This window comes from Stenotrophomonas sp. TWI1409 (assembly GCF_039673015.1).
Classification (GTDB): Bacteria; Pseudomonadota; Gammaproteobacteria; order Xanthomonadales; family Xanthomonadaceae; genus Stenotrophomonas; species Stenotrophomonas maltophilia_A.
Genome location: NZ_JBDJKU010000033.1, coordinates 1 through 49,686 on the forward strand (window position 1 = coordinate 1; position 49,686 = coordinate 49,686).

The 49,686-nt window shown below is 67.1% G+C and carries 45 protein-coding genes and 1 riboswitch; of the genes, 20 read left to right on the forward strand and 25 right to left on the reverse strand.

Going from position 1 to position 49,686, the window contains the following annotated elements; genetic code table 11:
- Nucleotides 1-69: 69 nt before the first annotated feature.
- Nucleotides 70-957 (reverse strand): hypothetical protein, encoded by an 888-nt coding sequence (locus ABE423_RS12205; protein WP_346486170.1) that lies wholly within the window; start codon nt 955-957, stop codon nt 70-72.
- A gap of 93 nt (nt 958-1,050) precedes the next feature.
- Between ABE423_RS12205 and ABE423_RS12210 the strand changes: the two genes are divergently transcribed.
- Nucleotides 1,051-2,346 (forward strand): acetyl-CoA C-acetyltransferase, encoded by a 1,296-nt coding sequence (locus ABE423_RS12210; RefSeq protein ID WP_099551602.1) that lies wholly within the window; start codon nt 1,051-1,053, stop codon nt 2,344-2,346.
- A gap of 116 nt (nt 2,347-2,462) precedes the next feature.
- On the opposite strand, the gene ABE423_RS12215 is transcribed toward ABE423_RS12210, so the two are convergent.
- The 3 genes from ABE423_RS12215 to ABE423_RS12225 form a co-directional block, all read right to left on the reverse strand.
- Nucleotides 2,463-3,758, reverse strand: a complete 1,296-nt coding sequence (locus ABE423_RS12215) for a heme biosynthesis HemY N-terminal domain-containing protein (RefSeq protein ID WP_032130162.1) — start codon at nt 3,756-3,758, stop codon at nt 2,463-2,465.
- A 6-nt stretch (nt 3,759-3,764) separates the two neighbouring features.
- Nucleotides 3,765-4,742 (reverse strand): uroporphyrinogen-III C-methyltransferase, encoded by a 978-nt coding sequence (locus ABE423_RS12220; RefSeq protein WP_071228808.1) that lies wholly within the window; start codon nt 4,740-4,742, stop codon nt 3,765-3,767.
- 104 nt (nt 4,743-4,846) lie between these two features.
- On the reverse strand, nt 4,847-5,656 hold the full coding sequence (locus tag ABE423_RS12225) for a uroporphyrinogen-III synthase (protein WP_346486172.1): 810 nt from the start codon (nt 5,654-5,656) through the stop codon (nt 4,847-4,849).
- Nucleotides 5,657-5,691: 35 nt separating this feature from the next.
- Here ABE423_RS12225 and ABE423_RS12230 point away from each other — a divergent pair, with 35 nt between their 5' ends.
- The 5 genes from ABE423_RS12230 to ABE423_RS12250 all read left to right on the forward strand — a co-directional run bounded on the left by ABE423_RS12230 (nt 5,692) and on the right by ABE423_RS12250 (nt 8,777).
- Nucleotides 5,692-6,159: a YiiD C-terminal domain-containing protein gene (locus ABE423_RS12230; RefSeq protein ID WP_005407593.1), complete on the forward strand. Its 468-nt coding sequence runs from the start codon at nt 5,692-5,694 to the stop codon at nt 6,157-6,159.
- A gap of 32 nt (nt 6,160-6,191) precedes the next feature.
- Nucleotides 6,192-6,617 carry a hypothetical protein gene (locus ABE423_RS12235; RefSeq protein ID WP_014035526.1) on the forward strand — a complete coding sequence of 142 codons (426 nt, stop codon included), beginning with the start codon at nt 6,192-6,194 and terminating at the stop codon, nt 6,615-6,617.
- A 57-nt stretch (nt 6,618-6,674) separates the two neighbouring features.
- Complete coding sequence (locus ABE423_RS12240; protein ID WP_087921131.1) at nt 6,675-7,112, forward strand: rhodanese-like domain-containing protein; 438 nt, start codon at nt 6,675-6,677, stop codon at nt 7,110-7,112.
- A 100-nt stretch (nt 7,113-7,212) separates the two neighbouring features.
- Nucleotides 7,213-7,731: a protein-export chaperone SecB gene (secB, locus tag ABE423_RS12245; protein WP_005407596.1), complete on the forward strand. Its 519-nt coding sequence runs from the start codon at nt 7,213-7,215 to the stop codon at nt 7,729-7,731.
- A 20-nt stretch (nt 7,732-7,751) separates the two neighbouring features.
- A complete protein-coding gene (locus ABE423_RS12250; RefSeq protein ID WP_005407597.1) occupies nt 7,752-8,777 on the forward strand; it encodes an NAD(P)H-dependent glycerol-3-phosphate dehydrogenase in 1,026 nt (341 codons plus the stop codon).
- Nucleotides 8,778-8,900: 123 nt separating this feature from the next.
- On the opposite strand, the gene ABE423_RS12255 is transcribed toward ABE423_RS12250, so the two are convergent.
- Nucleotides 8,901-9,362, reverse strand: coding sequence for a nuclear transport factor 2 family protein (locus tag ABE423_RS12255; RefSeq protein WP_346486176.1), 462 nt, complete (start codon nt 9,360-9,362; stop codon nt 8,901-8,903).
- Between the two features lie 135 nt (nt 9,363-9,497).
- Between ABE423_RS12255 and ABE423_RS12260 the strand changes: the two genes are divergently transcribed.
- On the forward strand, nt 9,498-9,791 hold the full coding sequence (locus tag ABE423_RS12260; RefSeq protein WP_014035529.1) for a hypothetical protein: 294 nt from the start codon (nt 9,498-9,500) through the stop codon (nt 9,789-9,791).
- Here the strand turns inward: ABE423_RS12260 and ABE423_RS12265 are convergent.
- The 4 genes from ABE423_RS12265 to ABE423_RS12280 all read right to left on the reverse strand — a co-directional run bounded on the left by ABE423_RS12265 (nt 9,784) and on the right by ABE423_RS12280 (nt 11,951).
- The gene (locus tag ABE423_RS12265) at nt 9,784-10,254 is read right to left on the reverse strand and encodes a GNAT family N-acetyltransferase (protein WP_346486178.1); all 471 of its coding nucleotides are present in this window, start codon (nt 10,252-10,254) and stop codon (nt 9,784-9,786) included. The genes ABE423_RS12260 and ABE423_RS12265 overlap by 8 nt on opposite strands.
- Before the next feature lie 83 nt (nt 10,255-10,337).
- Entirely contained in the window at nt 10,338-10,871 is a 534-nt protein-coding gene (locus ABE423_RS12270; protein ID WP_346486180.1) for a tail fiber protein, read from the reverse strand.
- A 31-nt stretch (nt 10,872-10,902) separates the two neighbouring features.
- Nucleotides 10,903-11,433 (reverse strand): tail fiber protein, encoded by a 531-nt coding sequence (locus ABE423_RS12275; protein ID WP_346486181.1) that lies wholly within the window; start codon nt 11,431-11,433, stop codon nt 10,903-10,905.
- A 14-nt stretch (nt 11,434-11,447) separates the two neighbouring features.
- Nucleotides 11,448-11,951, reverse strand: a complete 504-nt coding sequence (locus ABE423_RS12280; protein WP_346486183.1) for a tail fiber protein — start codon at nt 11,949-11,951, stop codon at nt 11,448-11,450.
- A 460-nt stretch (nt 11,952-12,411) separates the two neighbouring features.
- Between ABE423_RS12280 and ABE423_RS12285 the strand changes: the two genes are divergently transcribed.
- Both ABE423_RS12285 and ABE423_RS12290 read left to right on the forward strand, forming a co-directional pair.
- The gene (locus ABE423_RS12285; protein ID WP_346486185.1) at nt 12,412-17,835 is read left to right on the forward strand and encodes a putative Ig domain-containing protein; all 5,424 of its coding nucleotides are present in this window, start codon (nt 12,412-12,414) and stop codon (nt 17,833-17,835) included.
- Between the two features lie 133 nt (nt 17,836-17,968).
- Nucleotides 17,969-18,634 (forward strand): hypothetical protein, encoded by a 666-nt coding sequence (locus ABE423_RS12290; RefSeq protein ID WP_346486187.1) that lies wholly within the window; start codon nt 17,969-17,971, stop codon nt 18,632-18,634.
- A 54-nt stretch (nt 18,635-18,688) separates the two neighbouring features.
- Here ABE423_RS12290 and ABE423_RS12295 read toward each other — a convergent pair whose 3' ends face one another.
- The 5 genes from ABE423_RS12295 to ABE423_RS12315 form a co-directional block, all read right to left on the reverse strand.
- Entirely contained in the window at nt 18,689-19,063 is a 375-nt protein-coding gene (locus tag ABE423_RS12295) for a hypothetical protein (protein WP_346486189.1), read from the reverse strand.
- Between the two features lie 480 nt (nt 19,064-19,543).
- On the reverse strand, nt 19,544-19,834 hold the full coding sequence (locus ABE423_RS12300) for a hypothetical protein (RefSeq protein ID WP_014035537.1): 291 nt from the start codon (nt 19,832-19,834) through the stop codon (nt 19,544-19,546).
- Between the two features lie 49 nt (nt 19,835-19,883).
- Entirely contained in the window at nt 19,884-20,570 is a 687-nt protein-coding gene (locus ABE423_RS12305) for a hypothetical protein (RefSeq protein WP_346486190.1), read from the reverse strand.
- 166 nt (nt 20,571-20,736) lie between these two features.
- Nucleotides 20,737-21,009, reverse strand: a complete 273-nt coding sequence (locus tag ABE423_RS12310) for a hypothetical protein (protein WP_010487149.1) — start codon at nt 21,007-21,009, stop codon at nt 20,737-20,739.
- A 220-nt stretch (nt 21,010-21,229) separates the two neighbouring features.
- On the reverse strand, nt 21,230-22,222 hold the full coding sequence (locus tag ABE423_RS12315; RefSeq protein WP_346486193.1) for a DUF2268 domain-containing putative Zn-dependent protease: 993 nt from the start codon (nt 22,220-22,222) through the stop codon (nt 21,230-21,232).
- Nucleotides 22,223-22,383: 161 nt separating this feature from the next.
- Here ABE423_RS12315 and ABE423_RS12320 point away from each other — a divergent pair, with 161 nt between their 5' ends.
- The 5 genes from ABE423_RS12320 (at nt 22,384) to ABE423_RS12340 (ending at nt 25,895) form a co-directional block, all read left to right on the forward strand.
- Nucleotides 22,384-22,959 (forward strand): Ax21 family protein, encoded by a 576-nt coding sequence (locus ABE423_RS12320; RefSeq protein WP_164117536.1) that lies wholly within the window; start codon nt 22,384-22,386, stop codon nt 22,957-22,959.
- Nucleotides 22,960-23,082: 123 nt separating this feature from the next.
- Nucleotides 23,083-23,850 (forward strand): DUF6597 domain-containing transcriptional factor, encoded by a 768-nt coding sequence (locus tag ABE423_RS12325; RefSeq protein ID WP_346486195.1) that lies wholly within the window; start codon nt 23,083-23,085, stop codon nt 23,848-23,850.
- A 72-nt stretch (nt 23,851-23,922) separates the two neighbouring features.
- Complete coding sequence (locus ABE423_RS12330; protein ID WP_346486197.1) at nt 23,923-24,291, forward strand: VOC family protein; 369 nt, start codon at nt 23,923-23,925, stop codon at nt 24,289-24,291.
- Nucleotides 24,292-24,414: 123 nt separating this feature from the next.
- Nucleotides 24,415-25,389: a Dyp-type peroxidase gene (locus ABE423_RS12335; RefSeq protein WP_014035542.1), complete on the forward strand. Its 975-nt coding sequence runs from the start codon at nt 24,415-24,417 to the stop codon at nt 25,387-25,389.
- Nucleotides 25,390-25,475: 86 nt separating this feature from the next.
- On the forward strand, nt 25,476-25,895 hold the full coding sequence (locus tag ABE423_RS12340; RefSeq protein WP_346486199.1) for a hypothetical protein: 420 nt from the start codon (nt 25,476-25,478) through the stop codon (nt 25,893-25,895).
- Between the two features lie 250 nt (nt 25,896-26,145).
- Here the strand turns inward: ABE423_RS12340 and pnuC are convergent, their stop codons facing one another.
- The 7 genes from pnuC to ABE423_RS12375 all read right to left on the reverse strand — a co-directional run bounded on the left by pnuC (nt 26,146) and on the right by ABE423_RS12375 (nt 34,918).
- The gene (gene pnuC / locus ABE423_RS12345) at nt 26,146-26,718 is read right to left on the reverse strand and encodes a nicotinamide riboside transporter PnuC (RefSeq protein WP_346486200.1); all 573 of its coding nucleotides are present in this window, start codon (nt 26,716-26,718) and stop codon (nt 26,146-26,148) included.
- Nucleotides 26,719-26,726: 8 nt separating this feature from the next.
- Nucleotides 26,727-28,916: a TonB-dependent siderophore receptor gene (locus ABE423_RS12350; protein WP_346486202.1), complete on the reverse strand. Its 2,190-nt coding sequence runs from the start codon at nt 28,914-28,916 to the stop codon at nt 26,727-26,729.
- A 68-nt stretch (nt 28,917-28,984) separates the two neighbouring features.
- Nucleotides 28,985-29,080: riboswitch (TPP riboswitch) on the reverse strand.
- A 43-nt stretch (nt 29,081-29,123) separates the two neighbouring features.
- Nucleotides 29,124-30,248, reverse strand: a complete 1,125-nt coding sequence (locus ABE423_RS12355; RefSeq protein ID WP_253145701.1) for a phosphotransferase — start codon at nt 30,246-30,248, stop codon at nt 29,124-29,126.
- Nucleotides 30,249-30,373: 125 nt separating this feature from the next.
- Complete coding sequence (locus tag ABE423_RS12360; protein WP_071228796.1) at nt 30,374-30,781, reverse strand: glycine zipper 2TM domain-containing protein; 408 nt, start codon at nt 30,779-30,781, stop codon at nt 30,374-30,376.
- A 246-nt stretch (nt 30,782-31,027) separates the two neighbouring features.
- A complete protein-coding gene (locus ABE423_RS12365; RefSeq protein WP_346486205.1) occupies nt 31,028-33,019 on the reverse strand; it encodes a peptidoglycan-binding protein in 1,992 nt (663 codons plus the stop codon).
- Between the two features lie 111 nt (nt 33,020-33,130).
- Entirely contained in the window at nt 33,131-33,901 is a 771-nt protein-coding gene (locus ABE423_RS12370) for a hypothetical protein (RefSeq protein ID WP_346486207.1), read from the reverse strand.
- A 378-nt stretch (nt 33,902-34,279) separates the two neighbouring features.
- The gene (locus ABE423_RS12375; protein WP_032130138.1) at nt 34,280-34,918 is read right to left on the reverse strand and encodes a response regulator transcription factor; all 639 of its coding nucleotides are present in this window, start codon (nt 34,916-34,918) and stop codon (nt 34,280-34,282) included.
- 74 nt (nt 34,919-34,992) lie between these two features.
- Here ABE423_RS12375 and ABE423_RS12380 point away from each other — a divergent pair, with 74 nt between their 5' ends.
- On the forward strand, nt 34,993-38,592 hold the full coding sequence (locus tag ABE423_RS12380) for a transporter substrate-binding domain-containing protein (protein WP_253145705.1): 3,600 nt from the start codon (nt 34,993-34,995) through the stop codon (nt 38,590-38,592).
- On the opposite strand, the gene ABE423_RS12385 is transcribed toward ABE423_RS12380, so the two are convergent.
- Nucleotides 38,586-38,987 (reverse strand): c-type cytochrome, encoded by a 402-nt coding sequence (locus tag ABE423_RS12385; RefSeq protein WP_032130140.1) that lies wholly within the window; start codon nt 38,985-38,987, stop codon nt 38,586-38,588. The genes ABE423_RS12380 and ABE423_RS12385 overlap by 7 nt on opposite strands.
- 65 nt (nt 38,988-39,052) lie before the next feature.
- On the reverse strand, nt 39,053-40,729 hold the full coding sequence (locus ABE423_RS12390) for an electron transfer flavoprotein-ubiquinone oxidoreductase (protein WP_049461849.1): 1,677 nt from the start codon (nt 40,727-40,729) through the stop codon (nt 39,053-39,055).
- 315 nt (nt 40,730-41,044) lie between these two features.
- On the opposite strand from ABE423_RS12390, the gene ABE423_RS12395 reads away from it, so the two are divergent.
- Entirely contained in the window at nt 41,045-42,208 is a 1,164-nt protein-coding gene (locus ABE423_RS12395) for an acyl-CoA dehydrogenase family protein (protein WP_134951103.1), read from the forward strand.
- Between the two features lie 446 nt (nt 42,209-42,654).
- On the opposite strand, the gene ABE423_RS12400 is transcribed toward ABE423_RS12395, so the two are convergent.
- Both ABE423_RS12400 and ABE423_RS12405 read right to left on the reverse strand, forming a co-directional pair.
- Complete coding sequence (locus ABE423_RS12400) at nt 42,655-43,134, reverse strand: tRNA (cytidine(34)-2'-O)-methyltransferase (protein WP_293798866.1); 480 nt, start codon at nt 43,132-43,134, stop codon at nt 42,655-42,657.
- Nucleotides 43,135-43,203: 69 nt separating this feature from the next.
- Nucleotides 43,204-43,680: a hypothetical protein gene (locus tag ABE423_RS12405; protein ID WP_125893093.1), complete on the reverse strand. Its 477-nt coding sequence runs from the start codon at nt 43,678-43,680 to the stop codon at nt 43,204-43,206.
- A 415-nt stretch (nt 43,681-44,095) separates the two neighbouring features.
- Here ABE423_RS12405 and ABE423_RS12410 point away from each other — a divergent pair, with 415 nt between their 5' ends.
- From ABE423_RS12410 to ABE423_RS12425, 4 genes are all read left to right on the forward strand, one after another.
- A complete protein-coding gene (locus tag ABE423_RS12410) occupies nt 44,096-46,945 on the forward strand; it encodes a pitrilysin family protein (RefSeq protein WP_346486211.1) in 2,850 nt (949 codons plus the stop codon).
- A 215-nt stretch (nt 46,946-47,160) separates the two neighbouring features.
- Nucleotides 47,161-47,478, forward strand: a complete 318-nt coding sequence (locus tag ABE423_RS12415; RefSeq protein WP_005407628.1) for a DUF4156 domain-containing protein — start codon at nt 47,161-47,163, stop codon at nt 47,476-47,478.
- Nucleotides 47,479-47,581: 103 nt separating this feature from the next.
- Entirely contained in the window at nt 47,582-48,598 is a 1,017-nt protein-coding gene (locus tag ABE423_RS12420; protein ID WP_107431623.1) for a 3-oxoacyl-ACP synthase III, read from the forward strand.
- A gap of 116 nt (nt 48,599-48,714) precedes the next feature.
- Complete coding sequence (locus ABE423_RS12425) at nt 48,715-49,605, forward strand: alpha/beta fold hydrolase (protein WP_180837894.1); 891 nt, start codon at nt 48,715-48,717, stop codon at nt 49,603-49,605.
- Nucleotides 49,606-49,686 lie beyond the last annotated feature (81 nt).

Here is a 49,686-nt window from a genome sequence, read left to right on the forward strand (position 1 = left end):
CGGGCGCCGCCACCCCCCGCCCCGGGGGGGGGCCGCCCCGCCCCCGGCACTACCAACAGGCCACCCGGGTCAGCGCGCCAGCAGTTCGCGCGCGTCCTGACCGGCCTCGCAGTGCACGAACAGCACCGGCACGCCGTGCGCTTCCAGCACCGCGGCCATCTGCCGCTGGCGCATCAGGAACTGCTCGTAGATGCCCTTCAGGCGGTCGCAGTCGTTCTTGCCGTGGTTGTAGTGCGCGCACCAGCCGGCCGGATCGAACAGCGCCATGCGTGCCTCGCCGTGCGTGTAGCGCAGCAGCGGCTCGGGCGCGGCGTTGAGCCATTCGTCCTCGCCCGGGGCCATGATCGCGGTCTCGATCAGCGGCCACAGCGCGGCCAGGCCCTGATTGTCGTACTGCATCGACATCATCGCGGCCAGATCATTCACGGTGAAATAGCGCGCATGCTCGATGCGGGCACCGAAGCTGTTCTGCGCCATCAATGCGGTGTCGGCATGGGCCATGCCGTTGGCCAGCAGCGTGTCTTCCAGCGCCTCGGCCACCATATTGGTCGTCGCCACGTCGCTGCCGGTCAGCAGGAACGGCACCACGCGCAGGCCACCGCCCACCAGGCTGGCATCGGCCTGGAACGGCAGCGGCACGTCACCGTTGGCATCGGTACCGAAGGCCAGCAGGCGCGGGCCCTGGTTACGGCCCGGCGCACGCATCTGCAGTTCTTCCAGACGGCGGTGGATCGGCCAGCCCGGACGCAGTACTTCGGCCGGATCGAAATGGGCGGCGGCGAACACCAGGTCCAGCTCGGCCACCTGCGGCACCAGCTTGGACAGGTCGCGGCCGACGCGATCGGCCAGTTCACCGGCCTGTTCGGCGCTGAGCACCGCCTGGCGGGGGATTTCGCCGCCGGCCAGTTCCAGGGCCAGCACGCCAAGGGCATTCATCGCGGGGTCGGGTTTGCTCATGGTTCCACGGTTGGCCCATCACAGGGCGGCAGCTACACTTGGCTCCATTATGCCTGCTCCGTCGTGCAGGCCATGTTGCAGACACCCTCATCCATGCCAGGTATCTCCATGCCCAACGCTCGTCCCGTCGCCATCCTCGGTGGCGTCCGCATTCCGTTCTGCCGCCAGAACACCGCGTATTCGGATGTCGGCAACCTCGGCATGTCGGTCCGCACGCTGGGCGCGCTGGTTGAACGTTTCGGCCTGCATGGCCAGCAGCTGGGTGAAGTGGCGATGGGTGCGGTGATCAAGCACTCCAGCGACTGGAACCTGGGCCGCGAAGCCACGCTGTCCTCCGGCCTGTCGCCGTTGACCCCGGGCATCACCCTGCAGCGTGCCTGCGGCACCTCGCTGGACAGCATCATCACGGTTGCCAACAAGATCGCGCTGGGCCAGATCGAATCGGGTATCGGTGGCGGTTCGGATACCACCTCCGACGTGCCGATCGTCTACGGCAAGAAGCTGCGCGCGCGCCTGCTGGCCGCCAACCGTGCCAAGAGCACTGGCGACAAGATCCGCGCGCTGACCGCTGGCTTCAAGTTCTCCGAGCTCAAGCCCGAGTTCCCGGGCGTGGCCGAGCCGCGCACCGGCAAGAGCATGGGCGACCACTGCGAGGACATGGCCAAGGAATGGAACATCTCGCGTGACTCGCAGGACGAGTGGGCGGTGTCGTCGCACAAGAAGCTGGCTGCCGCCTATGAGCGCGGTTTCTTCAACGACCTGATCGCACCGTTCCGTGGTGTCGAGCGTGACAACATCCTGCGCCCGGATACTTCGCTGGAGAAGCTGGCCACGCTGAAGCCGGCGTTCGACAAGGTTTCCGGCCGCGGCACGCTCACCGCCGCCAACTCCACGCCGCTGACCGACGGCGCCGCCGCCGTGCTGCTGGCCAGCGAAGAGTGGGCGCGCGCCCACGGCCATGAGCCGCAGGCCTATCTGCGTGACGCGCACGTCTCGGCGGTGGACTTCGTGCATGGCGAAGGCCTGCTGATGGCGCCGACCGTGGCCGTGCCGGAGATGCTCAAGCGCAACGGCCTGACCCTGCAGGACTTCGACATCTACGAGATCCACGAAGCCTTCGCCGCGCAGGTGCTGTGCACCCTGCGTGCGTGGGAGAGCGAGGATTACTGCCGCAACCGCCTGGGCCTGGATGCACCGCTGGGTCGCATCGACCCGGACAAGATCAACCTGCTGGGCTCGTCGTTGGCCACTGGCCACCCGTTCGCGGCGACTGGCGCACGCGTCATCGCCACCGCCGCCAAGCAGCTGGCCGAACGCGGCGGTGGCCGCGCGCTGGTGTCGATCTGCACCGCCGGCGGCATGGGCGTAGTGGCGATCGTCGAACGCTGATCGTTGCGACCGCGCGCCAACCAAGGTTGGCGACTACCGGATTTCACAGATGAAAACGCCGCCCAATGGGCGGCGTTTTTCTGCTCCGGTGGGTGCCGACCGTTGGTCGGCACGCTTCACGGCAACCGTGGATTGCCGAATTCGTCGCGCTCTTCGTTGGCGTCATACACCGGCGGCTGCACCGTAACCGGCTGCTCCTCCACCGTGGCACGCAGCGGCGCTTCGGTGCCGCGCACCAGTTCCACGCTGTCCTCGCCACGCTGCAGTCGCAGCGCATTGGCCAGGCACTGCGCGGCCAGCGCGTGCTCGCCACGCTGTGCGAACAGCTCACCCAGTGCCTCCCACGCCGGGGCACCGGCGCCCGCGGCGATGGCCTCGTGCAGGAACGCATCGGCGGCATCCCACTGCTGCTGGGCCAGGGCCACGCGGCCCTGTGCCAGGCGCAGCGCAGCCGAGCTGTCGTGCACGTTGCGCCAGCGCGCGAGGTTGGCCTGACGCGTGGCCAGGCGCTCGGCCGGCAGGCGGCCATACAGCGCCACCAGTTCGTCATCCCAACGCTGGTCCAGTGCCTGTTCCAACGCCAGCAGCGCCGGTTCGTCCCAGTTCAATGCAACCGCACGACTGGCATACGCACCCACCACGTCCGGGGTTGGCCGCAGCGCCTTCGGCGTGGCTTCCCATTGCGCGGCCAGCGCATTGACGTCGGCCGCTTCCAGTAGTGCCTGTGCGGCCAGGCGTGCTTCCAGTTCGCTGTTTGCGTCGGCCGGCAGCACCTTGCTCTGGCGCAGTGCACCCAGCTGGCCATACGCCTCGTGGGCGCGGCCGGCCTGTGCCAGCGCTTCGGTACGCAGCCACAGGCCGCGCGGCGGCAGCGGCTGGATCGTCGCCACATCCAACGCGTTGATCGCATCCACCGGCAGATCGCGCGCCAGCAGCTGTTCGGCGCGTAGAAGCGCCTGCAGGGTGGCATCGCTCTCGCCCAGGCGCTGCAGCAGGGCTTCACCGGCGGGGCCGTCGGCACGTGCCTGCGCACTGCGCACGGCATTGGCCAGCGCCACCGCGCTCACTTCCGGATCCTTGGCGGCACCATCCAGCAGCTTTTCCGCGCGTTGCCACTGGCCGTGCTCATAGGCCTGCAGGCCGTCGATCAGGCGCACCCGGCCCTGCTTGCGGCGGTAGCGGCCCCAGGCGCGGAACGGTGCAGCGATCAGGCTCCACAGCAGCCACAGCACCAGCACCGCGATCACCGACAGCAGTGCCACCTTGGGCAGGTTGCTGTGGTAGTCGTAGCCGCCGTAGCGCAGGGTCACTTCGCCGAAGCGGTTGAGGTCATCGGCGCCGAGCCATTGCGCGGCCACCACGCCGATGGCCACGGCCAGCAACAGCACGACCAGGGATTGCAGGGGTTTCATGGGGGATTACCTCCGGTCGGTCTGGGTGCGCAGTTGCTGCAGGGTGCTGCCAAGAACGCTGTTGCTGGCCTGCAGCGGAAGCTCGCGCAAGGCCTTCAGTTCAGCACGTTGCGCGCGCAGGGCCGGTGAATCCGGCCAACGCCGCTGTGCCCAGTGTTCCACGCGCGCCAACGCGGTATCGCGACCGGTGCGGTCGCCACGTTCGATTGCGGCACGCGCCAGGGTCAGTTCCAGCTGCAGCGCATCGTCGGCATTGCGGCGTTCGGCGGCGGTCAGCGGGCCATTCTGGCGGCTCGGGGTGATGTCCACGAACGGTGCCAGCGTGGCCTGCCACCAGGGCTTGCCGGCGCCGGGCGCGGTGCTACCCGTCACCTGCGAGGGCAGGCCCTGCAGGGCCTTGGCCAGGGCATCCAGGCGTTGCAGCGATTGCACGCGCGGGCCGGTGCCCAGCGCATCCAGTGCATCCCGTTCCTGTACCAGGGCCTGGCGCAGGTTCAGGCCGTCGCTGTCGGGCAGATCGGCCAGCGCGGTGGCGGCCTGTGCATACAGGCGGCGTGCGCCTTCCACGTCGTCGGCGTAGTTCAGGCGCTGCGCCGCCTGGGTCAGCAGCAGTTCGGCCTCATCGCGCTGTACCGCCTGACGGCCCTGGTTGGCGCTGTCGGCCAGCTTGGCCAGGTTCTCTTCCAGCAGCGCACTGCGCTGGGAAAGGCCCAGCATCTCGTCGCGCAGCACGCGGTTGGTGGTCGCCGCATCCTGCAGGCGCTGGCTGGTTGCGCGCTGGTCGCGGCGCAATGCATCCAGCGTCGCCTGCAGGCCCTGCAGTTGTACGGCCGTGGTCTGCGCCTGCGCTTCCTGTTCGTTTTGTTGCTGCTGCCAGACGTACCAGCCGGCATAGCCGCCCACGCCAAGCACGACCACCCCGGCCAGCGGCAGCAGCCAGCGCACGGGTCGACGGGGCGGGGAAACGGGCGGAGTCTCGTTCATGGGGCTTCCTTGTCGGCACCGTCGCCGGTCAGGTTCCGGCAGGCCGCGTTGTGCACAGCATCACTGTTGCCGACCACAGCGGCAAGCGTGACCCACGTCCCTGTTCAGTTCGCTGCCGGGACGGTGAGCGTGGCGTGTGCAGCCGCCACCAGCTGCGCGGTGGTGGGCCCGGCCGCGCGCACCACGCGCTGCAGCCCCAATGCGTGCGCCTGTTCGTCCAGCCGTTCGCTGGCCACGACGGCGGTGGCATGTGCCTGACAGCGTTGCTGCAATGCCGGCGGAAGCTGCTGCCAGAAATGCAGCAACGCCTCACCACTGCTGACCGCCAGCACCCACGGATACGCTGAATGCGCCAATCGAGCCAGCGTGCGTGGCGACAGGCGCAGCAGGCGACGCTGATAGACATCGGCGCGCTCGATGCTGGCGCCGGCCGCCTGCAGTTGCGCAGCAATCAGGCCGCGCCCCCCGGGGGCGGTCACCAGCCCGATGCGCAGGCCGCGTACGTCCGCCAGTACCGGCAGCGCCAGCAGGCCCTCGCTGTCCATCCGCTGCGGCGCATGCACCTCGGCGACACCCTGCGCCCGCAGCGCGCGCGCGGTGCCTTCGCCCACGGTCAGCCACGGGCTGCGTTGTGCCTCGGCCAGTGGCAACAGGGTGGCGGCTGCGGTAACGGCGGCCGGGCTGGTGAACACCACCCGATCGCAGTTCAGCGCGCGTTGCAGCTGGCGCAGCACGGGCGTGCCGTGCAGGCGCTGCAACCGCCACGGCGAAAGGGCCAGCACATGCCCGCCCAGCCCAGCAACGGCGCGGCGCAGCGCCGCATGCTGGCCCTGCGGGCGCAGCGAGATCAGGGTCCAGCGCGCGCCGGAACGGCTGGCGCCAGTGGGTATCGTATGGTCGACCATTGCCTGCATTATGCGGGCCCTTCGTTGTCGTGGTCGCTGCTCCGATGTCCGTTGATGCCCTGACTTCCTCGTTGGCCGCCCTGCAGGACGTGCTGGACTGCATGCCGGCGGTACGCGCCATGCAGATCCAGCTCGATGGCTATGCCGACGGCGTGCTGCGCATCACCGCGCCGCTGGCTGCCAACGTCAACGACAAGGGCAACGCCTTCGGCGGCAGCCTGGCCTCGGTGCTGACCCTGTCCGGCTGGGCGCTGGTCAGCCTGCGCCTGCGCCTGGCAGGCCATGATGCCGAGGTCTATGTGGCCGACAGCAACCTGCGCTACCTGGCGCCGGTCTATGAAGACCTGCACGCCCACGCCGAAGCGGCCGAAGCCACCGGCTGGGACGCCTTCCTGAACACCTTCCGCCAGCGCCGCAAGGCCCGCATCAGCATCATCGCCACCCAGCCCGGTGCCGATGGCAAGCCCGCCGCCGAATTCAGCGGTCGCTTCGTTGCCTTCGCCAAAGGGTAGGATGGCAGGCTGACGTTCCGGGGAAACCACTGATGCGCCGCCTGATCCAGTTCCTGATCTGTTCCCTGCTGCTGGCCAGCGCCGTGGCCTCGGCCGACGACCTCAGCCGCAAGCAGCGCAAGCTGCTGGAAGAGACCCAGATCGCCTACGGGGCGACCATCCGCTGGGGCAGCATGGACGATGCCATCGGCTACCTCGACCCGAAGCTGCGCAAGGAAAAGCCGCCGACCGAGTTCGAGCTCAACCGTTACGCGCAGCTGCGCGTGTCGTCCTACCGCGAGCGCAGCAGCGCCTCGCTGGACGGGGGCCTGGTCGAGCGCAGGGTCGAAATCGGGGTGATCAACCAGAACACCCAGGCCGAGCGCACCGTGGTCGTGGTCGAGCGCTGGCGCTGGGACCCGGAGGCAAAGCGCTGGTGGCAGACCGCCGGCCTGCCGGACCTGTGGAAGGGGCAGTGACGGGCCGCGTCCGGCTTGTGCGACAATCGGCGCCCGCTTAATCGACCCGTGACCTGAGTGAATTACGAAGAGTTGCTGGCCTTTGCAGGCCGAAACCCGATGCTGTCCGCGGCCCTGGTCGGCCTGACCGTGGCCATCATCGTCACCGAGATCCGCCGCCTGTTCCGGGGCTTCAAGGGCATCAAGCCCGCCGAACTGACCCAGCTGATCAACGCGGGCGGCACGGTGGTGGTCGACCTGTCGGCCAGCGGTGACTTCGAGAAGGGCCACATCGCCGGCAGCCGGAACGCCCAGGCCAGTGCCTTCGGCCCGGAAAACAAGCTGGTGGCCAACGCCAGGCAGTCGCCGGTGGTGCTGGTGTGCCGCAGCGGCAACGCCTCGGAAACCGCCGCCAAGGCGCTGAAGAAGGCCGGCTTCGAGAAGGTCTACGTGCTCGACGGCGGCATTCCTGCCTGGCAGCAGGCCGAACTGCCGCTGGTCAAGGGCCGCAACTGATTGTCGCAGGTGGCGGATCCGGCCTTGTATGGGCCTGATTCCGCCCCCATCGCAGTAGTTCGACCATCGTTTTCATTGCATTCACCTGGAGTTACTGGAAATGTCCGAAGAGATCACCAACGGCGCCGCTGCGCCGGTCGATGCCGCCACCGGCCCCGCTTTCACCGTCGAGAAGATCTACGTCAAGGACGTCTCCTTCGAGTCGCCGAACGCCCCGACCATCTTCAACGACCAGGTGCAGCCGGAGCTGCAGCTGAACCTGAACCAGCAGGTGCAGCGCCTGGGTGAGAACGCCTTCGAAGTCGTGCTGGCCGTGACCCTGACCTGCCAGGCCGGTGAGCGCACCGCCTACGTGGCCGAAGTGAAGCAGGCCGGCGTGTTCGGCCTGGTGGGCCTGGATCCGCAGTCGATCGACGTGCTGCTCGGCACCCAGTGCCCGAACATCCTGTTCCCGTACGTGCGCCAGCTGATCAGCGACCTGATCCAGGCCGGCGGCTTCCCGCCGTTCTTCCTGCAGCCGATCAACTTCGAAGGCCTGTACGCAGAAACCCTGCGCCAGCGCCAGGAGCAGGGCGACGCACCGTCGCTGGCTGACTCCGAGCCGGCTGGCAACGCCTGATTCCTGCCGCGACGTCACGGATGAGCACTACCGCTGACAAGATCGCCGTGCTGGGCGCCGGTTCCTGGGGAACCGCGCTGGCCAGCCTGCTCGCACGGCACGGTCACCCGACCGTGCTGTGGGGGCGCGACGCTGCCGTGGTCGAGGCCATCGACCAGCGCCACGAGAACCCGCGCTACCTGCCGGGCATCCCGCTGCCGGACAGCCTGCGTGCCACCACCGACCTGGCGTCGGCGGTGGAGGGCGCGGCCTGGATCCTGGTGGTGACCCCGTCGCATGCATTCGGTGAAACCGTGCGCGCGCTGGCGCCGCTGCGTCCGGCCGGTGCCGGCGTGGCCTGGGCCACCAAGGGCTTCGAACCCGGTTCGGGCCGCTTCCTGCATGAAGTGGCGCGTGAAGTGCTGGGTGAGGACGTGCCGCTGGCCGTCGTCACCGGGCCGTCGTTCGCCAAGGAAGTGACCCAGGGCCTGCCGACCGCGATCACCGTGCACGGCGACGTGCCCGAGTTCGCGCAGACGGTGGCCGAGGCGATGCATGGCCCGGCGTTCCGCGCCTACACCGGCGACGACATGGTCGGTGCCGAGCTGGGCGGCGCAATGAAGAACGTGCTGGCCGTGGCCACCGGCGTGGCCGATGGCATGCAGCTGGGCCTCAACGCCCGTGCCGGCCTGATCACCCGTGGCCTCAACGAGATGCTGCGCCTGGCCGCGGCGATCGGCGCCAAGCCGGAAACGCTGATGGGCCTGGCCGGCCTCGGCGATCTGGTGCTGACCTGCACCGGCGACCTGTCGCGCAACCGCCGCCTGGGCCTGGCCCTGGGCCGCGGCCAGACGCTGCAGGATGCCGTGCGCGAAATCGGCCAGGTGGTCGAGTCGGTGCAGACCGCCGACGAAGTGATGCGACAGGCGCGCCGCCATGGCATCGACCTGCCGATCTCCGACCGCGTGCGTGCCGTGCTGCACGGCGAGCAGACGCCGGAAGAAGGCCTGCGCGCATTGCTGGCGCGGGAACAGAAACCGGAATATCCGGACACGCTGTTCAAGTGAATCGAAAAACCCCGGCCACGTGCCGGGGTTTTTTTGTGCGCGACCCATCCACGCATGGCGTGGATCTACTGCCGAACCCGCTTCTGGTAGCTGCCAACCTTGGTTGGCGCCCGGCGGCAGCAATCACCGCGACCGTGGCGGCGCGCTGGTGTTGTCCATGTCCGAGAAGATCAACCACGGCCCGTCGCCCACGCGCTTCAGTGTCAGCGTGAACTTGCCGGTGTCCCCTATGTTGTTGCCGTAGGTGTAGGCACCGATGATGTAGCCGACGTTCCCCTCCACCGAGTACGCCAACGCACGCAGCCGCAACGGGCCGCCACCCTGTCCGGCATACGCGCGTTCAATCGCATCGCGTCCGCGCACGGGCGGCTGGTTGCTCTGCAGGATGAAAGCGTCCTCGGCGAACAACCCGGCCAACGCCTTGGCGTCACCCGCACGCCACGCCTGCTCGTAATCGCGCAGCACGCGGTCCAGCGAAGGGGGCAGCGGCGCATCCGGCAGCGGGCTGGCGGACCGCGTGGAGGGCGGGGCGTCGGCGGCCATCAGCGGGCCGGACAGTGCGAAAAGCAGCAGGCAGATGCGCATGGGCTCGATCCCTGCTCGCGTCAGCGAGCGCAGCGGCGAGTATCTCCCATCCATGCCCGGCAGGCGTTGGTGCAGGCCCCATTGAAAGCACACGGATGCTTCGGCATGCTCGACATCAACCGGGGGAGGCGACGCATGCACTTTTTCCAGCTGGACCAGTTTGCAGGTCATCTCAACGAAACGTTCAGCGCCGACATCGAGAACACCGGTGTTCCCTTCGTGCTGGTGGAAGCTGCGCCGCTGCCAGATCAGCGGATTGCCGGCCAGATGCGCGCGCCGTTCTCGTTGCTGTTCCGCAATGAATCGGCGGTGCTGTTCCCGCAGCGCACCTACACCATGCGCCACCACGGGCTAGGCGAGTTCGGCATCTTCCTGGTGCCGATCGCGCGTGATCGGACCGGCTTCATCTACCAGGCGCTGTTCAACTGACCGCTGTCGCCACCCAGCGCATGCGCAGGTGGCTGCCGGTATCGCCTTCGGTGTGGAACGCGAGCCGTTCGTAAAGCCGGCGCGCGGCCACATTTTCCCAGGCGACATGCAGGACGACGCTGTGCAGCGGCACGGCGTGCGCCGCGCGTTGTACCCAGCGCACCAGGGCCGAGCCGATGCCACGGCCGCGCACGGCGTCCAGCAGGGCGATATCGATGAGGGTGGCTTCGTGCTCGTCGCAATGCAGGTAAAGGCGGCCGATCGGTTGGCCAGCCTGCTCGACCAGCAGATAGTGCGCAGGCTGGTAATGCCGCGTGTAGTGCAGGTGCTGCAGCGCGAACTGGTTATCGAGGAAGGCGTGCCGCAAGGCGTCCGGCCACGGCACATTGGCCAGCTCGGCCGCACGCGATTCGGCATAGAGCCGCTGCAGGAAGGGCAGGTCGCCATCCTGTGCTTCACGCACGCTTATACCTGCGGGAAGACCGTCCCCCGTCGCAGGCAGCCACGCTGCCCGCAACGAGGGAAAGGCCAGTGCCACGTTCGCCGTCACGGCCGCGTCGGGAAGACGCCGGACAGGCAGATGCAGAAGTTCAGGGCGAGATAGGGCTGCCGGTTCTCATGCGGCAGACTCCCACCAGCGAGGCCCACCGTCGTCAGCGGGAAGGCACTGTTGACCGTCGGTGTCACGGCCAGGATCGGGCTCGACTCCGGCGTGATCAATGCATTGCCATTGGCAGGTACGCCACTGCGATGCGCGGTGTCGGGTTGGTTGTAGATGCGTGCGCCATGGGTGTGGTTGGGCATCTCGTTGATCGACAGGGTGACACTGTCGCTGCCAAAGGTCTCACCCATGTCGCGCTGCGACAGGCCGGGGCCGGTGCCCTGGCCGCATGCGATGTTGTTGGTGAAGTTCGGCAGCTGGTAGTTGCTGGTGCCGTTGCCACCGAAGGTCGTTCCCAGTAATGAGAACAGCGCGGTGTTCTGCTGGATCGGCAACAGCTGTCCCTGGCACATCGCCCAGTTGTAGGGGGCGAAATTGAAGCCGAAGATCTGGATTTCGCCGGTAAAGGGATCGCTCATGATAGGAGTCCTGGTAGGCGGTCGGTGATCGTCAGCCTTGCGATGGGAAGACGCCGGCCCATGCGATGCAGTAGCGGGCGACCAGCGAGGGCATGGTGTTGTCATGTGGCTGGCTGCCGCCGATCGCGCTCACCGATGCTGCCACGAGGGTGCCACTGCCAAGGTCGGTGGTGCTGTCGGTATACAGCGTGTCGCCACTGATTGCGCCGAGCTGCAATGTCGGCCCGGGTGCCGGCGACGTGGCTGCCGAGTTCACCGCATTGAACACATGGGTATGCGTGGGCAGTTGCGCGGTGGTCAGGGTGACCGATTCGCTGCCGGCGGCCTGACCCAGCACATACGTGCCGAGGCCGCTGCCAGTGCCCTGGTGAACCGGTACGCGCCCGCTGAGGTTGGGCAGTCCGAAGGTGTTCACACCATCGCCGCCGTAGGTGGTGCCCAGCAAGATGTACAGCACTTCGTATTCCGAAATGGGCAGCAGTCGGCCATCACAATCGAACCAGCCTACCGGCGCGAAGTTGTAGGGAAACAGACGGACTTCGCCAACAAAGGGTTGAGACATGGCAGAAACTCCGGTCAGCCGCGCGAAGGGTAGAGTCCAGAAAGTGCGATGCAGAAGTTGATGACCAGATACGGTTGCAGATTCGCGTGTGGCAGCGTCTGGCCGCTGGTATCAAGTACGTTCAAGGGCACCTGCGTTCCGCTTGAAGCGCCGTAGACATTCTGCGTACCGGTTTTGCCGAGCAGCACGTTGCCCTGTGGAATACGCGTTGTACCGTCGGCGGTGGTGCCGCCGAAAACGTGCGCGTGCTGGGGAATCTGCGACGTCTGCAGGGTTACGCTCTCCACCCCCTGGCGATCACCCATGTTGCTGCCGTTGGTGGATCCCCTGGGCGTGCGGCTGCGCAGGTCCGGAAGCTGGAAATTGGTCGTGCCGTTGCCACCATAGAGCGTGCCCAGCAGCGAAAAAAGCGCACTGTTCTGCTGGATGGACATCAGCTGACCGTTGCAGAAAGCGAAGTATTTCGGCGCGAAGTTGAACGCCACGGGCATTATCTGCCCGAGAAAGGGTTCCGACATACGATTTTCCCCCTGGGATAGGCGCCGGCACTTGGCCCCCGGCCGGCGATATAACTCTGGCGCATTATCGGGATCCTTGACAAGTGCCAGTGGCTGTGGGCAAGAATATCGCGCTGTCTGCCCACGTGATTCAGGGATTCGAGGGGCAGGACCGCCGGGCAGGGCCAGGGAGTCTGCCGGGTGGGGAGGTCAGGAACCGCGGCTGCCCGACCGGGCGCCACGGCGGTTTTCTCACTCGCGCTACAAGGCGCAGCGCCCGTCGGGAAGCCGGGCAAGCAGGGGGCAAAACATGTGGCACGCAGAGTCGATGCATCGCGACGCGATGCGCTATGGGCTCGGCCGTCGTTTTTGGGGCCGCCTTGGGGCAATCCTGCTGCTGGGCGCTACACTCGCGCTGCCCGGATTTTCACATGCAGCATGCTCGGTTTTCACGCCGACCAATGCCAGCGCGGGTTCACCGATGGCTGCCGGCAGCACCATCATCATCGACGCCTCGAGTTGCCAGGGCGTACCCGGTTTCGGCATCGGCAATGTGACCACGCCGGCCGGCAACGGTACCGCCACCATCACCAGCCATGCGGCCTCGAAAATCTCCTATGCCCACAGCGGCAACGGATCGACGACCGACACCTTCGCCTTCGATGATGGTACCGGCTCGCACAACGTGCAGGTCACCGTGTACATCCAGGCAGCGGCCTCGCCGATCACGATTTCGCCGGCCACCGTGCCCGGCGCAACCGTGGGCGTGCTCTATGCAGGTGTCACGCTCAGCGCCAGCGGTGGCACTGCGCCTTACAGCTATGCAGTCACTTCCGGTGCACTGCCGGCCGGAATGACATTGAGTGGCACTGGCCTCCTGTCCGGCACGCCGACCACGCAGGGGACGTTCGCGTTCTCGGTCACCGCCACCGACAGTGCCGGCACCCCGTTGACGGGCACGGCAAGCTACTCGATCAGCGTTGCCGCGCCGACCATCACGGTCACCAATGTGCCTTCCGCGGCAGCCATCAATACGGCGTACTCCTTCACGCTGACCGCCAGTGGCGGCAATGGCCCGTACACCTACATCCTGGATGCCGGCACCACCTTGCCCACCGGGCTGGTGCTGGCCAGCAACGGAGCCATCACCGGCACACCCACCGTACTGGGGGTGAAGAACTTCACCGTGCGCGTCACCGACAGCAGCACGCCCTCGCCCTTCTTCTCGGCCGCCAACCTGTCGATCAACGTGCAGAACGTGGTGCCGCCGGTCGCCAATCCAGTTAGTGCGACGGTTGCCTACGGCAGTGCCAGCAACCCGATCACCTTGAACATCACCGGTGGCATCCCGGTATCGGTTGCGGTCGGTACGCAGGCCGCGCATGGCACTGCAACCGCTTCGGGAACGTCGATCACCTATACCCCCACGGCCGGCTACGCGGGGCCAGACAGCTTCACCTACACCGCCACCAATGCCGGTGGTACGTCGGCGCCGGCGACCGTGACGCTCACCGTCTCGCCGCCAACCGTCACCTACACCCCCACCAGCCCTCCTGCAGGCACCGTCGGCGCGGCGTACAGCCAGTCGCTGGCCGGCGCCAGCGGCGGCGCCACGCCATACAGCTATGTGCTCGCTTCCGGCAGCCTGCCGCCCGGCCTCAGCCTGGCCAGCAACGGCAGCCTGGCAGGTACGCCGACCGCCAATGGCAGCTTCAGCTTCAGCGTACGCGCCACCGACAGCAGCACCGGCATCGGACCGTTCAGCGCCACCAGTGGCACGCTGACACTGAACATCGCCGCCCCGGCGCTCACCTATGCGCCAGGCAACCCGACTGCTGCAACGGTCGGTACCGCGTACAGCGGCTCGTTGGCCAGCGCAGGCGGAGGCACCGGGCCCTACACCTATTCGATCGCCTCGGGCAGTCTGCCGGCCGGCATCACCCTGGCCAGCAACGGCAGCCTGGCAGGCACGCCGACCGCAGGCGGTACCTTCAACTTCACAGTGACCGCCACCGACAGCAGCGGAGGCACCGGACCCTTCAGTGCGACCAGCCCTGCGCTGGCGCTGACGGTGAACGCGCCGACGATCTCGATCGCGCCGATCACGCTGACCAACCCGACCGTGGGCTCGGCCTATTCGCAGGCCGTAACCGCATCCGGCGGCACCAGCGGCTACAGTTACGCGGTGACCGCCGGTGCGCTGCCGCCTGGCCTGAGCCTGTCGAGCGGTGGTGCGATCACCGGCACGCCCACCAGCGGTGGCAGCTTCAACTTCACCCTGACCGCCACGGACAGCAGTACGGGCACCGGGCCGTACACCGGCAGTCGTGCCTATACGCTCATCGTCAATGCGCCAACGATGACGCTGGCACCGGCCTCGGGTGCCACGCTCAATGCAACAGCTGGCACCGCGCTGAGCGGCATGGGCTTTACCGCCGCCAACGGCACGGCGCCCTACAGCTACTCGATCAGCGTGGGGGTATTGCCTCCCGGCGTGAGCCTGGCGTCCGGTGGTGGCCTGTCGGGTACGCCGACTGCGGCCGGCACCTTCAACTTCAGCGTGACCGCCTCCGACAGTTCCACCGGCGCAGGTGCTCCGTTCACGACCACAGGCAGCTATACGCTGGTGGTGGTTGCCCCGACCATCACGCTGGCACCCGCAACCCTGCCGGCAATGTCAGTGGGCACGGCCTTCAACCAGACCCTGGTTGCCAGCGGAGGCCAGCCGGCCTTCAGCTACGCCATCGTCGCTGGCGCGTTGCCTGCAGGCCTGCTGTTGAACACGGCCAGCGGGGCGATCAGTGGTACACCCACCCAGGCTGGTTCCTACAACGTCACCGTCAGGGCGACCGACAGCGGTGGATTCACCGGCAGTCAGTCCTATTCGGGTGCCGTCGCCGCAGGTGTCGTAGTACTGCCGGCGGCGAGCCTGAGCAGTGCCACTGCTGGCACTGCCTACAGCTACACGTTCTCCGCCAGTGGTGGCACGCCCGGTTACAGCTACGTGCTGCAGAGCGGTCTACTGCCCCCGGGTGTCTCGCTGACCAGTGCCGGCGTGCTGTCCGGCACGCCAACCCAGGCCGGCAGCTTCAACTTCATCGTGCGGGCGATCGACAGCAGTACCGGTACCGGCGCACCGTTCAGTGCAAGCCAGTCCTATGCGTTGACCGTGAACGCGCCGACGATCTCGCTGGCGCCGTCGACGCTGCCGGCCGCGACCGGCGGCACGGCCTACTTGCAGACGATCACTGCCAGCGGGGGCACCGGCAGCCATACCTTCAGCCTGTCCGCGGGCGCGCTGCCACCCGGTATCGGCCTGACCAGCGGCGGCATCCTGTCGGGCACACCGACCAACGCAGGCAGTTACGCCTTCACGATCACCGCCACTGACAGCCTTGGCTTCACCGGCAGCCAGGCCTACAGCTTCACGGTCAATGCGCCGGCGATCACGCTCACGCCGGCCACGCTGCCTGCCGCAACCGGCAGCACCGCCTACAACCAGACGCTGACGGCCAGCGGCGGCAACGGCGGCTACACCTTCAGCCTGAGCACCGGGGCGCTGCCACCGGGCATCGGGTTGAGCAGCGCCGGTGTGATCAGTGGCACGCCGACCACCACCGGCAGCTATACCTTCACCGTGCAGGCGACCGATGGCTTCGGCTTCAGCGGCAGCCAGGCCTACACGATGGCGGTGAATGCGCCGGCGATCGTCTTCGTCCAGACCACGCTGCCTGGCGGGCAGGTGGCGACCGCCTACAGCCAGACGCTGAGCGCCGGCGGCGGAAGTGGCAGCTTCACCTACAGCCTGAGCGCAGGCGCGTTGCCACCCGGCATCGCGTTGAGCAGTGCCGGTGCGCTCAGTGGCACGCCCACGACGGCGGGCAGCTACAGCTTCACCGTCACCGCGACCGATACCTTCGGCTTCACCGGAAGCCAGGCATTCACAGTGGGCATCAACCAGCCGGTGCCGGTGGTGGTCAATGATGCGGCCAGTACGCCGGCCAATGCGGCGGTGACCGTCGACGTCACCGCCAACGACACCGGGCCGATCACCAGCATCGCGATCGCACAGGCACCCACGCATGGCACGGCGGTGGCCAGCGGGTTGGACGTGGTGTACACCCCGGCCACCAGCTTCTTTGGCAGCGACAGCTTCAGCTACACCGCCACCGGTCCGGGCGGTACTTCAACGGCGGCCACGGTGAGCATTACGGTCACCCCGCTGGCAGTACCGGTGGCCGCCGCGCACAGCGCCACGGTCCTGGCCGGACAGTCGGTCACCGTGCAGGCTGAAGCCGGGGCGCTCAATGGTCCGTTCACCGCAGTCAGCATCACCCGCGCGCCGTCCTCGGGTACGGCCGTGGTACAGGGGGCCAGCATTGTCTACAGCGCCGATGCCGATGCCTCCGGCGTGGTCGATTTCGACTACACGCTCAGCAACCCGTTCGGTGCATCGGCACCGGCGCGGATCAGCGTGAACGTCAATCCGCGCCCGGTGGCACCGGCGCTGACCGCCTCGGCGATTGCCGGCACCGTGGTCAACGTGGACCTGACCACGACCGCACGCGGCGGACCGTTCACCGCCGCCAACGTGGTTTCGGTCTCGCCGGCCGAAGCGGGTACCGCCAGCATCTCCGCCAGCGGCACCGGCTACACGCTGGCCTTCACCGCAGCGGCGACGTTCGGGGGGGCGGTGCGCATGACCTACACGCTGAGCAATGCCTTCGCCACCTCGGCACCCGGCACGGTGGATGTGATGGTCAAGCCGCGTAGCGATCCTTCGCGCGATGCCGAAGTGCTGGGCGTGCTCGACGCACAGGTGGAAGGTGCGCGGCGCATGGCGATCGGCCAGATCGGCAATTTCCAGCGGCGCCTGGAAAGCCTGCGGGCCGGCGGCGGTCGCAGTGGCTTCAGCAACGGCATCACCTTCAGTTCGGCCAGCAGCCAGCGCCGTGCGCAGCAGACCGAACTGCTGCAGAAGGGCATCGGCGCCAGCGGCGAGGCGCTGGCGATGGTTGAGGAACCGGCGCTGCAGGGCGATGCCACGCCTGCGGTCACCTCGGCCGACGGCTTCGCGTTCTGGACCGGCGGTGCGGTGAACTTCGGTACGCTGAAGCCGGGTGCAGGCAGCAACGGCATCGACTTCACCACCTCCGGCGTCAGCCTGGGTGCGGACCGTCAGCTGGGTCCGTCGTTGAGCCTGGGTGCGGGCATCGGCTATGGCCATGACGCGTCGGATATCGGTCGCAATGGCAGCCGCAGCACGGTGGATGGCTACAGCGTCGCCGGCTACGCCAGCTACCATCCGGAAGGTGGGTTCTATGTGGATGGCCTGCTTGGCTATCAGTGGCTGAGTTTCGATGCGCGCCGCTTCATCACCGACAACGGCAATACCGCCTACGGCAGTCGCGACGGCACGCAGTGGTTCGCCTCGTTCTCCACCGGCTTCCAGCATCGCCTGGACAACCTGCTGCTGACACCCTACGGGCGCCTGGACCTGGCCCGCGCAACGCTGGATGGCTATCGCGAGCGCGGTGATGCGGTGTACGCGCTCGACTACGGGAAGCAGACGGTGAACACCAGCACCGCTACCGCAGGTGTGCTGGCGCAGTGGCTGGTGAAGCGCGATTACGGCATGTGGACGCCGCAGCTGCGCGCCGAGTTCGGCCATGACATGCAGGGCTCAAGCGAGGCCTTCATGCGCTATGCCGACCTGATGTCCGGCCCGGTCTATCGGGCCACCCTGGGCCGGCAGTCGCGCAACCACACGCTGCTGGGGGCGGGTATCGGCCTGCAGACGCTGAAGGGCTGGTCGCTGCGCGCCGAATACCAGAGCCAGTTCGACAGCAGCAGCCGCGACAACCAGGGCATCCAGATCAGCGTGCAGAAAACCCTGCCGCCGTGACGGGGCCCGCGGTTGCGGCCGTTGTGCCGCCACCGCGCGCTGCAGTGCAACCCTGTATCCGTACAATCAGAGACCCGAAAGGTGCGCTGACCGCACCTGCCGGGAATCTCGAATGGGCGGAACAGGACACGGAATGAAGATTCGAATCACAGGGATGGCGATGATGGCCGCGCTGCTGGCCGCCTGCGGACAGGCACCGGCGCCGGATGCAGCACCGGCCGTACCGGCATCGACCACCGAAGCACCTGCGGCCACGGCCACGGTGGTCGAGAAGGAACCGTCCGTCGAAGACGGCGTGGACCCCTCGGTGTGGGACAACGAAGGCGAACCGGAAGACCCGAGCGCCGGCGGCGAACTGACCTGCGCGGACAATCCGCTGGCGACCCACTTCTTCACCCTGGTCGGCGGCAACACCGTGGACGACTGCGGTCGCAAGGACCCGAAGGTGCTGGCGGCCTTCAACACCCTGATGAAGAACACGACGGCAGCCGAATCCAGCGACAAGGAGATTCCCTCGCTGCGCCAACGCCTGTTGAGCGGACCCAGTGGGCCCGGCGAGCTGCTGGTGCTGCAGGGCGAGCCATGGTGGTTCTACACCGCCTGCCAGGCCCACGACTGCCCCGACACCGCGTTGGCGATGCTGTATTCGCCAGCGGAAGCGAAGATGGTCGGCCGCCTTACCGCGCGCTGCCGTGTGTGGTGGCTGGGCGAACCGACGGCGGAACAACGTGCGCAGATCGAACAGCGCCAGCCACTGCAGGATGCCGCATTGAAGGAAGACAGCGCGCTCTGCGAGTGATGTGGTGCCCGCGCCGGGCTGTGCCCGGCGCAACTGCAAGCGTTGTTCCCCGCGTTACCCTTCCGGTCGCATGCGTGCGCTGGCCTGTGCGTTCATGGCCAGGCACGCCATGATCAGCCCTTCCATCACCCGATCGCCCACGTACTCGGCCTCCATGCCGTTCTGGCGCACGCGTTCGGCCGCCAGCAGCAGCTCCAGCGTCACGCGCTGGCTTGCCAGTGCGCAGTCCGCATCGGCCAGGGCCATGCAGCGGCCTAGCATCTGGTGACGCACCGGCCAGGGCTGGCCGTCGGCGGCCGCGCCTTTGCCGATGCGGTGAAGCGTGGCGATGAAGGCGTTCGGATCGGTCGCAACCGCGTGCTCTGATGGCCCACCGCCAGTGGCGGACGAGCGATGTGGATGCAGGCGAGGGAAGTCCGGTGTGGTCATGGCAGTGCTCCGTGCAGGACAGACGGTAGCCGCCACGCAAAGGTGGCGGGCGGAGACGTGGCTCGAAAACCGGGAGATCACGAAAAAGACCGGCAGGCGCAAGGCCTCCACGCTCCGCCCGCCATAGCCGGCAGACGGAATGCCAGCCGGCGCCACGCGGGATGACGCCGGCTGGCAAGCGCAAACAACGTTCCTGATCTAACGGGTTTTCGAGGCCCGGCCACCCATTTTCCGGTGGCCCGCCATCTGTACGCGGGTCGCTGCGCAGTGCCAATCAGAACAGTTGCATTCCACGCTGAAACAAAGACGCTTTCGGCATTTTGGCACGCTGTTAAGCTGCCGCAGATGTAGGCGGCGCAACGGCCGTAGCGGCATGGGGAATATGCGACATGGGTCGAAGTTGATGACGTGGCGTACAGGTGCCGCACCAAGCCGATGACGACAGAGCCGGGCCGAGAACGGCGTCAAACAACGACAGTGTCAGACCGCCGTCCAGTCGATGACGAGAGGCGAGGAGACTTTCCCAGAATCGACATCCGAGCAGTCGGAGTGGTCTCCCAGGAACAGGAATCGATTGCCGCCCGTCACTTCAAAGATGCGGCTTCCAGCTTCGGCGTACTCGGCCGGTGGCAGGATGGATGAAACCTGCATGGAGCTGAGTCCAGCGGTCTGCATCAGCCTGGCAGCATCCTCGGGCGAGATCAGCTGAGGATCGCTGGGCGTGCCGTAGGCCCAGCCGCAGTAGCCATTGTGGACATAGTAGTGCGACATGTTTCACCGTGAGCCTGGGCGGGGGGCCGAGGCAACACACTAGCGCGATCTACTTGCTCGCGCGCCGCGCGCCCTTCTCGTCTTCGTCCTTCGCATCCCCACGGCTCTGCGCGAACTCGGGGAACGTCTTCGCGATCGAATCCTTGTCTGGCAGGATGTAGAACACACCGCCCTTCTCGAAGGTGGATTGCACGATCTGCTCGTAGAACGCAGGCGAGACGTTGATGCAGCCGTGGGTGACGCGGTTATCGTCCGGCGAGGGCGATGCCAACCGCTCGGCTCGCTTTTCCTTCGGGCTGCCGGGCGGCAGCGGATGCATCGACACGGCGGAATCGTAGTCCACCCACAGCACGCGTCCGGCATCGTCGGAAGGGCCGTAACCACCAATGAAACGGCCCGCAGGCGTGGTGCGGTCATGGCCGGGAATCGCGCTGAGTGCGAGCTTGGCGACGCCGGGTGCGGAGTGATCGCCGATGGCCGAACCGAACAGCGCCGGTGCCGCGCCACGCAGCTTGCCGTCGCCGCCGAAGACCAGAACCTGCGCCGCCGCCTTGTCCATGACCGCAAACGGATAGCCCTGGTTGTCCTTGCTGGCGACGACCCAGCCAGCCAGCTCGATCACTGTTTCGGACACGCTCTGGTCGGGCGGAAGTTCATCAACGGCGGCCGCCGGTGGTGCAGGTGCGTCCTTGTCCCTGGCGTTGGCTACGCCGCTGCACGCAACGGCCAGTGCCATGGCCAGTGCGGCATGGAGGGCGCGGCGTGCAGGGGAGGAGGAAGTACGAATGGGACGGCTCCTTGCAATGCAATCGTGGGTGGAAGGATGCCAGTGGCCGGCGAAGGCCACTGGGTCCCGATACACCCGATACAGAGGTGGATCAATTCAAACGGTGAGGGAGCGATTACCCGCGCGGCTTGCGGCCGGCAGGTGCCCTTTCAAGCTGCTGCACGCGACCTTCGATCTGGTCCAGACGCTGGTTGGCCTGCTGTGCCGACTGGTTGGCGGACTCCGCGCTCTGCGCAGCACCCTGCACCTTTACATCGAGCTGATCGAGACGCGAGTTGATGGTTGCAAACTCGTTCTTGTAAGAGGCGCAGGCGCCAAGGCTCACGGTAGCGATGAGCGCTACAGCAAGTGCGCGGGCCGTCTTCATGTGTTGCGGGTTCAGGTTCATTGCACTCCCTCCTTCGTCTGGGGAAGCTGGAATATAGCGGCGTTTGTTCCCGCTGCTACCAAGCGCTTTCAGCTGGAATTTGAATACGTGGATGCACTGTGAAGCCCGTTTCTGACCCTGCATTAACAAGCGGGATCAGGCGAGCTGATCTGCGTCGGCGGAGCGCCTTGCGCCTGTTCAAGATCGCCAATTCATCAGTATGAAGCCGCTGTCACAGCAACTACCTTTCGACGCCATCTACAGCGGTGCAGGCAGGCTTCCATCCACTCGCCTCAAACATGGTCGCGGCGGTGTCGGGGCGCACATCCAGCAGCGTAGCGATGGCCCTGGTCCTGTCTGGCGCGCGCGAAACATAGTCGCGGGCGATGCGGTAGCCGACCCAGTATCCGAGATCTCCGCGTCGTGCTTCATCGCCGGGGCCGTTGTACAGCCACTTCGAAAGATCGGTGCCTGCACTGTCCTGTACGAACGCGCGCTCCAGCGCACATTCGCGGCCTTGCGTCCAACGACGCAGATGCGCGTTGGCCGGTTGCCCCGAGATCAGTTCGCCCACGTACTCGGCGCCGCCTTCAAGCAACGTCTGATAAAGCAGGGTGGGCTGCGCGACATCGACGCTCGCACCGGGCTGCTGCACGTGCACGTACTCATGGGCGATCAGGTGCACGAAACGATCGCCGACGTCGGGCTGCATCCAGTCGGCGTTGCACAGCGCTTCCAGTCCGATCACCACACCATCCATGGTGGTGACGCCGCCGCTGTTGCCCCGCCCGACCAGTATGGTGACCGGAGGAAAACGTGCGGAGGGGAGCAGCGTGCCCAACCGATCGAGTGCGTCGGCAACCCGCGCGCGGATCGCCGGCAATGCCGCTGCACAGGTCCGCGCCCTCGCGAACAACGCCGGCTTGTCCTGGATGGTCCTGGCCAAACGCTCCATCGAACCGATGCGGCTATCGGTGAAGCTGCGCAATGCATCCGTGCCGGTGTCCAGATAGCCGCGCTGCAGATCTTCGGCACTCGGTTTTCCTCCACTGGCATCCAGCACGCTGAAGAATCGCGTGACATCGTCTGTCTGAACCACGATGCGCGCAGAAGGTTGGGCGCGCTCGGCGGCGTTGGCTGGCAGCTGCATCATCGGCAGGACGACCAGCAGCACCCGCACTGCGCGGCGCGCATGGGGCGGAAACAGCAGTGACGCGGCGAATGCGTGCGGCATGTGGAGTTCCCTGAACGCCAGCCTTATTTATACACCAGTCAGTTCAATATTCAGGGTTGATTAGACCCCCTAACGGATAATTCACACCTGTCGACCGCCTCCTCTCTCTCCCCCTCCCGGGAGGCGGCCGACGAAACCAAAATAATTAAAGGTGTGTCCCGATGAACAAGAATTCGCTGCTCGCCCTGGGTCTTCTGGCTGCTCTGCCGTTCGCTGCATCGGCAACCGACGGCCTGTCGTACAACTACGTTGAAGGCGGCTACGTGAACACCGATGCCAAGGGCGGCGACGCCGATGGCTGGAAGGTGAAGGGTTCCGTGGCGGTGCACCCGAACTTCCACATCTTCGGCGACTACAGCGCGCAGGAGACCGACAAGTTCAAGAATGACGTCGACCAGTGGCGCATCGGTGCCGGCTACAACTACGGCATCGCACCGAACACCGACCTGGTGGCCCGCGTCGCGTACCAGAAGTTCGACATGAAGCACGGCCTGGACTTCAACGGCTACTCGACCGAAGTCGGCGTGCGCACCGCGTTCAACCCGTACGTGGAAGGCTACGTGATGGCCGGCTACGAGGACTACACCAAGAAGCACGGCATCAACCCGGACGGCGAGTTCTACGGCCGCGTCGGCGCCACCGCCAAGTTCAACCAGAACTGGGGCCTGAGTGGCGAAGTGAAGCTGGCCAAGGCCGGCGACCGCGAGTGGTTCGTGGGCCCGCGCTTCTCCTGGTAACAAACGCCTGTCGTTAGTGCGTGTTGTGCTGGCGTGTGACTCTCTCTCTCTCCCACACGCCAACCGAAGCCCGGCCTCGCGCCGGGCTTCACTTTTATGGGCCGCGTGGCGCGACAATGCGGCATGGGCGACCCTTCCTCTCTCGCAGGTACCGGCACGGCCTACCAGGAGCATCTGGCACCTGCCCCGCTGCGTGGCCGCTTCGGCCAGCTGTGGCAGAGCCAGCTTCCTGACGATGCTGATGGGCACATCACCGTGCTGCCCGATGGCTGCGTGGATATCCTCTGGCGCGACGGTGCGCTGTTCGTCGTCGGCCCTGACCGGGTCGCCGCACATCCGGTGCTGGCAGCGGGCGCGCAGGTGCTGGGTGCGCGCTTCCGGCCAGGACAGGCGCTGGCCGCGCTGGGCCTGCCGTTGGCCGAAATCATCGGCCAGGCGGTGCCGTTGGCTGATCTCAAGGGTCGATGGGCGGTAGAGGCTGCGGCTTCCATCGGCGACACCGCGCCTGCGCAGCGCCTGCAGCGGATGGCGCACTGCCTGCAGCCGCACCTCGGGGGCGCGGCGCTCGACAGCCGGTCACAGCGGGCGCACGTCCTGTTCCAGGCGCTTGCCAGCGGGCATGCCACGCTGGATGAGCTCGCGGTACGCCTGAGCCTGAGCCCGCGCAGCCTGCGGCGCTTCAGCCAGGTGCAGTTCGGCTACGGGGCCAAGACGCTGGAGCGGATCCTGCGCCTGCAACGCTTCCTCCGCCGCAGCCGCGCGCTGCCGCAGCACTCGTTGGCGATGCTGGCCGCCGAGGCTGGCTATGCCGACCAGGCCCATCTCAGCCGCGAGGCGCGCGAGCTTGCCAGCATGACCGCCCGGCAGCTGCGCCCGGAATGGGGCCGATGATGGCCGTTTCGTTCAAGACCGCCGTGCCGCGCTGACCGAAGCTGGGGTTCCAACCACGGAGCCACCCACCCCATGAGCCATGCCGCCACCCACGATGCCGAACGCCGCATCGACAACATCGAATTCAACGTCGCCGACATCGCCCGCAGCAAACGCTTCTACGGCGAGGTGTTCGGCTGGCACTTCACCGACTATGGCCCGGCCTACACCGAGTTCGACGATGGCCGCCTGAAAGGTGGCTTCGTGGCCGACGCACCGGTGCGCGCGCACGGCGGTCCGCTGGTGATCCTGTACTGCGCGGACCTGGCCGGTGCGCAGCAACGCGTGGTCGCCGCCGGTGGCGAGGTGGTGCAGGCGGTGTTCGCCTTCCCCGGTGGCCGCCGCTTCCATTTCCGCGATCTGGATGGCTATGAGCTGGCGGTCTGGAGTGACGTGGATTGAGCTCTTCCGACCTTTGTCGGTGGACGGAACGAGAACCGCTCCGTCCCCGGTCAGGCGGTTCCGCTATGATCGCCGGCACATCGCCACGGGCGATGCACCCGTCTGAAGCCAGCAGGAACTGCCGTGAATTCCCAGCCCGCACCGATCACCGCCCTCAACCACACGCTCGACAACGAGCCGCAGCAGATCACTGCGCCGCTCACCCATTCGGCGGCGTTCCTGGTGCTGAAGGTGAAGGATGACGAGGCGTCGATCGCCAAGGCGCGCGAGGTGCTGGCCAGCACCGATGATCTGATCAAGAACACCGCCATCCGCGAGATCGAGCGCACTTTCACCTGCAACGTGGCCATCGGCCACCGCGTGTGGCAGCCGCTGGTGGGCACCGCGCCGCCGCGCGAGCTGGCGCCGTTCCGCGAGATCAAGGGCGCCACCCATACCGCCGTGTCCACGCCGGGCGACCTGCTTTACCACATCCGCGCGCGCACCATGGACCTGATCGTGGCGTTCGAGCGCAACCTGCTGATGGCGTTCGGCGATGCGGTGGAAACGGTCGATGATGTGGCCGGTTTCCGCTATTTCGATGGTCGCGACCTGCTCGACTTCGTCGATGGCACCGCCAACCCGGAAGGGCTGTCGCTGCCGGAAGCCACCATCGTGGGCGATGAAGACCCCGCGCATGCCGGTGGCAGCTACGTGGTGGTGCAGAAGTACCTGCACAACCTCGATGCCTGGCGCGCGCAGAAGACCGAGGCGCAGGAGGCGATCATCGGCCGCACCAAGCACGACAACATCGAGCTGGACGATGCACCGGCCGATGCGCAGAAATCGCACAAAACCCTGTGCACCATTGAGGACGCCGACGGCGAGCACGAGATCCTGCGCGACAACATGCCGTTCGCCAACCCGGGCCGTGGCGAGTACGGCACCTACTTCATCGGCTACACGCGCCGCCTGTGGGTGATCGAGAAAATGCTCGAGCGCATGTTCATCGGCAATCCCGCGCCGCTGCATGACCGCATCCTCGACTTCTCAACCGCCACCACTGGCGTGACCTTCTTCGCGCCCTCGCGCAAGGTGCTGGCCGACCTGGGCGAGTGATCGCGCTGGGCCATCACCGGCCGCCATCCGCCTGTCATCTATGGCGCCGACCATGGCGCGCTGGATGGGAGTGCAGGAGGCAGGCGATGGCCATGGCAGGGAACAGGACCGGCTTGCGTCGCTGGTGGCGGCCACTGGCCGCGTTGTTCGGCGCATTGGCACTGGGGAGTGCCAGCGTTTCCGCGCAGGAAGCTCCTGCGCACTGGATGGCCTATGCCGCCGCCGTGGGCGGCCAGCTGCAGCAGCGCCTGCAGCAGGAGCAGGACCCGCACGCGCAGCGTGTACTGGAATGGCTGCAGGCACGCCCCGACGCACCGACGCCGTTGCCGGTGAGCGTGTGGATCGCGGCGGATGGCCGCATTTCGAAACTGGAATTCGACAGCCTCGGCGATGCCCAGGTCGACGCCGACCTGCGCGCGACGCTGCAGGCCGCGCCGTTGCAGGCGCCACCGCCCGCCGACATGCGCCAACCGCTGCGACTGGGCCTGGTACTGGAGCCGAAGTAGATCCACGCCATGCGTGGATGTGTCTGGTCGTCAGGCGCGCCAACCAAGGTTGGCGACTACCGTAGCCCTCAGCCACGCATGGCGTGGCTCTACTGACCTCACGGACGGGCCATTGCAGTAGATCCACGCCATGCGTGGATGTGCCTGGTCGTCAGGCGCGCGCCAACCAAGGTTGGCGACTACCGTAGCCCCCAGCCACGCATGGCGTGGCTCTACTGTGGATGGCCAGCGCACAGCCCGGCCCTCCGCATCAACGCACGGGTGCACCCTGCGGCTCGCGCGCGGCTGCGCTCCATGCGCGCAGGCCGAACACCGCCAGGCCAAGGAAGAATACGTACAGCGCGGCGGTCACGTGCAGCGACTTGAACAGGTACGCACCTACGTACACCACGTCCACCGCGATCCACACCCACCAGCAGGCCACGTGGCGACGTGCCTGCCACCATTGCCCGACCAGGCTCAGACCGGTCAGCATCGCATCCAACCACGGCAGGGCAGCGTCGGTGAAGCTGTGCATGGCCGCGCCCAGCGCCACGCCACCGCACACGCCGATGGCCAGATCGCGCAGCAGCTTGCCGCGCGCCAATGGCACGATGCGGATGCTGCCCTCATCGGCGGCATGCTGCCGCCAGTTGATCCAGCCATAGACCAGGAAGCCGCCGAAGATCACCTGCAGCAGCGTGTCCGAGTACAGCTTGGCTTCGGCGAACACCAGCCCGTACAGTGTCACCGACAGCAGGCCCACTGGCCACGCAGACAACCGACGCCTGGCCATCAGCCAGACGCCGAGGATGCTGCACAGCGCGGCGGTCCACTCGAGCATGACGCCGCTCACAGCGCGAACGTCACCGACAGGCGGGCCTGTCGCGGTGCACCGGGGAACAGGTAGTAGTCACCGCCGCTGCTGCCGGTATCGCGCCAGTAGAAGCGGTTGAACAGGTTGTCCACCGACAGGTTCCAGGTCACCGCGCGTTCGTGCAGGCGATGCTGGAAGCGCAGGCCGGCATCGAACACCGAGTAGTCCGGTGCGCGCACGCCACCGTCGGCGCGTGCTACGTTGGCACCGGCATAGCGCCAGCCGCCGGTCACGTCCAGGCCCTGCACGAACGGCAGTGCATAGGCCACGTGCACGCTGGCACGTACCTTCGGCACGTTCACCAGCTGATGGCCTTCATAGGCCGGGGTGCCAGTGTCGCGCGCGCGGGCCTGCAGCACGCTGGCGCTGGCTACGATCTGCAGTGCGTCGGTCAGCTGGCCGTTGGCGGTCAGCTCCAGGCCGGTGTGGGTCTGCGTGCCTTCCTCGACGAAGGTGTAGCCGACGTCGCTGCTGTCCGGCTTGGCGTACTGGTACGGCTGCGAGATGCGGAACACGGCTGCGCCCAGCGTCAGCGCCTCGACCGGCACGTACTTCACGCCCACTTCCAGCTGCCGCGACTGCACCGACGGCAGGAAAGTGTCGGCGTTGCTGGTCCAGAACGGCGCTTCCTGGCCCAGTGAAATGCCGCGCACGTAGCTGGCATAGGCATTGAGCTGGTCGGTGGGCTTCCACACCACGGCGGTCTGCGGCAGGAAGCGCGACAGGCGGCTGTGACGCTGCGGGGTGCCACGCTTGTCGTAGGCGCGCTCGTCCAGGCGCACGAAGCGGCCACCGGCCAGCCACTGCCAGTCATCGCCGAAGCTCATCCGGTCCAGCGCGAAGAACGCGGTCTGGCGGCTGTCCAGGCGCCGAGCGGACGGCCCCGGCATCTTCGGCGAGGGCTCGAACACCGGCACCTGTGCGTCGTGGATGTTGCTGGTGCCGACGTACTCGTTGACGCTCGGGCGCTTGTCCACGGTGCGGCGGAAGTAGTCGGCACCAACGGTCAGCTGGTGGCCGACGCTGCCGGTCTCGAAGTGGCCGCGCAGCTCGGCACGGGCCTGCTGGTTGCGGCGCGTGTCGTCCGGGCTGCGGTAGTCGTAGACGTCGTAGTCGCCGTTGGGTGCGAAGTAGTTGCCCGGCACGCTGCCATCGGCGCACTGCGCGGCGTAGTAGCAACCGTAGGCGAAGGCGACGTTGTCATCGATCACCGAACGGCTGTGGCCGACCGAGACGCGCGACTGCCAGGCATCGTTGAAGTCGTAGGTGTGCAGCGCGGTGATGTTGGTGCTGGCGATATCCACCGGGCGCTGCCACGGCTGGAAGCCGAGCAGGTGCTCGCGGTCGACGCCGCGCGGCAGGTCACGCGCGCCCAGCAGTTGGTAGCCGGATACCGAACGCTGCGAGCTGGTCTGGTAGTTGGCATCCACTTCCAGCTTGCCGCGCTCGCCGATCAGCCAGTCGGCCGCCAGCGAGTAGAAGTTGCGGCGGCCATCGGCGTGCTCGACGTAGGAATTGCTGGAATCCCATGCGGCATTCAGGCGCAGGCCGAAGCGCGGGGTAATCCAGTGGCCGACGTCGACGGCGACGTAGCGCGAGCCTTCCGAATCGGTGCCGAGCGTGGCGGTGCGCACTTCGGCCGGACGCTTGCCGATGTAGTTGATGATGCCGCCCGGCGCCATCACGCCGGCGGCCAGGCCGGCTTCACCCTTGAGGATCTCCACCGCCTGCACGTTCTCCAGCGCCAGGCGCTGTTCGCCGGCGATGGACAGGCCGTTGAAGCGGTAGCCGGTGGCGGCGTCCAGCGCGAAACCGCGGATGGCGATGTTCTGGTAGTAGCCCACCGGCGCATACGCATCGCCCAGCGAGGCATCGTTGCTGGCCAGCTCGGACAGCGAACGCACCTGCCGGCGGTCGAGATAGTCGCGCTCGAGCACGTTCACCGATGCCGGCGTGTCCTTCCAGGAACCACCACCGAAGGCGTTCACGCGCGAGGTATCGGCCTTGGGTTTGCCGGCCTGCACGCGCACTGCCGCCAGTTCGGTGGGCGAGCGCTCGGCGCCGGTGGCAGCCGCATCGGTGGCAGCGTCGGCCTCGCTGGCATGCAGCGGCAAGGCGGCGCAGAGGGCGAGGGAGAGCAGGGTGGGGCGCAGGCAGCGGTTCATTCGGTTCGTCTTCGGACAACAAGGGAGACGAAGCGACGGCGCGCAGGTGCACCGCCATGACGGGGGTGTGGCTGCGGCTCAAAGCTCCCTACGCCGGTGCAAACCGGATCAGGTTCCAAGGGACTCTCTCAGCCTGGCAGATCCAGGCACCCCCGCTTCAGGTGACCATTTCACTACAAATGGTACGGATTTGCGAGCCGGTGCCCTTCAGGCTGCCGCGTGCAGCGCCTGCAGCAGTGCCTGCCCCGGCGCGCCGTGGAACCACGCCGGGTGCCCCAGCATGAAGGGCTGCCAGGCCACATCCGCGTTCGCGGTCGAGCCGGTGACGCCTTCGAAGTACTCCACTTCGGACAGTGCGAAGTCGAAATGGACCATCGGCAGCAGGTCGGCCAGCAGGTGCACGCGTGCCGCCGACAGCGGCAGCACCTCGCGGTAGCCGTCGAGCAACGCCAGTGCGATGTCGATGCGCACCGCCTCCATGCCGCGCTCCAGTTCCAGCCACGCCACTGCGTTGCGCTCGATCGCGGTGGCGAGGTCAAACAGTGCGCTGGTGGGCGAAGCCAGGCCGAAATCCAGCACGGTGCTGACCTGCCCGTCGCGCCACAGCAGGTTGGAGACATGCCAGTCGTTGTGCGCCCACAGCCGTGGCTCGTCGCGCAGGCGTTCGGCCAGGCCGGCATGCCACGGCAGCACGTCGCGGCGAAGCTGGGTTTCCCATGGAATGCGCGCGAGGTAGCGGGCCAGCCCCGGTCGTGTGGGCAGTTCGGCTTTGATCGCGGCGATGGGATCGTCGGCGCGGATCAGATCGTCGCGCGCCACCAGCAGATGGGTACTGCGCTGTGGCGCGTGATAGCTGGCGGCGGCACGGTGCAGCCGGGCCAGCATGCGGCCGGCTTCGCGGGCCTGCGCGACATCGGTCAGCAACGACCACGACACGGCATCGCGGTACAGGTCCTCGCCCACGCCCACGGCATGCAGTTCGAAGGTCCATTCGCCGTGCTCTACTGCGGTGTGGCCATCGGTTGCCGCCAGCACCTGCACCACCGGTACGCCGGCGGCAGCGAGATGGGCGATGAAGTGGTGTTCTTCTTCCAGGCAGGCGGCGCTGCGAACGCTGTGGTGGTGGCGCTTGATGAACACCGGTCCGCGCGTGCCATTGACGATGGCGGCGGCCGACAACGGTCGAGGACTGTGCCAGTGCGGCTGGCTGCCCGCATCCAGCTGCGGAAAGCGCTGGCGCAGCCACGCGAGGTCTGCGGTGCTGATCGGCGGCCAGTCGGCAGCGACCTCGTCGTTGTTGAGGCCCTGCACCCGGTGGGAAGAAGAAGTCATGCCGCAGCCCCAATGGGGAAAGTCACATCCAAGGGTGCGCATTCAACGCCATGGCCGCCCGCAACGCAAACGGGCGGGTCATCGACCCGCCCGTCCGTGCATCGGCATGGGGGATGCCGCGCTGCTTACCAGCCGCGATGGCGGCCGCGGTCGTGGTAGTAGCGGTTGTCGTAGTAGCGCTCGCGCTGCCAGCGACGGTCGTCACCGCGGTCGTAGTAGCCGCTGCGGTAGTAGCCACGGTCGTATCGGCGATCGTAGCGGTTGTCGTAACGGCGATTGTCGTAGTAACGACGGTCGCGGCGGTCGGAAGTGGTCAGGTTGCCGATCGCGCCGCCGGCCACGGCACCGCCGACAGTGGCAGCGGGATCACCGTTGGAGAGCAGGTTGCCGGCCACGCCACCGACCACGGCGCCGACCAGGGTGCGCTTGTCCTTCCTCGACATCGCGCTGGCATCGCTGACCACGGCCACACCGGCCACCAGTGCCAGAGCCATCGCCAGACCGCGGAAGCTGAGTGCGGAAGTACTGAGCATGTTCGTTCTCCTGTGAGGTGCATGCCACGCTGGGCAGGGAGGGCGCGGGGCGCCCCGGCTGCCGTGATGTCCACGCTGGCGTTCCAACATTGCCGGAACATTGCCTGGTCCACCGTGCGGCTTGCGCATTCATCTAGCGGCAGGCGGCATGAAGCAAGGCTGAAAGCGGCCCCGGCCGCTCAGCTGGCAGAAAGGGAAAGGGCCACGCGAACGTGGCCCTCCCTTCTCTCCCAAGGCGCCGCGGGCCTAGACGCCCATCGCCTTCTGCGCCTGCCGGGCCTGCTCCTGCTGCGTCTCCTGCTGCTGGTGCAGCACGTTCGGCGCGCCCTGCACGGCACCGCTGCTGAGTGCCAGGCTCTGCTCGCTGGCCGTACGGGTCTCCACCGCCGCGCGAATGGCGGCCGGGTCGCCGATGGTGCCCTGCACGGCGAACAGGCGCTCACCGTTCGGGCTGGGCACCACCGAGTCGATGCGCTGCAGGCCGGCGGCATGCGCCTCCTTGGTCAAAGCCGCAGCAGCGCTTTCCAGCGTGTGGCGGTCCTTGAAGGTCCCGGCCGGCAGCAGTTCCAGACCCTTGCTGGCCTGGATGAACAACGGATTGCGCGGGTGCCGCTCGTCGTTCAGCAACGGCCGTTCGCGTGCGTCCTTGATTGCCTCCAGGGTCTTCGCCCCGACAATGCCGTCGACCACCAGGCCGTTGTCCTTCTGCAGCTGGCGCACTGCCGCGTCGGTGTTGCGGCCGAAGCGGCCATCTTCGACCAGCGGCTTGCCGTCGGCGCCGACGTAGCCCAGGTGGCCCAGCTGCTCCTGCACCTTGCGCACGCCCTCGCTGTGCGCGCCCTGCTTGTACAGTTCGGCGTGCGGCGTGGCAGCGGCCTTGTGCTCGGGCGCAGGCTTGCCCTGGCTCTGCTCGTGCGACTGGGTGCGGTTTTCCAGCAGGTCGCGCGCCTTGGACAGCGGATCGGAGGCGTACAGCTTCCAGTTCGGGTGGTCCTTCACCTGCTTGAGGTAGTCCTCGACCGGCATGGTGTGCACGCCCTTGCTGCCGGTGGACTGGCTGATCAGCAGCTTGTCGGTGTTGGGGTCGCGCACCACCATCACGATGTGGTCGATGCCGTTCCAGTGCTCATGGCGGGTCCTGGCCGTATCCAGGCCGATGATCATGCCTTCCTTCAGCGCATCGGGCTTCAGGATCGCGTCGCGGTCCAGCAGCACGCCGGACTGGTCGAACGCCTTGCGCACGATCCCACCGGAACCGAGGTTGCCCAGGTCGATGCGATCAGCCTTGCTGAACACCGCGTGCCCGGCCTTCTGGTTGATCTCGTCCATGGTCCGGTTCTGCAGCGTGCCGACCCAGCCGGAACAGTCGATGTAACCCTGCTCCACGTTCTTGCCGGTCTTGCCCGGTACGTACAGTGCGTGGCCCGGAATGTTGATGGCGTACTTGACGTCGTCGTACTTCACGCCGGCCTCGTAGGCGGCCTGCAGTTCAATGCCTGGCTTCGGTGTGGCAGCTGCCGTTGCGGTTGCCGCCAGCGTGGCTGCACCCGCCGCCACGGCTGCGCTGGCCTGCGCAGGTGCTGCCGGGGTCTGGCCCTGGCCCTGCACTACCGCCTGCGGTTCGAAGTTCTTTTCCGGAATGCTGATCGCTGCGTACTTGTGGATGTAATAGCTGGAGAACGTCCGCGCCAGGTCGCCGTCGTTCATCCCGCGCATCTCGGCCAGGGTGTGGCCGGTCAGCGCCTTCGCGTCGGAGCCGATCTGGTTCAGCACGTTGCGGCGCATGTTGATCTCGTCGCCGTGGCTGTTGCGGACCACACCGAAGGTGCCGGTGGCAATGGCAGTCTGCACCGAGCCGTAGCCGGCGCTGCCCTGCTGGTGGGCCAGGTACAGGTCCAGTCCGGTGGGCGTGTTGCCCCCGGACAGGTACGGGTTGCCGGTGCGCTCGTTGCGGCGCGCCATCGAGTCCAGGTTGTCCTGGTACATCTGCGCGGCCGCTTCGGTGTTGCGGGTGGGGTCGAACTCGTGGCCGGTCAGGTGGTACTGGCGCGCGGAGCCGGGCACGAACTGGAACAGGCCCTTGGCGCCGGATGAGGTGTTGTGGGCGCGCTCGTTGAAGGTGCCGCCGGTCTCGATGTGCGCGAAGCGCATGAAGTCATCCACAGGGATGCCCTTCTGCCTGGCGACCTGCTCGACGATGTCCAGGACTTCCTTTCTGCTGTAGTCATGCTGTGCCATGACGTTTTCCTCGGGGTTGATGGAGCGGCGCGTGCCGCGAATCGCCAACCGGACTCATCCGTGAGTCAAGAACATGTCGGTCAACAGGGAACCCGCGCGTGGCGGGTGCTATCAGGGCGCGACGTACTGCTGGGTCGCGCTGTCGAAGGTGTAGTGCACGGCGTCGCCGGCACCCAGTGCGCGGGTCTTGCCGGGGCCTTCGATGGTGGTGCCCTTGAAGGTCACGGTCAGTCGCGGCAGGCCGTTGCCGTCGGCAGCGAAGACCAGTTCGCCATCGCTGTCGGTGCAGGGCATCACGTTGCCGTCGTCGCAGGCGGCGCTGTTGTCCTCACCCGTGCGCACTGAACCGACATAGCGCCAGACCTTGCTGTCCACGTCGTCTTCGCTGCGCCTGGGGTTGAACAGCAGCAGCGCATAGCCGGTGCTGCTGATGCCGCGGTCGAAGCTGCTGGTCGGCACCGCCAGCAGCAGGCGACCATCGGCCGTGCGATGTTCAAGCGGCTTGCGCCGGGTATCGACATCGTCGGCCTTGTCGTACGCGCCCAGTGCGCCGATGGTCCATTCCTGGCCACGGAACTTCCATGGCTTCCTGGCGTCGGTGCCGGCCAGCACGAAGGTGGCCTCGGCAAGGTTGGCGCGGTCATCCGGACCGGCCGGCGTCTGCTCGCCCGGCTTGCCGTAGTGCTCGCGGGTATCCCAGGAGAAACCCGTGTAGTACGTGGTGCCATCGAGAGTGAAGGTGTGGCCGAACCAGAAGGTCGCCACGCTGCCGTTCTGGACCTCATAGGAGGTCGCGCCATCGCCGTCCACCTGGTAGGTGAAATACATCACGGTCGGCGCGTCGGGCGGGGTGGCGGCGGCATCGGGGGTGGGGGTCTGCATCGGGGCAACATCCTGTCGGGGCGCATTGGCAGCCTGCGCAGGGGCGCCGGGCTGGGAGGACGAGGGGGCCGGATCGGCGGCGCTGCAGGCGGCAGCGGAAAGAGAGACGAGCAGGCACGCCGCGAATGCGCGCAGAGGCCGCAACGGCAGGGTCCAACATAGCTTGGGGGGATGATGCATGCGCCTCTCCATGGTCAGCGTTGCCGGGCCAGACGGCCGGCAGGAAACCGCGCCACGTCCACCAGGAACGGGAGCGAGGACATGAGCCGGTCGATTCCTTCGACCTCGCATTGAGAACTCATGCCGGACCATCTTGGCACAGATCGGCGGCCGGTCAAAGAGGGCGGTGGCAGCTGACCTTCTTGTGTGATCTGGCTCTCAGATCTTGCCGTCGCGCAGGTAATCGAACAGCTCGGCGTCGCCCTTGAGGCCCAGTTTGAGCATGGCGTCACCCTTCTGCCGGCTGATGGTGCTGACGCTCTTGTGCAGCTGCAGCGAGATTTCCTTCACGGTCATGCCGGTGCCCAGCAGCCGCAGCACCTCCACCTCGCGTGGCGACAGTGGCTTGCCGTCGCCCTCGCGCATGCGCCAGCTGCCAGCGGCCTCGACCCGCTCGCGCAGGCTGCGGCTGATGTAGGGCTGGCCCCGGTAGACCGCCTGGATGGCCTGTGGCAGTTCGTCCATCGACGAACTCTTGTCGACCAGGCCGAGCACGCCGCTGTCGAGCACCATGCGCAGGATCGCCAGGTTGTTGGAGACACTGAGCATCAGCACCGGCAGGTCGGGATGACGGCGGCGGATCATGCCGATCATGGCGAAGCCGTCGGCCTGGGGACTGCCCGGCATGGAGTAGTCGGTTACCAGCAGGTCACAGGGTTGGCTGCCGAGCAGGGCCATCAGCGCCTGCGCGCTGTCGGCTTCGCCGACCACGCGGCCCACCCCGCTCGATTCGATGACGGCACGGGTACCGATACGGACCACCGGGTGGTCGTCTGCGATGATGATGCGCAAGCTCATGCTCTAGTATGGCCACCGGGCACGCCGGACCGCGACCATCGCGGTTCCTGGCAGATTCTAGGAGATCAACGCCGATGCGTAGCTGGGCTGTTCGCGGGCTGGTCCTGCTGCTGGCCGTGCTGGTGCTGCCTGCGGCGCTGGCACAGGCGGTGCCTGGGCTTTTGCCGCTCAGCCCGCTGCAGCGCGAGTACCTTGCCGCGCATCCGAGCATCGTCGTGGGCCAGTATGACAGTGGCTGGCCGCCGTTCGAGTCCCTCCGTGATGGCCAGCAGGTCGGCCTGGGCCCGGATTATCTGTCGCTTCTCGCCCGTCAGCTGGGCGTGAAGGTGGAGGCACGGCGCTATCCCGACTGGACATCCGTGCTGGATGCGGCATGTCGTGGCGAGATCGATGTAGTGATGAATGTCGGTCTCAGTGCCGACCGCACCCGCTGCATGGTCTATACCGCCGCCTATGGCGAGGCACCGCTGGCCCTGGTGGGACGCCCGGATGACCTGCGTGCCTCCGACATCCCCGACCTGGATGGACTGCGGGTGGTGATCGAGCAGGACTTCCTGACCGGCCCGCAGGTGCGGGCGCGCTTTCCCCGGGCACGACAGCTTGTCGCAAACAGCTCGTTGGCGGCGCTGGAGATGGTCAGAGACGACAAGGCAGACGTTTACATCGGCAATGCCTACGTGGCCACCGAACTGATCGCACGCGAGGACCTGCAGGGGGTCGTGCTGCTGCGTCCCAGCGATCTGCCGCCCGAACGGCTGCACTTCGGTGTTCCCAACAGCAAGCAGCCGTTGGCCGAAGCATTGGACCTGGCACTGGCTGCGACCAGCCAGGCCCAGCGCGATGCGCTGGTGCAGCGCTGGCTGCCACCTCCGCAGTGGTCGGCGTCGGCACAGCTGGCGTTGAGCCAGGCCGAGAAACGGGTATTGGAGCAGCCGTTGAAGATCGGCTTCGCGCCGAACGCGGCGCCGCTGTCGTTCGCGGACCAGGATGGCAACCCCAGTGGCCTGGCCAGCGAATACCTGCGGCGCCTGCTGCAGGCTGGCGCCAACCTGCAGGTGGAAAACAGCCATGACTGGTACGAGGTGCGCGAGAAGGCGCGTCGCGGCGAGCTGCAGGCGGTGATGGGCATTCCTGCCGATTCTCGCTACCTGGGCCCGGACTGGGTGTTCAGCCAGCCCTTCATCAGCGTGCCGAACGTGATCGTCAGCCGGCGTGACAGCCCGGCGTTGCTGGGCCTGTCCGACCTGCAGGGCAAGCGGGTGCTGCTGTCCGATCCGGAACGTGTGCGTGGCTATGTGCTGCAGCAGGCGCCGCAGGCGCGGATCATCGCGGCACGCAGCGCGGAACAGGCCCTGCAGCGCCTGATCAATGGCGACGCCGATGCCTACGTAGGCAACCTGGCACTGGTTGACCATCTGCTGCGCAACCGCTTCCCGGGGCGCCTGCAGGTGGCGGCACCGGCAGGTTTCAACGATCAGCTGGTGCTGGCGGTTGAGCGCCGCCATGCCGCCCTGGCCACCACCTTCGACCGCCTGCTGCTGCAGATGACGCCGCGCAAGCGCGAGGCCCTGCGCGGGGACTGGCTGGCCGTCGAGTACCGCAACGGCCTGGACTGGAACAGCGCGATGCGCTGGGGCGTGCCGCTCCTGCTGGTGCTGCTCACCGCGCTGCTGGTGCACGCCATCGGGCATTGGCGGCTGCGCCGCGAGGTGGCCGGACGGCGTCACCTGGAACAGCGCCTGGCCGAAGTCACCGACAACCTGCCTGCCGTGGTCTATCAGGCTCGCCGCGCGGCAGACGGAACCCTCAGCTTCCCGTTCATTGCCGGTGACCTGCAGGCGTTGTTCGGGATCAGCCGGCAGCAGGCCGAACAGGATGCAATGTGCCTGCTGGAGCGCATCGAGGAAGACGACCGCGAGCACATCCTGCATGCGGTCGAGCAGGCGGCGCGCCAGTTCGCACCGCTTGTTCTCGAGTTCCGGCTGCGACCTGAAGGCACCGGCGCGCGCTGGGTGCGCAGCCAGGCCCATCCCTATGCGGCGGAAGCGGGCGTGGTCACCTGGAGTGGATACTGGGTGGATGTCAGCGAGGCGCGTGCACAGGCCGAGGCCCTCACTGCGGCCAAGGCTGACGCCGAACAGGCGGCGGAGGCGAAGTCGCGTTTCCTGGCGACCATGAGCCATGAAATCCGAACGCCGATGAGTGGCGTGCTGGGCATGCTGGAAGTGCTGGCGCATTCGCCGCTGGATGCCGAGCAGCAGCGCATCCTAGGGGTGATCGAGGATTCGGCGCAGATGCTGCGGCAGATCCTCGACGATATTCTTGACTACTCGCGGCTTGAGGCCGGCGCGCTGCGCCTGGAACCGGTGCCGCAGCCGCTGCGGCCATTGCTGGAAAGCGTGTGCCGGTTGTTGTCGGCGCAGGCCAGTGCACGTGGGCTGGACCTGCACGTGCAGATCGACCCGCAGCTGGCGGCCGCGCACGAAGTGGATGGCGTGCGCCTGCGCCAGATCGTGTTCAACCTGCTCAGCAACGCCATCAAGTTCACCGTGCGCGGCGAAGTGCGGCTGCAGCTGGACGTGCTGGGGCCGACCGCCGAAGACGGCAGCCAGCCGCTGTGCCTGAGCGTCACCGACACCGGCATCGGCATCGCGCCGGAACAGCTGCAGCACCTGTTTGCGCCGTTCACCCAGGCCGGTGCCTACATCCAGCGCGACCATGGGGGTACCGGCCTGGGCCTGAGCATCTGCCAGCGCCTGGTGCAGATGATGGACGGCGAGCTGGAGCTGCACAGCACGCTGGGCGAAGGGACCCGCGCCGAGGTGCGGCTGTCGCTGGTGGAAGCCGGCAGCGGTGATGTGGAAGCGCTGGTCGCCGAGCAGGAACAGGCCTCGCTGCTGCCGCCGGCGCTGCGCCAGGCGCGGGTGCTGGTGATCGAAGACCACCCGACCAACCAGGCGATGATGGCCTGGCGACTGCAGCAGCTGGGGGTGCCGCATGTGATGGTCGGTGACGGCCAGCAGGGCTTGGATCGGCTGTCGTCGGAGAGTTTCGATCTGGTGATCACCGACTGCCGGATGCCGGTGCTCGATGGCTTCGGTTTCACCCGCCTGCTGCGCGAACGCGAGGGCCGCAACGGCCAGCCGCGGCTGACCGTGCTGGCGCTGACCGCCAGCGTGCTGGATGACGATGCACGGCGCTGCCGCGAGGCCGGCATGGACGAAGTGCTGGCCAAGCCGCTGTCACTGGCCACGCTGCGTACCGCACTGCTGCGCTGGTTGCCGCAGGCGCAGGGACAGTCGTTCGAGGAGCCGCAGGCCGGGTCCGCCGCCGACGATGCTGGGACGCTGCCCGATCTGGACAGCCTGCAGCGGCGCTTCGGCTCGCGTGCGGTGGCCGAGCAGCTGCGCGACAGCCTGTTGCAGGCCAGCGAGGGCGATCTTGCCGCCGTGCAGCGCGCGCTGCAGGCTGGAGATCGCGAGGCGGCCGCACTGCACCTGCATCGTCAGGCCGGTGGGTTGGGCGCCGTGGGAGCGACAGTGCTGGCCGGGCAGGCCAATGCGCTGGTAGAGCGTCTGCAGGATGCGGCGGAAGCCGATGTGGCGCCGTTGTTCGCGGCAGTGGCGGAATTTGTGGCACGGCTGCAGCGACAGCTGCAGCGCCTGGCTCACTGAGCCGACTGCTGCTGCAGGTAGGCGATCACCAGCGCGCGGCGTTCGGCGCTGGGGAAGGCGTTGTACATGCGTGTGCCGGGCACCACGTGGGTGGGCGACTGCAGGAACGCATCCAGGGTCTGCGCGGTCCAGGTGATATCGGCGCGGCGCATGCCGTCGGAATAGCCATAGTCCGGCAGGCTGCCAGCGCGGCGGCCGATCACGCCGTGCAGATTGGGTCCGAAGCGGTGGATGCCACCAGGTTGCACGGTGTGGCAGCCGGCGCACAGCTCGAACGCGCGCTGCATGGCCTGCTGCTGCGCCTGTTCGGGCGTGGCCGGTGCCGCAGGCGGGCGCTGGCAGGCCGTGGCCGCCAGGGTCAAAGCAATGGTGATGAGCAGGCGGAAAGCACGCATGGGCGGGCAGGATAGCGACGCAGCGGGGCAGGTGGGCTGCGACACGCGGTCGCAGCCCGGAGCAATCACATGCCCGAATAGTTCGGGCCGCCACCGCCCTGCGGGGTCACCCAGACGATGTTCTGGGTCGGGTCCTTGATGTCGCAGGTCTTGCAGTGCACGCAGTTCTGCGCGTTGATCTGCAGGCGCGCGTTATCGGCTTCACCGACGAACTCGTACACACCCGCCGGGCAGTAGCGGGCTTCCGGGCCGGCGTACTCGGCCAGGTTCACCTTCACCGGAATGCTGGGGTCCTTCAGCGTCAGGTGGCTGGGCTGGTTCTCGTCGTGGTTGGTGCTGCTGAGGAACACCGAGCTGAGACGGTCGAAGGTCAGCACGCCATCCGGCTTCGGGTAGGCGATGCGGGTGTGCTTGGCCGCCGGCTCCAGGCAGACGTGATCCGGCTGCGTGCGGTGCAGGGTCCACGGCGGATTGCGCACGCCCAGCTTCGGCAGCAGCCACTGCTCCACGCCGGTCATCAGCGTGGCCACGGTCTGGCCCTTCTTGAACCACTGCTTGAAGTTCTTGGCCTGCTGCAGCTCGGTGAACAGCCAGCTGGCTTCGAAGGCCTTTGGATAGGCGCTCAGTTCGTCGTGCTGGCGGTCGGCGGCCAGCGCGTCGAACGCGGCATCGGCGCACAGCATGCCGGTCTTGATCGCGGCATGGCTGCCCTTGATGCGGCTGGCGTTGAGGTAGCCGGCCTCGCAGCCGACCAGCGCGCCACCGGGGAACACGGTCTTGGGCAGCGACAGCAGGCCACCGGCGGTGATCGCACGCGCGCCGTAACCGATGCGGGTGCCACCCTCCAGGTGCTTGCGGATGGACGGATGGGTCTTGAAGCGCTGGAACTCTTCGAACGGGCTCAGCCACGGGTTCCTGTAGTCCAGGCCAACCACATAACCGATGGCGACCTTGCCGCCGTCGGCGTGGTACAGGAACGCACCGCCGTAGGTGTCGCTGTCCAGCGGCCAGCCGGCGGCGTGCACCACCAGGCCCGGCTCATGCTTGGCCGGGTCGATCTGCCACAGTTCCTTGATGCCGATGCCGTAGGCCTGCGGGTCCTTGCCTTCGTCCAGCTTGTAGCGTGCGATCAGCTGGCGGCCGAGGTGGCCGCGTGCGCCTTCGGCGAAGATCGTGTACTTGGCCTGCAGCGCCATGCCGCGTTCGAAGGCCGGGCCGATGCTGCCGTCCTTCTCGATGCCCATGTCGCCGGTGGCCACGCCGATCACTTCACCGTTGTCGCCGTACAGCACCTCGGCTGCGGCGAAGCCGGGGAAGATCGCCACTTCCAGCGCTTCGGCCTGCTGCGCCAGCCAGCGGGTCACTTCACCCAGGCTGATGATGTAGTTGCCTTCGTTGTGGAAGCACTCCGGCAGCAGCGCATTGGGCGTGCTGCGTGCGCCGGTTTCGCTGAGGAACAGGAATTCGTCGCGGGTGACCTTCTGCTTCAGCGGTGCGCCGCGCTCGGCCCAGTCCGGGAACAGTTCGGTCAGTGCGCGCGGATCCATCACGGCGCCGGAAAGGACGTGCGCGCCCGGTTCGGAGCCCTTCTCCAGCACGCACACCGACAGGTCGCGGCCGGCTTCGATCGCGCGCTGGCGCAGGCGGATCGCGGTGGCCAGGCCGGCGGGGCCGGCGCCGACGATCACCACGTCGAACTCCATTACTTCACGCGGGGGCAGGGCGTTGGCTTCAGCGCTCATCGATTGCATGACTCGTGGGTAGGGCCGGCATCGGGGCCACCGGCGGTGCCTGGGAATCGCGCGTGCAGCCACGAGCGAAACGGTTGTTTGAATGTGTCAGGGTACCGGGCCGCGCGTGATCGAGCTAGATCGACGATGTTCACGTCATGATTGCTGCGGTGCAGCGTAATGCACGTGGCCGGGTAGGTGCCAACCTTGGTTGGCACATTGTTTCACCGCCCGGACCCGCTTCCGTGTGGACCAAGGTCCACACCTGCCAGACGCGATGCTTGCGGATGACCGACAATGGCCGGGTCCTGACTGCGCGTGAGTGCCATGGCTTTGCATCCGTACGATCTGTTCGATGTCCGTTCCCTGCTCAACGAGGAAGAGCGCGCGGTGCAGGAGAGCGTCGCCCGCTTCACCAACGAGCGCGTGCTGCCGATCATCGGCGATGCCTTCGACCAGGCCCGCTTCCCTTCAGAGCTGGTGCCGGAGATCGCCGCGCTGGGCCTGCTCGGTGCCACCCTGCCAGCCGAGTACGGCGGCGGCGACCTGGGTGCGGTCAGCTATGGCCTGATCTGCCAGGAGCTGGAGCGCGGTGATTCGGGCCTGCGCAGCTTCGTCTCGGTGCAGAGCTCGCTGTGCATGTACCCGATCTATGCCTACGGCAGCGAGGAACAGCGCCAGCAGTGGCTGCCGGCGATGGCGCGCGGTGAGCTGATCGGCTGCTTCGGCCTGACCGAGGCACACGGCGGTTCCGATCCGGCCAGCATGAAGACCCGCGCGGTGCGCGACGGCAGCGACTGGCGCATCAGCGGCAGCAAGATGTGGATCACCAGCGGCCCGGTGGCCGATCTGGCCATCGTCTGGGCGCAGACCGAAGACGGCATCCAGGGCTTCGTGCTGGAAAAGGGCATGGCCGGCTTCACCACGCAGGAGATCAAGCACAAGATGAGCCTGCGCGCATCGCTGACCGGCGCGTTGTTCTTCGACGACGTGCGCGTGCCCGACAGCCACCGCCTGCCGAACGTGAAGGGCCTGAAGGGCCCGCTGGGTTGCCTGACCCAGGCCCGCTACGGCATCAGCTGGGGCCCGATCGGCGCTGCCATTGCCTGCCTGGATGAAGCGCTGGGCTATGCCAAGGAACGCGTGCTGTTCGGTCGCCCGCTGGCGGCCACGCAGAGCGCGCAGATCAAGCTGGCCGAAATGGCCCGCCGCATCACCACCGCGCAGCTGCTGGCGCTGCAGCTGGGCCGCCTGAAGGAAGCTGGCCAGCTGCAGCCGCAGCAGGTCAGCCTGGCCAAGTGGAACAACTGCCGCATGGCCATCGACATCGCCCGCGAGTGTCGCGATCTGCTGGGCGGCGCCGGCATCACCACCGAGCATGTAGCGATCCGGCATGCGCTGAACCTGGAATCGGTGATCACCTATGAAGGCACCGAGACCGTGCACCAGCTGGTGATCGGCCGCGAACTGACCGGCATCAGCGCGTTCTGAGCGGTGCGGGGAACACCATCCACGCATGGCGTGGATCTGCTGCACATGGCACCTGCCACGGCCACCTGGGATGTGCTTTGGTAGGTGCCAACCTTGGTTGGCACATTCCTTCAGCGCGCGACCGGGCATCGGTGCGGACCAAGGTCCGCACCCACCAGAAGCGATCCACAGCCATCAGAGGTTCTCGGCGGCGGCCTGGATCTGCCTTTGGTAGGTGCCAACCTTGGTTGGCACATTCCTTCAGCGCACGACCGGGCATCGGTGCGGACCAAGGTCCGCACCCACCAGAAGCGATCCACAGCCATCAGAGGTTCTCGGCGGCGGCCTGGACCTGCCTTTGGTAGGTGCCAACCTTGGTTGGCACATTCCTTCAGTGCGCGACCGGGCATCAGTGCGGACCAGGGTCCGCACCCACCAGAAGCAGGTCCACACCCACCTGAGGCGGTTTACGCGCCGCCAGCAAACCCGTGCTGCCGCCACGCTTCGTACATCACCACCGCAACGGTGTTGGAAAGATTGAGGCTGCGGTTGTCCGGCCGCATCGGCAGGCGCAGGTGGCGGCCATCGGGCAAGGCATCGAGCACGTCCTGCGGCAGGCCGCGGCTTTCCGGGCCGAACAGGAAAGCATCGCCATCTTCAAAGGCCACGCTGTCGTAGCGCACGCTGGCCCGGGTACTCAGTGCGAACAAGCGCTTCGGTGCGATCCGCGCCAGCGCGGTGTCCAGGTCGGGGTGGACCTGCAGGCGCGAGTACTCGTGGTAGTCCAGGCCGGCGCGCTTGAGCTGCTTGTCTTCCAGTGCGAAGCCGAGCGGCTCGACCAGGTGCAGCTGCGCGCCGGTGTTGGCGCAGAGCCGGATCACATTGCCCGTGTTGGGCGGGATTTCCGGTTGGAACAGGATCACATGGAACTGGGGCGCGGCATTCATCGGCGCAGTGTACCTGCGACGACCGCCGCCTTTACGGCGCACGCCCTGCGCTGAGCAGGGCGGCACCGCTTACGGGCGCAGCAGGACCTGGGCGGTTTCGGTGGCCAGGGCCTGCAGGTCGGCGGCGCTCGGGCGCACCTGCAGGGCCGGCAGGTTGACGATGACCGAGTTGGCGACGTTGGTGGCGGCAGCAGCCAGGGTGGCGGCGTAGCGCTGGGCTTCCATTTCGGCGGCCAGGGCGACGCGCTGTTCCAGGCTCGGGCGCACTTCCACCGAGGCCAGGGTGGTGATCGGCATCGCGGCAGCAACCGGGGCGGCAACGTAGCCGTTGCGCTCGGCCAGCTGGTCGGCGCTCGGGCGCACTTCCACGGTGGCCAGGGTCGGGATGCCGCTGGCCTGTTCCCAGGCCTGCTGGGCCAGCTGGTCGGCGGCCGGGCGGACCTGCACGGTGGCCAGGGTCGGGATGGATTCGGAGGCCTGCACCGACGAAACAACCGCGGTGCCGGCGATCAGGGCGATGGCGATGGCAATGGTCTTGGCGTTCATGACGGGGCCTGTTTAGTGTTGGCGATCAGTGGTGTGGTAGTAAGGTAGTACACCGATTCTGGGCTTGCAAGGAAAATTTTCGGTTTCCTGCATGTGTTCAGTCTTCAGTCAGCTTTCATCTGAAGCCCTTCCTGGCGCAGGAAGTACCAAGCAATCCCCGTGCCAACTTTTAGTTGTTGATTTGCAAGAGTTTTTGTTTGGTCGAGAAGTGTCCGGTAGGCGGACACCTGTCCATTCGATGTGCTGCGGACACTGTCCGGACGGTCCTGGCGGGCGCTTGTGACCGGTCAGGCAGCGCAGATCGGCGCTGCGGATGGGGCACAGGGGCAAACACCCCCAGTGACTGCTGGCCGATTCCTGCCGCTGCGTGCGCAGGCTAGGATCGGGGTTCACCTATGTGACCAAGGATCCGGATATGTCTCTCGCCCTTCGCCCGCGCGCTGCACTGCTGGCCGTCGCCCTCAGCACCGCCCTGGGCACGCTTGTGCCTTCCCATGCGCTGGCGGCCAAGCCGGCCGCACCGGCCAAGGTCGATATCCCGTATGAGCAGTTCACCCTGCCCAACGGCCTGCGCGTGATCGTGCATACCGATCGCAAGGCGCCGATCGTCGCCGTCAACGTCTGGTACCACGTGGGCAGCAAGGACGAACCGGCCGGCCGTACCGGCTTCGCGCACCTGTTCGAACACCTGATGTTCCAGGGCAGCGAAAACCACGACGGCGAATTCTTCGAACCGTTCAAGCAGGTCGGTGCCACCAACCAGAACGGCACCACCAATACCGACCGCACCAACTACTTCGAGAACGTGCCCACCACCGCGCTGGACATGGCGCTGTGGATGGAGTCGGACCGCATGGGCCATCTGGTCGGTGCGATCGACCAGGCGGCGCTGGACGAGCAGCGTGGCGTGGTGCAGAACGAGAAGCGCCAGGGCGAGAACCAGCCCTACGGTCAGGCCTGGGACCAGCTCAACAAGGCGCTGTACCCGGTAGGCCACCCGTATCACCACGGCGTGATCGGTTCGATGAACGATCTGAACGCGGCGTCGCTAGATGACGTGAAGACCTGGTTCCGCACCTGGTACGGCCCGAACAATGCGGTGCTGGTGCTGGCCGGCGACATCGACCTGGCCACTGCCAAGGAAAAGGTCGGCAAGTACTTCGGCAGCATCCCGGCCGGCCCGACCATGGCGCAGCCGGCAGTGAACGTGGCCAAGCGCAACACCGACACGCGCGAGACGATGACCGACAAGGTGCCGCAGGCGCGCATCTACCGCGCCTGGAACGTGCCGCAGGTCGGCACCACCGATGTCGATCAGCTGCAGCTGTTCGCGCAGGTCCTGGGCGGTGCCAAGTCCTCGCGCCTGAGCCAGCGCCTGCAGCACCAGGACAAGCTGGTGGACAGCATCGCCTCGGGCCTTTCGACCTCGCAGCTGGGTTCGAACTTCGTGATCATGGCGACGGTCAAGCAGGGCCAGGACCCGGCCAAGGTCGAGAAGATCATCGACGAGGAACTGGACCGCCTGATCAAGCAGGGTCCCACCGCGGCCGAGCTGGAGCGCGCCAAGACCGGTGCCCGCGCCGGCTTCATCCGCGGCATCGAGCGCATCGGCGGCTTCGGCGGCAAGGCCGACGCACTGGCCGAGTGCGCGGTGTTCACCGGCGACCCGGGCTGCTTCCGCACCTCGCTGGCCAACATCGAGAAGGCCAGTGCCGCTGATCTGAGCCGGCTGGGCGCGCAGTGGCTGGACAAGGGCAGCCACACCCTGGTGATCGCACCGGGTGAGCGTGTGGCGCTGAAGGAAGACCCGAGCCAGGCACCGAAGCCGTTCAACGTTCCCGCGGTGGACCCCAAGTACAGCACCCTGCCGGAGCAGGTCGACCGCAAGGCCGGCGTGCCGCAGACCCGCGAGTTCCCGCAGCTGAAGTTCCCGGCGCTGCAGCGCGCCACGCTGAAGAACGGCACCCAGGTGATCCTGGCCGAACGCCACGAGATTCCGGTGGTGCAGTTCAGCTACCAGTTCCCGGGCGGCTTCAGCGCCGACCAGGGCCGCAAGCCGGGCACCGCCAACTTCACCATGAGCCTGATGACCGAAGGCGCCGGCAAGCTCGGCTCGCTGGCCTTCGCCGATGCTGCCGATGCGCTGGGCGCCAGCCTGGATGCCTCGGCCGGCCTGGACTCGATGAGCGTGGACCTGTCGGCACTGAAGGAAAACCTGGCACCGTCGCTGGCGCTGTACCGCGACCTGCTGCGCGAGCCGCGCTTCGAGCAGGGTGAGATCGACCGGGTCAAGGCGACCTGGATCGCCGGCATCCAGCAGGAGAAGGTCAACCCGGGTGCGGTGGCGATGCGCGTGCTGCCGCCACTGCTGTATGGCAAGGGCCACCCGTATGCCATTCCGTTCACCGGCAGTGGCGATGAGGCGGCGATCAGCGGCCTGACCCGCGAAGATCTGGTTGATTTCCACCACGACTGGCTGCGCCCGCAGAACGGCACCCTGATCGTGGTCGGTGATACCACGCTGGCGGAAATCGTGCCGCTGCTGGACAAGCAGCTGGGCGACTGGAAGGCTGCCGGCGATGCCCCGCAGGTGAAGGCGGCGACCGACGTCGCATTGCCGAAGGGCCCGCGTGTGTTCCTGATCGACCAGCCGGGCGCGGTGCAGGCCAACCTGTTCGCCGGCCAGGTGGTCGCGCCGTCCAGCGCCACCAGCTCGACCCGCTTCGATATCGCCAACGGCGTGATCGGTGGCGACTTCACCTCGCGCCTGAACATGAACCTGCGTGAGGACAAGCACTGGTCGTACGGTGCGCGCAGCAGCGCGATCAATTCGGTGGGCCAGCGCCCGTGGATGGCCAGCGCGCCGGTGCAGATCGACAAGACCGGCCCGGCGATGGCGGAAATGCGCAAGGAAATCGCCGCGTTCGCCGACGGCAGCAAGCCGGCCACCGCCGCCGAGGTCAACCGCATCCGCAACATCCAGACCCTGAGCCTGCCCGGTGCCTACGAGACCGCCAGCGCGGTGGCGTCGACCATCGGTTCGATCGTGCAGTTCAAGCGCCCGGATGACTACGTGCTGCGCCGCAAGGCCGAGATCGAGTCGATGACCCCGGCACAGGTGCAGCAGGCGGCCGCCGAGATCAAGCCGCAGGCCCTGACCTGGGTGGTGGTGGGTGACCTCAAGCAGACCGAAGCGGCCGTGCGCGCGCTGAACCTGGGCGAGGTGACGGTGATCGATGCCGAAGGCAACCCGGTCAAGAAGTAAGGCACTACCCGGCCCGCCATGGGGCGGGCCGGCTCCTCCGGTAGTGCCGGCCGCTGGCCGGCAACCTTGCCGTGGTAGTGCCGGCCGCTGCCCGGCAACTCCGTGACCCGAAGGCGGGGTCAGGACCCCCTGCGGGGGATCTGACCCCACCCACCGGCTACCCCCGATTCAGGCTGTTCAGGCAGAATCCCCCCATACCCTTCCAGGATCTGCCCATGCGCGTTCTGCTGCTTTCCTCCCTGCTGCTCACCGTCACCGCCTGTACCTGGGTGCCGATCGAACCGGCCGGCAAGGCGACCCGCGTGCTGCCGGCAGGCCCGGTTCCCGCTGGCTGCATCGCCAAGGGCGAGGTGGTGGTCACCGTGAAGAGCAAGGTCGGCTTCTACAACCGCAACCCGCTGCGTGTGCAGGAAGAGCTGGAAACCCTGGCCCGCAACGAGGCCCCGAGCGCCGGCGCCAACGCCGTACAGGCCGCCGCCGCTCCGGCCGATGGCAGCCAGCGCTTCGCCGCTTTCCAGTGCCCGCCGCGCTGAACGCTTCACCATACGGCCAAGCCTGAATTCGTAAAGATGCGGTGAAGGCCCCGGGGGTTATAGAATAGCGCCCCCTTTTGCCTGAGCCTTGGCGCTAACCTCGATGCTCTTCAAGAATGTCTCGATCGCCGGCCTGGCACACGTTGATGCGCCGCATACGCTGACGACCAAGGAAATCAACGAGCGGCTGCAGCCGACGTTGGATCGCCTCGGTATCCGCACCGACGTGCTCGGCGATATCGCCGGCATCCATGCCCGCCGCCTGTGGGACAACGGCGTGCTTGCGTCCGATGCCGCCACCATGGCCGGCCGCAAGGCGCTGGAAGACGCGGGCATCGATGCGACGCAGGTCGGCCTGCTGGTCAACACCTCGGTCAGCCGCGACTACCTGGAGCCGTCCACGGCCTCCATCGTGTCGGGCAACCTCGGCGTCAGCGACGAGTGCATGACCTTCGACGTCGCCAATGCCTGCCTGGCCTTCATCAACGGCATGGACATCGCGGCGCGCATGATCGAGCGCGGCGACATCGACTACGCGCTGGTGGTGGATGGCGAGACCGCCAACCTGGTGTACGAGAAGACCCTGGAGCGCATGACCGCCCCGGACGTCACCGCCGACGACTTCCGCAACGAACTGGCGGCGCTGACCACCGGTTCGGGTGCTGCGGCGATGGTGATGGCGCGCTCGGAGCTGGTGCCGGACGCGCCGCGCTACAAGGGCGGTGTCACCCGTTCGGCCACCGAGTGGAACCAGCTGTGCCTGGGCAACCTGGACCGGATGGTCACCGACACCCGCCTGCTGCTGATCGAAGGCATCAAGCTGGCGCAGAAGACCTTCAGCGCCGCCAAGATCGCACTCGGCTGGGCTGTGGAAGAACTGGACCAGTTCGTGATCCACCAGGTCAGCCAGCCGCACACCGCCGCGTTCATCAAGAACTTCGGCATCGACCCGAAGAAGGTCATGACCATCTTCGGCGAGCACGGCAACATCGGCCCGGCCTCGGTGCCGATCGTGCTGAGCAAGCTCAAGCAGCTGGGCAAGCTGAAGAAGGGCGATCGCATCGCGCTTCTGGGCATTGGCTCGGGCCTGAACTGCTCGATGGCTGAAGTGGTCTGGTAACAAAGTCACCGCTGACCTGCTGCGCGATTGCCTCGCCAATCGCTCGCGACGGACAGCGATGATCTTCCAAGTGTCCAAGGGCCGGTTCTACCGGCCCTTTCTACAGGTGCGATCCGATGTCCCAGCTTCCCGGTTACCCCGCCCACCCGCAGCGCTTCGAGGTACGCCCCGGCCTGTCGATGAACTATCTCGACGAAGGCCCGCGCGATGGCGAAGTGGTGGTGATGGTGCACGGCAACCCGTCGTGGAGCTATTACTGGCGCACGCTGGTCGCCGGCCTGTCGGACACGTACCGCTGCATCGTGCCGGACCACATCGGCATGGGCCTGTCGGACAAGCCCGATGACAGCCGCTACGAGTACACGCTGCAGTCGCGCGTTGACGACCTCGATGCGCTGCTCAAGCATCTGGGCATAACCGGCCCGGTGACCCTGGCGGTGCACGACTGGGGCGGCATGATCGGTTTCGGCTGGGCGCTGTCGCACCACGACCAGGTCAAGCGCCTGGTGGTGCTCAATACCGCTGCATTCCCGATGCCGGCGGCGAAGAAGATGCCGTGGCAGATCGCGCTGGGCCGCCACTGGAAGATCGGCGAGTGGATCATCCGCACCTTCAACGCGTTCTCCTCCGGTGCCTCGTGGCTGGGCGTGGAGCGGAAGATGCCGGCCGACGTGCGCCGCGCCTACGTGTCGCCGTACAACAGCTGGGCCAACCGCATCAGCACCATCCGCTTCATGCAGGACATCCCGCTGTCGCCGGCCGACAAGGCGTGGTCGCTGCTGGAGCATGCCGGCAAGGCGCTGCCGTCGTTCGCCGACCGGCCGGCCTTCCTCGGCTGGGGCCTGCGCGACTTCGTGTTCGACCACCACTTCCTGAAGGGCTTCCAGGCCGCGCTGCCGCAGGCCCAGGTACATGCGTTCGAGGACGCCGGCCACTACGTGCTGGAAGACAAGCACGAAGTGCTGGTGCCGGAAATCCGCGCGTTCCTGGACAAGAACCCGATCTGAGGTGTGCCGCCCAACCGGGGGCACCCAACCGGAGAGGCAAATGGGAGGTGGCGCCCGGGTGTCGGGCACCCCCCACGGGGG

Bases quoted from the DNA above. Each gene is read 5' to 3' on its own strand.
- ABE423_RS12205 (WP_346486170.1), bottom strand. From the start codon at position 957: ATGAGCAAACCCGACCCCGCGATGAATGCCCTTGGCGTGCTGGCCCTG.
- ABE423_RS12210 (WP_099551602.1), top strand. From the start codon at position 1,051: ATGCCAGGTATCTCCATGCCCAACGCTCGTCCCGTCGCCATCCTCGGT.
- ABE423_RS12215 (WP_032130162.1), bottom strand. From the start codon at position 3,758: ATGAAACCCCTGCAATCCCTGGTCGTGCTGTTGCTGGCCGTGGCCATC.
- ABE423_RS12220 (WP_071228808.1), bottom strand. From the start codon at position 4,742: ATGAACGAGACTCCGCCCGTTTCCCCGCCCCGTCGACCCGTGCGCTGG.
- ABE423_RS12225 (WP_346486172.1), bottom strand. From the start codon at position 5,656: ATGCAGGCAATGGTCGACCATACGATACCCACTGGCGCCAGCCGTTCC.
- ABE423_RS12230 (WP_005407593.1), top strand. From the start codon at position 5,692: ATGTCCGTTGATGCCCTGACTTCCTCGTTGGCCGCCCTGCAGGACGTG.
- ABE423_RS12235 (WP_014035526.1), top strand. From the start codon at position 6,192: ATGCGCCGCCTGATCCAGTTCCTGATCTGTTCCCTGCTGCTGGCCAGC.
- secB (WP_005407596.1), top strand. From the start codon at position 7,213: ATGTCCGAAGAGATCACCAACGGCGCCGCTGCGCCGGTCGATGCCGCC.
- ABE423_RS12250 (WP_005407597.1), top strand. From the start codon at position 7,752: ATGAGCACTACCGCTGACAAGATCGCCGTGCTGGGCGCCGGTTCCTGG.
- ABE423_RS12255 (WP_346486176.1), bottom strand. From the start codon at position 9,362: ATGCGCATCTGCCTGCTGCTTTTCGCACTGTCCGGCCCGCTGATGGCC.
- ABE423_RS12260 (WP_014035529.1), top strand. From the start codon at position 9,498: ATGCACTTTTTCCAGCTGGACCAGTTTGCAGGTCATCTCAACGAAACG.
- ABE423_RS12270 (WP_346486180.1), bottom strand. From the start codon at position 10,871: ATGAGCGATCCCTTTACCGGCGAAATCCAGATCTTCGGCTTCAATTTC.
- ABE423_RS12275 (WP_346486181.1), bottom strand. From the start codon at position 11,433: ATGTCTCAACCCTTTGTTGGCGAAGTCCGTCTGTTTCCCTACAACTTC.
- ABE423_RS12280 (WP_346486183.1), bottom strand. From the start codon at position 11,951: ATGTCGGAACCCTTTCTCGGGCAGATAATGCCCGTGGCGTTCAACTTC.
- ABE423_RS12285 (WP_346486185.1), top strand. From the start codon at position 12,412: ATGGCTGCCGGCAGCACCATCATCATCGACGCCTCGAGTTGCCAGGGC.
- ABE423_RS12290 (WP_346486187.1), top strand. From the start codon at position 17,969: ATGAAGATTCGAATCACAGGGATGGCGATGATGGCCGCGCTGCTGGCC.
- ABE423_RS12295 (WP_346486189.1), bottom strand. From the start codon at position 19,063: ATGACCACACCGGACTTCCCTCGCCTGCATCCACATCGCTCGTCCGCC.
- ABE423_RS12300 (WP_014035537.1), bottom strand. From the start codon at position 19,834: ATGTCGCACTACTATGTCCACAATGGCTACTGCGGCTGGGCCTACGGC.
- ABE423_RS12305 (WP_346486190.1), bottom strand. From the start codon at position 20,570: ATGGCACTGGCCGTTGCGTGCAGCGGCGTAGCCAACGCCAGGGACAAG.
- ABE423_RS12310 (WP_010487149.1), bottom strand. From the start codon at position 21,009: ATGAACCTGAACCCGCAACACATGAAGACGGCCCGCGCACTTGCTGTA.
- ABE423_RS12315 (WP_346486193.1), bottom strand. From the start codon at position 22,222: ATGCCGCACGCATTCGCCGCGTCACTGCTGTTTCCGCCCCATGCGCGC.
- ABE423_RS12320 (WP_164117536.1), top strand. From the start codon at position 22,384: ATGAACAAGAATTCGCTGCTCGCCCTGGGTCTTCTGGCTGCTCTGCCG.
- ABE423_RS12325 (WP_346486195.1), top strand. From the start codon at position 23,083: ATGGGCGACCCTTCCTCTCTCGCAGGTACCGGCACGGCCTACCAGGAG.
- ABE423_RS12330 (WP_346486197.1), top strand. From the start codon at position 23,923: ATGAGCCATGCCGCCACCCACGATGCCGAACGCCGCATCGACAACATC.
- ABE423_RS12340 (WP_346486199.1), top strand. From the start codon at position 25,476: ATGGCCATGGCAGGGAACAGGACCGGCTTGCGTCGCTGGTGGCGGCCA.
- pnuC (WP_346486200.1), bottom strand. From the start codon at position 26,718: ATGCTCGAGTGGACCGCCGCGCTGTGCAGCATCCTCGGCGTCTGGCTG.
- ABE423_RS12350 (WP_346486202.1), bottom strand. From the start codon at position 28,916: ATGAACCGCTGCCTGCGCCCCACCCTGCTCTCCCTCGCCCTCTGCGCC.
- ABE423_RS12355 (WP_253145701.1), bottom strand. From the start codon at position 30,248: ATGACTTCTTCTTCCCACCGGGTGCAGGGCCTCAACAACGACGAGGTC.
- ABE423_RS12360 (WP_071228796.1), bottom strand. From the start codon at position 30,781: ATGCTCAGTACTTCCGCACTCAGCTTCCGCGGTCTGGCGATGGCTCTG.
- ABE423_RS12365 (WP_346486205.1), bottom strand. From the start codon at position 33,019: ATGGCACAGCATGACTACAGCAGAAAGGAAGTCCTGGACATCGTCGAG.
- ABE423_RS12370 (WP_346486207.1), bottom strand. From the start codon at position 33,901: ATGCAGACCCCCACCCCCGATGCCGCCGCCACCCCGCCCGACGCGCCG.
- ABE423_RS12375 (WP_032130138.1), bottom strand. From the start codon at position 34,918: ATGAGCTTGCGCATCATCATCGCAGACGACCACCCGGTGGTCCGTATC.
- ABE423_RS12380 (WP_253145705.1), top strand. From the start codon at position 34,993: ATGCGTAGCTGGGCTGTTCGCGGGCTGGTCCTGCTGCTGGCCGTGCTG.
- ABE423_RS12385 (WP_032130140.1), bottom strand. From the start codon at position 38,987: ATGCGTGCTTTCCGCCTGCTCATCACCATTGCTTTGACCCTGGCGGCC.
- ABE423_RS12390 (WP_049461849.1), bottom strand. From the start codon at position 40,729: ATGAGCGCTGAAGCCAACGCCCTGCCCCCGCGTGAAGTAATGGAGTTC.
- ABE423_RS12395 (WP_134951103.1), top strand. From the start codon at position 41,045: ATGGCTTTGCATCCGTACGATCTGTTCGATGTCCGTTCCCTGCTCAAC.
- ABE423_RS12400 (WP_293798866.1), bottom strand. From the start codon at position 43,134: ATGAATGCCGCGCCCCAGTTCCATGTGATCCTGTTCCAACCGGAAATC.
- ABE423_RS12405 (WP_125893093.1), bottom strand. From the start codon at position 43,680: ATGAACGCCAAGACCATTGCCATCGCCATCGCCCTGATCGCCGGCACC.
- ABE423_RS12410 (WP_346486211.1), top strand. From the start codon at position 44,096: ATGTCTCTCGCCCTTCGCCCGCGCGCTGCACTGCTGGCCGTCGCCCTC.
- ABE423_RS12415 (WP_005407628.1), top strand. From the start codon at position 47,161: ATGCGCGTTCTGCTGCTTTCCTCCCTGCTGCTCACCGTCACCGCCTGT.
- ABE423_RS12420 (WP_107431623.1), top strand. From the start codon at position 47,582: ATGCTCTTCAAGAATGTCTCGATCGCCGGCCTGGCACACGTTGATGCG.
- ABE423_RS12425 (WP_180837894.1), top strand. From the start codon at position 48,715: ATGTCCCAGCTTCCCGGTTACCCCGCCCACCCGCAGCGCTTCGAGGTA.